This window comes from Paenibacillus yanchengensis (assembly GCF_042684845.1).
GTDB lineage: Bacteria > Bacillota > Bacilli > Paenibacillales > Paenibacillaceae > Pristimantibacillus > Pristimantibacillus yanchengensis.
The window spans coordinates 57,672-115,342 of the sequence record NZ_JBHUMH010000010.1; the positions used below are offsets into that span (position 1 = coordinate 57,672).

The following is a 57,671-nucleotide window of genomic DNA, read 5'->3' on the forward strand; positions in this document are numbered from 1 at the left end:
TGCTACTACAATAGGTTCTTTCGTGCCTAGTGGTTGCTTAGCTACTCCAGCAAATCCAATTTTTCCAGCTACCGTCGTATTGTGTGCACCAGTTTCTTTGAACATGTCAAATTCAAACTTCTCTAGTGTTAATAAGTTTTTATCATATTCTAATAGTCCGTTCAAGCCTGTTACTTGTTCTGCATCGCTTAGTGTAAGTGGTACAGTAACCATACTTCCTTTCGTTACCGTTTGATCAGCTAGTGCTAGTGTTGGCTCTGTCGGATTCGGCTCACCACCACCATCTGGATAAACGTTCAAATTCATATTAAATTGATTCGCTGCACGATAAAACTTGTTTTTTGTCACCGAATACCAATTTACGGCAACATCGTTGCTACCTTCTTTGAACGTCATTAGCATAACCATGCCAAGATCACGTTGCATAAACTGAGCATCGACAAGCATTTGTGTTACTGGATTACCATGCTCCCCAATGTCTACACGTTTTGCTAGATCGTGATAACCAATATGACCAGATGTAACTAATATAATATTTTTATGCTTACTTACAAATTCATTCCATTGATCATCCCCGTTATTACCATCTGCAAGGTATGCACTTGGTGGGTCCGAATGTCCTTTTTTATTCGTAATTTGCTCTCCCGTATGATACATGTAAGAGTGCGTCGTTATAATAACACGTTTATCTTTGTTTGCAGCAACTGCTTCATTCGCCCAAGCTAACACTTCATCATTCGGAGCAAACTCCATCGCTACAATCATATATTCTACATCTTTAATCGTAACAAAATGATACGTATTATCCATCATACCTTCTTTGAAGGCTCCACCAAATGTTGGTTCTTTAGAGTATTTCTCATACGGATAGTACTGATTATATTTTGTAGTGTCACGTTTCGGTGGATCTTTCGTTATAACCATATCGTGATTACCGGTTGAGAATACATATGGCATCACACCGTCTAGCAATTTCATGCCGTTGGAAGAACTTGTCCACTGAGCATCATTTCTAGGAGCATCAACCAAATCGCCTACTTGAATCGCTAATTCAATGTTGAGCTTCTCTGCATTATCTCTAATCCAAGTCATATAGTTCGTAAAGGCAGGTTGATGACTAATTAAATACTGTGTATCTGGAATAACCGCAATCGTATAGTCACCTTCTGGAAAGTTAGGCTCTAACCAATTCGTAGTTTCGTTGTTATAAATAAAAGCATTATTTTGTTCTGTAGAAACATCTTTATATTTGTTATCGACCATTTCATCTAATTTCCAGTTGCCCATCAATCCTGTTTCTTTGCCTTGCAAATACTTGTTGTAATTCGCTTTAATTTCATCGGCTGTTCGAGTCGTAGACCATACCCGTACATCAGCAATTTCACCATTAAAATGAAGTGATGGTACACCATTGCTATACCCACGATAATCAGAACCAATTTTTATCTCGCGCCATGTACGATCATTCGGAATAGGTACCGTTGCTGCCGCTTCGTGCATTTTTTCGCCATTAATATAAGTCGTTGTTTTTTTGTTCTCATCATCAATAGCGATTGCCACATGCACCCAATCACCTAGATTGATATTAACGTTTTCCGCAACATACCCGAAAATTTGATCTTGTGCACCAGTTTTTTGCCAATAAATACGTGGATTACCGTTTGTATTTATTTCAAAATTAAATCTAGAAATATCATTATATACAACATCCCCAGCATAATTACCAAGTACAGTTCCTACTCGTTTACTAGCCGGAGTATTAGCTGGTACTTTCAGCCATGCTTCTACTGTACGAGGCGCACCGCTGAAGCGCTTTTCAACTGCCAGCTCTAATTTCCCACTTGCAAAATCAATACCTTTACCCTCAAATTCACTTGTATAAGTACGAGAAAAGTTCATAGGTGTCGCGTCGTTTTTGCCAGCCTTATCTTTAATAACATTTACAATACCGCTCAATACAGAAGGATCTAGTTCCCAAGCATGCATTAATCCTGCTTCAGCACCTGTTACTTCAGCAAATTGAGTAATTTCATCAGCCTTTCGTAAATTGCTCCATAGTCTAACGTCAGCTACTTCTCCATTAAGAAACATACCATTTCTTGTATCTGTCCCAATACTATGTGTATTGGATTGTACAATTTTCGGATCAGCTAGTTCTAAATCTTTAAACACTTGCACTTGTTGTCCATTAATGTAGATAGCTACTTGTTTTTCTGCTACATCTCTAGTTACAGCTAAGTTGATCCATTCTCCCGTTACTATAGCTAGATCAGTAGTCGTTCTATCCTTTACTGTACCGTTAGAAATTTCATAATAACGCAATTGGTTGCTTGCACTTAATTCTACAGAATAGACCGCCGCTGCACCTGCTTTATAATTTCCAAATATCACCTGTCGCTGATTGTGGTCTTTCGCTAGTTTAATTTTCGCTTCAAATGTAGTCGGAATTTCTGACAATACTTTATCAAGCTTTACATGATTTTGTTTACCAGGTTGAAAGACTAATCCCGTTTCACTTGCAGCAGCAACAGTCGCATTGCTACTTAATCCTAAGTTAGAAATCATTAAAGTTACAACGAGCGTTAATACAATAAATAATCTATTTTTTTTCAACTTTCTCACCCTTTTAGTAGTTTAGAAGTCTTTAAAATACAGTCATAATAGAGTAGGTTAAGTTATAATCAGCAATTTTAATCGGTTATACAAATCACCCTTTCATTATTTCAGACGATCAATTGGCTATTTCCAACCATAGTATAGAAATAAATGCACATAGTAGCAATCCATTTTGCCACTTTTTACATTATCTTTAGATTTAAACACAGCAAAAACGCAGCTATATAGCTACGCTTAAATGTTCTTTAGTCCATTTGTTTTTTCCATACAAAAAAGCTTTGCCACCTATCACTTTAGTCGGTAAGCAAAGCTATTCATACTATATTCTGTTCATCTTCTGCCACGTAAGCATACGATGCATTATTATATATTTGGATAGTAACAAATGACATACTGATTAAAAAGCATATAAAGCTATCACACGATTAAAGTGTGAGCAGCGTACAACGTGCATTCTAGTTATCAAAAAATAACTAAAAAAATGCTCCCTTCTACTATATATATTTCACACTTACTGTGATGTAGCTGGTAGTTGAGCGTTAAACAATGCCTGCTGGGACTTCATAACATTAAATCAAATACGTCATCATAATCAATATCATCATGTCATTCGAATCGTGGCTTGTATAGACTACTGTTAGCCTACAGAAGACTTAATCTTTACCATCTCATCTTCTACAAGCGACGTCAGTTCATCTTCATAACCACCCGTAATTCGATACTTCCGTACATAATCTTTGACAAACTTCCTGGCGTCCTTGGGTTGGAAAATTCTTGTTAGTTCCATCAGGCTTTCCTTGACTTCGTTCTGGCTATGTTTCGCCATGAAATCTCCTCCCTTATACGTGGATGATCGTCCCAATCAGCAATTTCCGAAAGCAACTGCAACTTAACTGCTACTTGCCAATTCGGTGCAGGCAACTCCATGGCCATTTGTGCAATAATTTACGCTTCTATTTTATTATAGCAGTTCCAGCTTCTATTTAAAAGTAAACAATCTAAATGTTCAGATTTTTCCTTATATTCTTCCTATTTCAATCATTCTGACTGATTCTTTATGTCATATCCTCAAATGACTGTAATCGCTTTACAATTATATGAACCATCTATAAAGAACATGCTCATCAAAAAAACTGCTACCAGACGAGCTAATTCTAAATAGCTTAAGTGCGTCTTAAATAGCAGTTTTCCTATGTCATAACAAATCAGTAGATAATTTTTCAAAAGCAATAATTGCCTCACGAGCATGATCTGGAATAGGTGTACTTTTATTCGTCTGTTTATCCACTAACACAATTGTCCCTCTTCCAGCTGCTTTTAAGAGCTGATCCGCGACTACTGCGTACTCCATTTCCATCGAGGAACGACCGAGGTGAGCGACACGAACGTGCAGTTCCATTTTATCTTGTAAAAACATTTCCATAAAATATTGGCATTCCAAATCAGCGACTACAGAAACGGCCTGTTCGCCAAACAAAGTACTTGTTAAAAGTAGGTTTTCAAAATACTCAATTCTCCCTTGCTCAAAGTACATAAAATAACTAACATTATTAACATGTCCCAACATATCCGTCTCACAATAACGGATACGAATAGGAAACGAAAATTGAAACTTTTGCAGCCATGTTTCGGCATCCGGCTGTACAAATGATGGTTTTTTCATGCGATACGAACCTCCTGTCTACTTGCCCAATCCACCTTGCACCATTATGCACTACAACATTTTTTGTATTTCTTACCGCTACCACATGGACAAGGATCATTCCGCCCTATTTTCAGCTTTTTGTCTACCTGAACCGTTGTCGAACGTAACAAGCTATTAGGCGCTCCATGAGTTTGCTTATTTGACGATGGTTGTTCATACAGTTCATACAATTCACGTGGTGTGTAGCCGGCGTTAGACCAAATACGCGTATTGTTATAAACTTCATTCACTAATGCGACAACTAATTGGAGCTGCTCATGCATATCAAAATGAATATCATAGTTCAAAAAAACATGCATCACTTCTTGCATTGGTTGTTCCATAGCACAACGATATTGCATTTCATCCAACAAATTTTCTAATACTACTTCATCGTCAATCATATACATCTTCAAATAATCATACAAAGCTGTCAGCTGTGGCGTTATTTCGTAATAATAGACATCGCTATATCGGAGCAGTTCAGCTGCATCTGGCGTATACCAAGGTTTGCCGCTACGGCGCATCAAGATGTCCGCTAACTGCAATTCATTCGGATCTAATTTTTGTTCTTGACTTTGCTCTATAAAATAGGAATGAACGATATATTCGCCAATTGCACTATAGTGCTGATTTGTATCCATAGATTCCACTAATACTTTCGCAGCTTCCTTGATCGTAATTTGTTTCGCTTGCTGCTTATTAAACACTTCTACCACTTGCTCTATTTTAAAAGCTCCATACAAATTAGCGAACGCGCAAATATAACGATGGATGAGAATATATTGTTGTCGCTGCTGCTTTAATAATCGTTGATCAACCAACTTCCAACCTTCGAACACTTCTTCCGATACGACGGAATAAATCCGCTGTTCATGATGAAACAAATGAATAATACCCCACGTTTGTAACGTGATATAATCTTTCGGGCTAACCGTATTTTCCTGCACAACCAACTGATTATCTAGCAATCGTTCAAAAAACTTCCATTCATTATCACTCAATATAATAAACAATCGACACAGCAAATTTGGATCAGCCATATAAGGTACCAACGCTTGTGCCAGTTGCTCTTTGTTCATTTTTGATCGACCATTCACTTTGAACAAACTCGCCCATTCATTTAACCGTACTTTGGCATAATGTTGTAACGTTGTAGATAATGCCGTAGTTGGTTCTACTTTTAGCGCAGTTTCCACATTCAATTCGTACTTTAGTTGTTCCAATTCTTCCATCCTAAACCGCTCCTATTCTATTCAATACTTATCTATTATACACATTAATGAAATGAACAGCCATGCTCTGTTTTGTAAAAGAAATACAAATAAGCCGCAATTCTATAAGAGAATCGCGACTTATTTGTTATTATTTAGGCGTAATCAATCTCTCGAATACAATCCGGAGACTCATATTGCTCGTTATGTACGGCATTAGTAACAGGGTAAGCATGCATCACATAACTATCTAACGGAACGATATGTTTGCGCAATGGATTCCATTCTCGTAGCTCTGGATTTAACCATTGTTCCATTCCTTCTTCATCCAAAATAATCGGTACTTTCGACTGCCAAGTAGACATCGGACCTGACAAATCAGCTGTTAACATAGTAAACGCGATAGCTTCTTCACCACTAGGTGTTCTCCAGCAATCATACATACCAGCTATACCGAACAACGGTCGATTTTTCACCACGACGTGCATAAATCGCGGATCTTTTTCTACTCCAATTTGCTTTTTACCATAAAAACCTGTGCTTGGTATAATACAACGCTGCCTACGAATCATATCACCTAGAAACTTTTTATGCCCCACTTCATTGTGTGCCGTATTTACAGCATCTCTTGCCCAAAATGGGTACAAACCCCACCTTGCTCGTTGTAGTGATCTCACTTGATGGCGGTCATTCATCACAATGACTGTTTGCTGGGTGGGACTAATATTGTAACGTTGTTCTGCTGTCTTTAACGTCTTAATCACTTGAAATTGTTCCGCAATATGGACGGGTTCTGTAGACAATGAAAACCGATCAATCATAATACTCTCTCCTGTTCTATCCAAATTCAGATTCATGCTGTCCACCCAGTTTTTGCATTCAAGCCTATTTTTATGCATCCTAGTTCACTATCTTTTATTGATGTCGTTACAAATGACATTAGCAATTATAAAAAAATAATCGTATGATATAATGATAATAAAATTCGGTCTAATCAGATTTGGAAGGATGATCAAAATTGACGGACTCTACCGTACCATATACACGTATTTCCCTAGAAGAAATTGTACAAGCTCAAATGCATTTGAAGGATGTTGTCACTCGAACTCCTTTACAATATAATCGTGTACTATCCGAGCGTTACCAGTGTGAATTGTTATTAAAAAGAGAAGACCTGCAAGTCGTTCGCTCCTTCAAAATACGTGGAGCTTATCATTTGATGCGCTCACTGCCAAGTGAGGAGTTACAAAAAGGAGTAGTCTGTGCAAGTGCCGGGAATCATGCGCAAGGTGTTGCCTATTCCTGTCAAGCACTTGGTGTACCAGGAAAGATATTTATGCCTAGCACAACGCCGAGACAAAAAGTTTCACAGGTTGCTTTTTTTGGCGGCAAAGAAATCGAAATTATTTTGATCGGTGATACATTTGATGATGCCTATGAAGCTGCTGTCGCAGAATGCAACAAAAACGGAATGGTGTTCATTCATCCTTTTGACGATCGAAAAATTATTGCAGGCAACGGAACCGTTGGACAAGAAATTATGGAGAAAACAGAGCATGAGCCAGACTTCGTCTTCCTATCGGTTGGCGGCGGCGGATTAGCGGCTGGCGTTGCTTCTTATATGAAAAGCGTATCTCCAAAGACGCAAATTATTGGGGTCGAGCCTGAAGGTGCCCCATCCCTGCTTGCAGCTCTTGAAGCAGATAAAGTGGTGACGTTAGATCAAATTGATAAGTTTATTGATGGCGCAGCTGTAAAACGGAGCGGAGAATTAACATTTCAAATTTGCAAAGATTTATTAGATGATGTCATTCTAGTACCGGAAGGAAAAGTATGTACTACATTATTAGATCTATATAATGAAAATGCTATTGTTGTAGAACCCGCTGGGGCACTACCAATCGCAGCACTTGACGCTTACAAGGAGCAAATCAAAGGAAAAACTGTCATCTGCGTCATTAGCGGTGGTAACAATGATGTCGATCGTATGCAAGAAATGAAAGAACGGTCGTTAATATACGAAGGCTACAAACATTACTTTATGGTTAACTTTCCACAACGAGCAGGCGCATTACGGGAATTTCTTGATAATGTACTGGGACCTGGCGATGACATTACTCGCTTTGAATATACAAAGAAATCTAACAAAGATAATGGACCCGCGCTTGTCGGAGTAGAACTGAAGCATAAAGAAGACTATGACCTACTCATTTCCAAAATGACGGAAAAAGGGTTTCAGTTTTTGGAATTGAACAAAGACCCCCTACTATTTAGTCTACTAATCTAACTTTTTCCCAAAAATCTAGTGATATAAACCACTTTTTTTACTAGTTAATAATCTATTAATAAAGTTAAGCAGTGAGCTTTGTGATAAGCTTACTGCTTTTTTTATGCTTTCACTACAATACCCCCTTTTAAAGGGATTAATGTATAACAGTCCATTTATAGGAAGTAAAGCTTTTTCCCCATACCAAATCTCCTTAATTTCATAAGATAAAGTAAGCAATTTAGGAGGTGTCCAAACTGAGCAAATCTGTAAAGAAAAAAAATATCGGTTTTTCAGCAGCAAAAAAGTAGTAATAAAGAACAGCTAAATATTCCCGTTCTTGTTCATGTAAATCATTAAAACCAATCTAATGTGTTTGTAGGAGTAAACCTAGAAAAATAAAAGGTACTAGAGGGCCACGCGGATACAGAGGATATGTCAGACCAATGGGACTAGGCGGAGGATCTACGGGAGCACAAGGACCAACTGGTTCCACAGGTTCACAATGTAGCTTCTGCAACAGCGTTATCATATGGACAACCTTTGGCACTTAGAGATCGATCAAGGTACAAACATAGTTCCAACAACTACCAACTCTAATATAAGGGAGATCGCTGACTATCACACTTTTTATTGGTTTGTTGAAACGCTCTGTTCAAGCTATTCCTCATGTTATATTCATTGCTTATCGCCTTGCCTGGTTTAAACTGAGTTGTTTTAACTTTACTTTTATCTTTCTCGATGCTTTAAAATGTCGTTCTCCATCTTAAGTTGCTGAATTTCCTTTCGTAGTGCGATAAGTTCGTTTTCTTCTGCGGATCGATTATCCTTTTCTTTGAAAGAACCTGTCGTTTGCGTTTGTTTCCCTGTCGTTTGCGTTTGTTTCATCCTTCTATCTAATGCTGATGATGTAACAATTGACACTCCAGGTTTACCATTTACATGGAGATCAACCATTTGTTTCTTACATGCTGCTGTGAATGTTCTTCTTTGTTTGGATAGGCTAGTAGTTCCACTCCTTCATCTATTTCTATTATTCTACTACCCCTTAATTTTTCTGTCTAACTTAGTATAGCCGATCCACTTTGCCTGCGTTTCGAACACTGCCTATTTAATATTCTTTATTTGAACTTATAGTGACGAAGAGCCTGCTGAATTTCCTCTTGGTTTCCCTATTTTGATTCAAAGATAGCCAAATCGCTCATGCCATAATCGAATATGCAACATATGTTAATAGATAGCTCATGAATAAAAGTGAGTAAAAATTTAAGAGAAATGAGGGATTATATTGTCACTGCCCAATATTCCAAGCATCACACCGACGATCAGTTTAACACGTGATGAAGTTGTAAATCTGGTTCTGGCCTCCATCGCTATGGAGGAGTTGGGATTAAGTCACATTATTAATGCTGAGGGCGAGAAGCTACAGTATGCCCTGGGGACATTGCCGGGGGNCCACCCGCAAGGAGATGACGCTCCATGACAAGATGGAGTCGATTCTGGCTGCACCTACGCTCTTGGGACCAACGGGAGCAACCGGGCCAACTGGCCCCGCCGGCGGACCGGTAGGACCGACGGGAGCACCAGGTGCACCGGGAGCACCGGGAGCACCAGGAGCACCAGGAGCAACGGGAGCAACCGGGACAGCAGGAGCACCAGGTGCTACAGGGGCTACCGGGGAAACGGGTCCGGCTTTCCTGGAGAATGGCCAATATAGCTTGGTGTCGACTCTCGGACCGCTCACAACCAACCAGAACATTCCGCTGGCAACTCCGGGGACCTCGAACGGTGCGATCTCCAGCAACGGGGCGGAAATCATTCTGAACCCGGGCAAATACGAGATCTCGTATTCCGTAAGCGGGACCTTGTCCGTACCGGTAGAGCTTCGTGTGAACACTGTACCGATCCCGAACACGACGATCATATCTAATGCGGGAACAACGGCGAGCAATACGATCATATTCACTGTGACGGCGATTAATACGGCTATCGGCATGTATTTTATAGGCTCGGGAACCACGACTCTTGTCTTCAACGCAACAATCTCTGCTGCTCGGATCAGCTAAAGAGAAATCGTCATATTCAACACTAAGGATAAAGAGTAATACTTCATACAAGGAGGAACATTAACAATGGCAAATGGTGAACTAATTACGTACAACGGGGCTGTTTATATTATTGTAAACAGTCCACCGTCCGGCATACCTGGTATATCACCGGACTATCAGCTACTTATACCGGCAGCAGCATCCGGCCCAACAGGGGCTACTGGCGTTACAGGAGCTACTGGCGCTGCTGGAGTGACAGGAAATACAGGAAATACAGGTGTTACAGGAGCTACAGGTACTGACGGACTTATTGGACCAACGGGCGCTACTGGAACTGACGGATTACTTGGACCAACGGGGGCTACAGGAGCTACTGGAACTGACGGATTAGTTGGACCGACGGGAGCTACAGGAGCTACTGGAACTGAAGGATTAGTTGGACCGACGGGAGCTACAGGAGCTACGGGAACTGACGGATTAGTTGGACCGACGGGAGCTACGGGCGCTACGGGAACTGACGGATTAGCTGGACCAACGGGGGCTACGGGCGCTACGGGAACTGACGGATTAGCTGGACCGACGGGAGCTACAGGAGCTACAGGTGCTACGGGGGCTGATGGATTACTTGGACCAACGGGTGCTACAGGAGCTACTGGAACTGACGGATTAGTTGGACCGACGGGAGCTACAGGAGCTACTGGAACTGACGGATTAGTTGGACCGACGGGAGCTACTGGAGCTACGGGAACTGACGGATTAGTTGGACCGACGGGGGCTACGGGCGCTACGGGAACTGACGGATTAGTTGGATCGACGGGAGCTACTGGAGCTACGGGAACTGACGGATTAGTTGGACCGACGGGAGCTACTGGAGCTACGGGAACTGACGGATTAGTTGGACCGACGGGGGCTACGGGAGCAGATGGATTAATTGGACCAACGGGAGCTACGGGTGCCGACGGATTAATTGGACCAACGGGGGCTACAGGAGCCGATGGATTAATTGGACCTACTGGTGCTACTGGAGCTGACGGATTAATTGGACCAACGGGTGCTACAGGAGCTACTGGAACTGACGGATTAGTTGGACCGACGGGAGCTACAGGAGCTACTGGAACTGACGGATTAGCTGGACCAACGGGAGCTACAGGAGCTACGGGAACTGACGGATTAGTTGGACCGACGGGTGCTACAGGAGCTACGGGAACTGACGGATTAGTTGGACCGACGGGAGCTACTGGAGCTACGGGAACTGACGGATTAGTTGGACCGACGGGAGCTACTGGAGCTACGGGAACTGACGGATTAGTTGGACCGACGGGGGCTACGGGTGCCGACGGATTAATTGGACCAACGGGTGCTACAGGAGCCGATGGATTAATTGGACCGACGGGGGCTACTGGTGCGGATGGATTAATTGGACCGACTGGTGCTACGGGAGCAGATGGATTAATTGGACCAACAGGATCCACGGGAGCTGACGGATTAATTGGACCGACTGGTGCTACAGGAACTGACGGATTAGTTGGACCGACGGGAGCTACTGGAGCTACTGGAACTGACGGATTACTTGGACCAACGGGGGCTACAGGAGCTACTGGAACTGACGGATTAGTTGGACCAACGGGTGCTACAGGAGCTACGGGAACTGACGGATTAGTTGGACCGACGGGAGCTACAGGAGCTACGGGAGCTGACGGATTAATTGGACCAACGGGTGCTACAGGAGCTACTGGAACTGACGGATTAGTTGGACCGACGGGAGCTACAGGAGCTACAGGAACTGACGGATTAGTTGGACCGACGGGGGCTACGGGTGCCGACGGATTAATTGGACCAACGGGTGCTACAGGAGTCGATGGATTAATTGGACCGACTGGTGCTACTGGTGCTACGGGAGCAGATGGATTAATTGGACCAACAGGATCCACGGGAGCTGACGGATTAATTGGACCGACTGGTGCTACAGGAACTGACGGATTAGTTGGACCGACGGGAGCTACTGGAGCTACGGGAACTGACGGATTAGTTGGACCGACGGGAGCTACTGGAGCTACGGGAACTGACGGATTAGTTGGACCAACGGGAGCTACAGGAGCTACTGGAACTGACGGATTAGTTGGGCCGACGGGAGCTACTGGAGCTACGGGAACTGACGGATTAGTTGGACCGACGGGAGCTACTGGAGCTACTGGAACTGACGGATTAGTTGGACCAACGGGAGCTACAGGAGCTACTGGAACTGACGGATTAGTTGGACCAACGGGAGCTACAGGAGCTACGGGAACTGACGGATTAGTTGGACCGACGGGAGCTACGGGTGCCACGGGACCGACCGGGGCTACGGGAGCTGGGGCGATCATTCCATTTGCTTCTGGACTACCACTTGCATTAACAACACTAGTTGGAGGGTTAGCTGGATCAGTAGGTGTCGTTGGATTTGGTAGTAGTGGTACTACGGTTTTACTAGCTGGCAATATCATCGATCTGACTAGCGCAGGAGGAACATTTATTAATTCAGCGTTTGTTATGCCACGTAATGGTGTAATTACAGGTATTGCTGCTAACTTTAACGTTACTGTATCGCTAAGTTTAGCTTTGGGTTCATTTACTATTAGAGCAACATTATATCAAGCAACGGGAACAGGGACACAATTCACTCAACTTGCTGGTACTCAAGTAACATTATCACCTAATATACCAGGGATTGTAGCTATTGGTGCCGGAACTAGTGGTTCGCTAAGTAATCTAAACATTCCTGTAGCTAGTGGCACTCGTTTACTACTTGTGTTTTCAGCAGAATTAAACGGTCTTACTGTAGCCTCTGCTATTACTGGTTATGCTAATGCTGGAATTAATATTATTTAAGTAAATGTATACAAACATGTCATTGTCTTTTACAACATGCTCGCCACCACAAGCATACGTGTAAAAACTCATTCTCATCATTAATATAGTAAAGCAGTCTCCATGCCGTTGATTTCAACTAGCATGAGACTGCTTTTTATCCTTAATTTAGGTTTTATATATTTATTTCCCTTTTCTTCTAATCCGATAACCACTGAGGTAGACGCAAGCCAAATTGCAATGTTAATCTATCAGTAGTGATCATGAAATCTTTCAAAAAAATAATATCTAAAAAGGGCAGCTCGATGGGAAACACCATCGACTTTATTATCCATGGAGGGAGAGGTATTTGTTTGAGCTGCAACGATTGTGGCTGTATCTGCAAATATGGTTCCGTCCACTGTACCGATAATTTCGCTTCTACATGAGCATCTATTCGTTCAAAAAATTGTAAATGAAGTATCGCATGGATACCTTGATCAACCAGTTTAAAATCAGCGCCAAGAATACGTGTATACTCATTAATTTCTGCTTTAATATATTTTTTTAACAAATGATTGATCTCTGTTTCAGTAAATTCAATTTGCAGTTTCCCTTGCTCTACACTGTCCCAAATTTTTGTACTCAATGGTACAGATTCGTATTGAAGGTGCAATACCGTTGCTGGTTTTATATAATATAAAAATAATATAATAATAATCACTAGTACACTACAACTAGATACAACACGAATTATTCCTTTTCTAGATGTTTTTTTCGGTATTTTTGACATCTGATTACTCCTTCATGCAATAAATAGGATAAATCAAGGCTAAACTAATGATACTGATAATACATGCTTATAGCAAAGGGGAGTTATTATGAAGGCAACTGCTTCCATTCATTCTAATAATCGTTTACCTGCTGGTTGGTTCAATAAACAAATGCAGTTAATGTCCGTCATCTTGTTTATTGTTGAGTTTGTACGTGGAGCAGTACTAGTAAGTATGTTGCCTATTTATGGAACAAAAGTTCTTGGGTTATCGTCGGATGTGATAGGATTAGCTATTTCTGCCCATTACATCGTTGATACATTATTTAAGTTAGTTATCGGTTATTTACTAGATCGATTTTCTGGTCGACTTATTGTCTTTATAGGATTATTATTGTCTCTAGTTGGTGTATATACGTTACAATTTGCTGAAGCACCGTGGTTATTCATTAGTGCAGCAGGGTTATATGGTATTGGTATGTCCCCACTATGGATCGTTTGTTTAACCAAAGTTACCGAATCGCAACGTGCAACGCAAATGGGCGTATTATATACAATCTGGTTAGTCGGTCTTGGTAGTGGCCCAATTGTTTGTAATATATTACTCGATTATAGTGCTACTTTTACCTATTCTTTATTAATTACACTCTCTATACTTGCTTGTGTGTTAACACCTTGGATGAGCAAAGATAAAGTAACGCGTGTGAAACCGGTACCTACCCAACAACAGTTCCTTGTACTTAAGAAACAATTGTCCCAAATGCGGCTTGTATTACCCGGGATGATTCTTCAAACATTAGGAGCAAGTATGCTTCTTCCCATTTTGCCGCAATTTGCCGAAATACAATTAAGCCTCAGCGGAGTACAGTACTCGATTCTATTAACCGCTGGTGGTGCATGTGCTGTACTTGGTTTAATACCAATGGGAAAACTTGCTGACAAAGTAAATAGTAAACGATGGTTTTTAGGGCTGGGTTTTGGTGCGTTTGCGTGTCTATTATATTTATTAACTTTGGGACCAACGTTTTGGGTCGGTTTGTTTATAGCTATTGGTCTTGGTCTTGCCTATTCTACGATTTTACCAACATGGAATGCTCTACTAGCCTCCTATATCCCTCCGAAGCAAGAAGGGTTAGGTTGGGGGTTTCTCTCATCTTTTGAAGGTATAGGGGTCATGTTCGGTCCAACAGTAGGAGGGTTTATCGCACTATGGAATGGATCGATTTCTGTCGTTTGGACAAGCGCCATCTTATTCGCAGTAATCGGTATTTTCTATGCAACAATCTATAAGAATGGAGATTAATGATGAGCGCTGTACATGAATGGATTGACAAAATACGTCAGATGGATTTGGAACAAATGCAAGGTGCGTTAGAAGGTCTATCGGCATATGGTCCACTACCTGGAATATTAGCTACTTTTTTAGAAACGTTTATCCCTGTTTTGCCGTTGATTGCCATAATCGCCGCTAATGTAAACATATATGGATTTGGATTAGGTTTTTTGTGGTCATGGATTGGAGTATCTTCAGGTAAGTTAATATTATTTTTACTCTGTCGTTATTTCGGAAAAAATGTCAAAACACGTGTAACGAACAAATTTCCCAAATCGGAACGTTTTTTTAAATGGATTGATGAAAAAGGATTCACTCCTTTATTTTTATTATCTGGCTTCCCTTTTACGCCATCGATATTAATCACACTAATTGCCGGCTTCAGCCGAGTACCTTTGCATACATTTTTATTGGCAACTATGATGGGGAAAGCAGTTATGATTTTGATTATAGCTCTGCTAAGTATGGATATTACAAATTTAATGCAGCAGCCTTGGCGATTTGTTGTGATCATTGTGGTTATCGCTGTAATGTGGTTTGGCGGCAAAAAAATAGAAGGACGTTATCAGTTAAATAGTTAATGTAGCGTTATGTCGTGCGAAAATGACGCTCCACTAAAGAAAGGGATTATCCCCGCAGTTTCACTTGTGGAGACAATCCCTATTTTTTTCAATTATGCATGATCCGGTTTCCAAGCATGATTTGCCTCCATCACAGGTAATGTCAAAGTAAACGTTGTGCCAAAACCTTCCACGCTGTCTACTTTAATCCGCCCACGATGATTATCAATAATTTTGTAAGCAATCATAAGCTCGATACCTGTGCCTTCTTCTACCGTAATATAATATGGCTGTCCCATCCTAGCCAACTGTTCTTCCGATATTCCACCTCCTTCATCTTGAATGACAATTGTTGCGAAACCATGATTATCCATATAGATGCGAATCGTTATCGTACCACCTGCATACATTGTAATCACGCCATGTTCGATGATGTGGACAAAAACTTGCTGCAGTTGATTAGGTATACCGTAAACTTCTATTTGTTGCTTGGCAATGCGCAAGTCGATAGCAATTTGTTTTTCTCGTAGCATCTCTTCCAACGTATCGATAGCCGATTGCATCACATCACGAACATCTATACGTATAAACTCATGGTTTAGTGGTTGAGAAAGCATCAGCATACTATTAATAAGAACTTCGATATCTCGCAGCTCTTTGTCCATAATATTATAGTATTTCTTTTTATGTATTTGACCAGACATCATCAACTGCAAAAAGCCTTTAACCGAAGTAAGCGGATTACGAATTTCATGTGCAATACCAGCAGCAATCTGACTAGCAGCCGACAATTTGGCAGCCTGCAATTTTAATTCTTCTTCTCGCTTCTGCTCCATAATGTCTTTCATCCATACTTGACGGTACGTTTCTTTCGCAGATTTACATAAAATAATCGTAATTTCGGTATTAACTACTTTCCCCGTCGTCGTCCGCCAACTTAATTCAATAGACTCCGAATGAGATGTACAGTCACCTTGTAACCATTGTTGTAGTCTCTCTTTATCTTTCTCATCTATAAACGAATACAATGATTTACCTAATAGATCATCTTTTTTCACTATTTCAAACATTTTCAAACCTGATGGATTAATATACTCAAATCGATCTCCTCTAATAATCGCCATAGTATCCATAAATCGTTCGACAAATTGTCGATATACATGATACGTTCTTACTACCGATTTACGCCCTTGCCACCAATGCATCATTATTGTAAAAATAAGCAGCAACATAAACAACATTATAAAACAGTTAAACTGCACCACTCGATACACGTTTACCAATTGATCCTCAACATTTAATGGACCTGCTGACTTCATAATTATTAAATTATTAAAGCAAATAGATAAATTCGCCACAATAGCGGACTTCCACTTATATCCGGTCATATTTGGATGCTTATATATAAATGTAGAGAGACTACTACCGATAACTGCTATAACAATAAGTCCCATAGAAGTTAAGAGAAATTGTTGTAACGACATCGTTGTAAATTGATATAAAAAATAAATGGAAAAACCAGCGATCGTTGTACTAAACAAAAATGTACTGATACGATAGCGATATTTGAATGTTGATTTCCATAAAAAACCTCCCGCTATGATCATCATCATGATGTGCCATGCGATCAGCAGCATATTGAACTTTGCGGATAGACTATAAGGGTTAATTAAAAATACAGTAAACGTCCATAATAATGACTGACTCACGGCATATAAAAATAACATAATAATTGTCCCTAATATTGTTGAAGACTTGCGATTAACTTTATAAAAATCGCCAATAGAAAATAGTGTGTATAATACATATGTTAAAACGCCCGCCATCATTAATTGTAACAGCGGTGGTTCTATTAGCCATGACCAGTTCATCTATGACCTCCCTCTTGTATGTATCCAGCTATTAGGAAGTTCGACAAATGACTATAAAATCCTTTTTACGATTTACATTTATTCCGTAATACATCTATTCTTACTGTGTGACTTTGATCACTTTTCATCCTTTTCTATATACGACTACGCCATTTTTCTATACTAGACTAGCATCCTACTAGTAGACGGTATGTAAATATCATTTATGGCTAAAGACTCATTGCTTTTTATATCTATTCCTATTAAAATATTGCAGGTATCTATCACCAACTTATAAATGATTATGTGTGGATTTACGGGGGTATACTGTTTATGAATAGAGCTGGAGGGTTCGCTATGAAAATAATGAAAGAGTTTCGAGAGTTTGCCGTAAAAGGGAACGTTATCGATTTGGCAGTCGGTGTTATTATAGGTGGAGCTTTTGGAAAAATCGTTACTTCACTAGTCAATGATATGATTATGCCACTCGTTGGTAGATTACTAGGGCAAGTGAATTTTAAAGCGTGGAAAATCCCTTTAGTTTCCACTGAAAACATGACGGTAGAACAAATTGAAATTGCACCTACTTTGTACATCGGACAGTTTTTAAATACGTTAATCGACTTTTTAATTATTGCTTTCTGTATATTTCTTATGGTCAAAGGCATTAATACGTTACGTAATGGCATTAAAAAAGAGGAGCCTGCTGTCGAAGCTGAACCAGTCGAAAAAGACTGTCCATTTTGTTTCTCTCAAGTACCTATTAAAGCAACACGTTGCAAGTTTTGTACATCGGAATTGGAGCAAACAGCTCAAACGAGTTAAAAGAACAGCAGCGCTGCCGGCACTATTGTGCTACGAAGCAGCGCTGCTTTTTTTATTTTCTTATGCCAACTTACGATTAACTACGACGTCTGCGTAATTTACGCACACATATTACAACTGTTGTAACGTTCTCTGCATGTCTACCTGCTACACACTCTATTTTCACGCAGTCGAAATGATCTTTTTTAAAGAACGCACGAACTTTACAATGTCTGCCTAACAAACGCTCGATAGCACAGGCATCGCCTGCACGCACTGCCCGATTGAACTTGCGTGCTGTTTCTCGATGTTTCAGTTTACCAAAAAACTTACTTAGTTCCGCAGCATTCTCTTGCGTAGCTGCCACTGATCTGCTTACTCTTCGTGAACAATTGTGTCCACTATTGGAAACATGACGAACTGAACCACAGTGACAATGATGTCTTGAAGGTCTGCTCATCTCTCTCCCTCCTTCCTGTCTATCTGAAGTAGTATATGCCTTATGAGCTTATAGGGAATGGGTACTTGGTAAGCTACATTAGCGGAATTTTGAATTCGTTCAAATAACAGGTCATGACGCAAGATTTAATCGCATAAACTTATAAAGGAAAACTGCGAAGATTGTAAGGAGGTTATAGTGTGTTTCAACGTATTAATCGACTACAAATCGAGTTGCCGCCTTCTCCTTATCCTGATGCCAACGCTGCAGCGGCTGTGCAAGAATTGCTTGGAGGAAAATATGGAGAAATGTCAACGCTCAATAATTACTTATTCCAATCGTTTAACTTTCGTGAAAAAAAGAGATTAAAACCGTTTTACGACCTCGTTGCCAGTATTACCGCAGAAGAGTTAGGTCACGTCGAACTAGTTACAGCGGCAATCAACATGGTGCTGCAAGGAACGACCAGCCCAGGAACACCTGATAGCGCTCCACTTAAAGCAGCAACTGATCTGCGCAATAGTTTGTTTTTTATTAGCACAGCACAAACAGCCCTGCCTGGTGATTCAATGGGAAGACCATGGACGGGAGATAACGTATTTAATAGTGGCAACTTAGTACTCGATTTACTGCACAATTTCTTCTTGGAATGTGGCGCTCGGACTCACAAAATGCGTGTATATGAAATGACAGATCATCCAACAGCAAGAGAAATGATAGGCTACTTATTAGTAAGGGGTGGTGTTCATATACTCGCTTATGCCAAAGCATTAGAAATTGCTACAGGAGTTGATGTAAAAAAATTAATTCCAATTCCTGATCTTAGTAACGACCATTTCGAAACAGCACGCAAATTCGAAGCTATGGGCTTGGGTAATAAACTGTATACGTTTAGTCCGAATGATTTTAAAGATGTCGCCCTTATATGGAACGGACAAAACCCATTATCCGGTGCGAAGTTGGAAGTGATCAACGGCAACCCTGAAGGAGCTCCTATGTATGATTTACCGAACAATTCAGAGGAGTTTGCACCTGGTATTTCGGAAGAAGAGTTTATGCAAATCGCCAAACGTTTACAAAAAAATGCCGGTTTATAATTAACGCTTTACGCCACTTACCTATAAGTGCGACATTGCTTCTATGTCGACCTTATAGGTTGTTTTAATAGACCATGATATAATATTCGCAGACTTTCAGTTTCTAGAAATTAAGGTGATGTTATTATGCAACTCATCGCAATGTTAACTATGCTTATCGATCATATTGGTGTTGTCTTTTTTCCCGAAGACTCTAGTTGGCGGATAATAGGTAGACTAGCCTTTCCACTCTATGCTTATTTACTAGTACAAGGGTACCATCGGACAAGAAATATAAAAAAATATATGGTACGCCTTAGTTTGCTGGCGATCATTGCTCAGCTTCCCTTTTCCTTACTATTCAGCACATGGGAGCTCAATGCCATCGTAACACTGTGGGTCGGTTTGCTAACCATTTATGCATTAGATGTAGCACCTCGCCGAGTGGAATGGAAATTCGCTATCGTGGCAGGCGCTGTTTTTGTATCGCTTCTCATTCCTTTTGATTACGGTATATATGGTTTGCTTCTTATTCTGATCTATCGTTATGCGCCACAAAAACTATGGCTTGTCTGGCACTTAGCACTTAATATTATCATTGGCTTATTATTATTCGGTTGGGTCATCCAGCAATTTAGTATTTTTTCCACTATTCTACTTGTCTACATGCCACTCGTGGTGAACCAGCTCGAGAAATCATCAGTTCCTCGCTGGTTATGGCGCAGTTTTTATCCTGCTCATCTAGCTGTATTATGGGTATTGCAACAAGTGATGCTCCACTTACTCTAAGCAATTTGATCGAGCCAAACATACAGTTCCTTTCGAGAAATAGGGTGTTGAAAATAGTATCCTTGCATAATGTGACAGCCAGCTTGTTGCAAAAATTGCAATTGCCGCTCGTTTTCAACACCTCCCGCAATAATTTGCAAGTTCAGTTGCTGCGATAAAGTAACGAGTGAATTTACTATCGCTTGTTTAGAAGGCGATTGCAAATTCCCTATATATTTCCGATCAATTTTTAAGGTGTGAAACGGAACATGATCCAATGAGCCAAAAAATGTATACCCTGCCCCAAAATTATCCATCGTTATTTTCACTCCTAATTGTTGCAATTGCTTTAGTTGCTCGACTGTCCCCCTACCATCTTGCATCATTGCTAATTCGTTTACCTCTAACTCTAATAGGTGCGGCGCTAGTCCATACTTGTCCAATGCTTGATTCACCATAGCATATAGATTTCTACTTTCGATCACTTTATAGGAAATATTCACCGATACAGAATAGTTTGTATCAGCTTTCCTATTCCAATCTACACAATCCTCGCACGCCCGTTCTAATACCCACTTTGTTAGTGGCACGATTAAACCTGTTTTTTCTGCCATCGGTATAAATTCAAGCGGAGAAATAGCTCCTAACCCTTGGTGTGTCCAGCGCAACAAAGCTTCAAAACCAACCGGACGATTCGTTAATGCATTCCACTTCGGCTGGTAGTGCAACTCAATTTGTTGATACAAATAGGCTGCACATAGCCCTTTCTCAATTTCCATTTTACGCATTAGCTTTTTATTTAATTCATCATCATAGGAACAATACTGGTTTTTTCCAAGGTCTTTTGCATAGTACAACGCAGTATCTGCCGTTTTCAACAATTTTTGCATCGTATTGCCATGAGTTGGCGAATAACTAATACCGATACTTCCCGTAACATAAAGCTCGTTGTTGTTCAAATGAAAAGGAAGACGAATCGCATCTAACAATCGTTCTGCTAATTGTTCCGCTTGCTCTCGTTCGTAAGTATCTGTAACAATTAAAAACTCATCGCCACCAAAACGAAAAATCTCACTTTTTTGCGTAATCGTCAAACGAATACGATGACCTACCTCTTGAATTAACAAATCTCCAATATCATGCCCTAACGTGTCATTGATCCACTTAAATTGATCCAGATCAAGAAATAATAAAGCAAAACGATTGTTTTGCGCATACTTTTGCTCGATATAATGGTTTAAGGCATGTCGATTTGGCAATCCTGTTAAAGGATCGCTATGTGCCATTTCCTTTAATGATTGTTTCTCTAATAGTAGAATATACATGACATTAATTAAAATGATGACAACAACAATGGTCACCGTTAACTGCAACATAGAAATCAGCTTATATTGTTCCACTAAAGTAACAGCATACGGGCTATAATCGAATGACAGTGCATTTTCTCCTAATAGCGTATATGGTATTATTAGCTGTGCCAAAGAGATTAGCATCGTTTCTCGCCAATACAAGGTTCGTTTATGCTGTTGCATACTACATAGTACTAATTGTATTGCGCCTTTTATTACAATGGTTGTCAGTACAGACGCAACAAACAAGCTAATGATTTGCCACCAATTAAAATCTATATTCGTTATCAACGTTTGACTAAAGATATTAGCCATTAATATAATGCAGCTTAATACTGCACTTGCCATCCACGTTATCATACGTTTGAGTGAAATAGTTACTACAATACGTAAAGCAAGATAGGTAGCTCCTAAACTCATCATTATCGTAACGATCGTCATTCCATTTATTACTGCATTTAGCGGTAATATATAAATAGTACTCGTCAGGAAAGATACAGCCCAAAAACTAGTGCACAATAGAATACTTATCAGCCATAACAAGCCATGTTTCTTTTTAAGCGATGTCATTCTATCCAATGCAGTTATTCTGATCCATGAAAAAACGGTCATATATGATGTGCCAAATGCAACTAAAGCTGATAACAATATTAAAAAATAAACAATATTCCCATTGACTGTCAGCATTTCTTCCCCCACGATAAGTAATATTACGATAATAATTCCATTATTAGTATAGCAATAATTTACCGCCGTTTCGACCACTGCTGCAATTTTTTATATTATATTAAGGTTTTTATTTGAAAATTTTGATATAGTTATGGAAAAGTTAATTTCGAAGGGAGTTTATTAAATGAGTAACAATAACTCGCAGTCACATGATGATAGCCAAAACAAGGAGGCTGCGACAGACGAACACTTGATAGAAACAGAGAGCGAAGCAGTATCTACATCCGAAGAAGCAACATCACAATTATCGGAGGTAGCTCCAGTATCGGATGATATTAATGAGCCCAAAGAGACTATGGTAGCTTCTACTTTTGGCAATGGTGCTGGCAATGAACCTCCAGCCAAAAAAGGAAATCCGTTCTGGATGATTTCCACTCTTATCTTGTTAGTTGCATTGATCATCGTTCTTATTAAACCACCTTTTGGCATGAAAGACGAAACGGTCGCCAAAGTAAATGGGACAACCATTCAAAAAAGTGAATTATACGATACGATGGAAATGTTAGTCGGTCCTTCACTACTGGACAGTATGATTCGTGATGAGTTGTTAGTGCAACACATGAAAGCATCAAGCATTGCATTCTCCGATCAAGATATTAACGACGAATTAAATGCATTAAAAGTAGCTTATGGTGGCGAAGAAAATTATAAAAACCAACTAGCTATGATGGGTATGGACGAAGAAATGTTAAAATATAACATTCGTCAACAAGCGATGATAAGAAAAATACATGAACCAAATGCAAAAATAGAAGAAGAGCAAATCAAACAATTCTACGATAATTATATTGCTAATACATGGCAAGTGAAAGCTTCTCATATTCTTGTAGAAACTGAGCAAGAAGCGAAGGATATATTGAAGCAATTGCAAGCTGGTGCTGATTTTGCGGAATTAGCTAAAGAAAAAGGAACAGATGGAACGAAAGATACTGGTGGCGATCTTGGCTTCTTCGGTAAAGGAAATATGATTGCAGAGTTTGAAGAAGCAGCACTTGCACTTAAAGTTGGTGAACTAAGTGATGTGGTCAAAACAGAATTTGGCTACCATATCATCAAAAAAACGGATGAAAAATTAGCAGCAACGTTAGAAGAGTCCAAAGATGCTATTCGTATATTGCTTATAGGCGAGGATGCATCTGCTAATCCAGAAGTTGCAAACTTAACGACAGAATTGATGAATAAAGCAAAGATCACTAACTCACTTGCTCCAGAGCCTGTTGCTTCAGAAGAACCAACTTCAGAAGAAACAGTTTCAGAAAAGCCAACTTCAGAAACACCAGCTTCAGATGAGCCGGCAGCTGACAATGAAGCAAAACCTGCGGAGTAATACTAGCAGATAATAATTCGATAACAAACCACCTGATTTGTAGTAGGATTCCCAGATATTCATCTGTGGACAAGCCAGCTACAAGTTAGGTGGTTTTTATTTTTTATAAAGAAATATACTTTTTATCGTTTTTTATGCAACAACTTTTACTCTCATCTCGTTAAGAAAAGTAGCAACGATTTTAACTACTAAGGGAGGTTTTATAGACATGATTCAAGAATGGCACAAAAAAACTGCTGCTTCCATCGCAATTGCAATGACGCTTACGATGTTTCCAGCTTATCCATCCACTGCTTCTGCTGAAATAGCAGCCAATGATGTCGCTACTACAGTCGAACGTGCTGAACCCGGTACTACCAGTAAAGGAAGTAATGCGGTGAAAGAAGAAACCAATACTAAAATTGCAAAAAACAAAGCGGAAGAGTACGCTCGCAAATTAGTACATGTCCCCAAAGATTACAAACTACAGAGCACAAGTCTATCCAACGTACTTCTAGCAGAAGGTAAACGTCAGCTTTGGAATCTTGATTTTGTTAAAAAAGAAAACGGCAAATACAAAGGTAATATTAGTGTTTCTTTGGATGCTAATACAGGGCAACTACTAGAATTTCAAACGTATCTCAATAATCCATCCGCGAAACCAGCTTATCCTCTTAAGGTCAATCGGGATGCGGCTAAGCCACTTGCAGATAAGTTTCTGAAACAAGTAGCGGCAGAATATATCGATCAACTGAAATTTAATGAGCAATTTGGTCAAGATGTCTTGCCACCGTTAACAGGACAAGTCAACCATACGCTGCGCTATGATCGAATAGTGAATGGCGTATCTTTTAACAATAACTACGTCATGTTGCAAATTAATAGCGAAGGACACATCAATGGCTTTAGTATGGTTTGGGACGAAACGATTAAATTTCCTAAAATAACAAACTATATGAATGCGGAAGCAGCACGCAAAGCAATCATTGCAGCAGCTAAACCACAGCTAAAATATGTACTTCCACATAATACAAATCAAAGCTTAGCAAAACCTATCCTTATTCAAGAATTACCTGCTTATGCTATTGATGCTGTGACAGGCAAAGTAAGCAACCCAAAACAATATCGTTCTAATCAAGAACAAGTAGCGGAGAAACCTTTAACTGCTACACCGATATCGAAAAAACCTACCAAACAAATAACAGATGAGCAAGCAGCAGCCAAAATCGTCGAAGAAACAATGTTTCTTCCTAAAAATGCGGAATTACAGTATAGTAGCTTCCAAGAACATGTAGATGAGCGAGTGAATGAATCTGTAGAAGTATGGCATTTGGAATGGACGATAAAAGATGGTAAAAAAGATTTGGGCAGCGTCTCAGCTACCGTCGATGCTAAAACAGGTACGATAGGAAACTATCATTATTATATGTATGAGCAACCAGCAAATGAAACAACAAAACCAGCAATCCTTTCGCTTGATGAAGCAATAAGCAAAGCAGAAGCAACGATCAAAAAACAGCTTCCTTGGCTTACTCATGAACTATATGTAGTTAAACCTGATCCAGAACGGTACAAAAATGTAAATGAAAACGATCAGTTCTCTTACTATATTGAATTTGCTCATAAAGTACATGGAGCAACAACACAATACGACTACATTAATGTTGCTATCGACGCTAGAACAGGTCAGGTTGCAAGCTTTAGCTCTAACATTATACCGCTTGACTATCCAAGCAAAGCACCAACGATTGTCGCTAACGATCAATTGATGGAACAATGGCTAGAATATTACCGCGCGGAGCTTACTTATCGCCTTGTACAGCAATACTGGTACGATAACAAACCGCTGCCAATCGAAAAATATAATTTGATGCAGGCAAGTGGAGAGTCACTAGACAAAGTAGATACAAAGTATGAAGTGGAATTAGTTTATCAATTATCACCTCGAGCATTGCACGAAGAGGTTTGGTTGGATGCAACGACTGGTAAGTGGCTTAATCGCGAAAAAGGTCTACCAACGAAACTAGAATTGCCACAAGCCAGCGATATTAAAGGGCATTGGGCAGAATCTCAGTTAGAATTGATGATTGCTTACAAAGCACTTGAGCTAAATGATGGAAAAGTGGAACCGAATAAAACGATCAAACGTGGAGAATTAATTAAAATGCTAGTATTGGCACAAAACCAAAACCGACATATTATGATGTCGGAAACAGAACAGATGACAGCCAATGATGCTGGTTCACCACAAGAACAACCAACTTTCAAAGATGTAGAAACTGATTCTGATTACTTTGCTTATGTCGAGTTTGCATTGCAACAAAACTTGATTGACATTGGCGATGGTTCCTTCCATCCGGAAGAACCTGTAAAACGAGAAGAAATGGCTGAATTAATCGTACGTGCACTTGGTTATAACACATTAGCCGATCATGAGTCTATTTTTAACACAAACTTTAAAGATGCAAAAAATATTAACAAAAAAGGACAAGTGGCTATCGTCGTTGGATTGGATATTATGTCGCTAACCGATCAGAAGTTTATGCCTGGCAAAACGGTTACTCGTGCGGAAGCTTCGACCGCCTTTTTCCGTTATTTGCAACAACGAGCAGACTTGTATGAAGCACCTATTCGCAATTAACAAACAACGAGTTAACAATAAAGTAACAGGTAGGTCCTTTTCTGTGGCTTACCTGTTTTCTTTTTGTTATGTTAAATATTACATTAGCTGCTTAATCGTTGACTTGTTTAGCTATTATTCTGTTACGATAGCAACACTTGCGCTAGCTCCTATTCGATTAGCACCAGCAGCTACCATCTGTAGCGCTGTAGCACGGTCACGAATGCCTCCTGATGCTTTCACACCAATATTCGGACCAACTACGCTGCGCATTAACGTTAGGTGATGTTCTGTCGCTCCTGCTTGACCGAAGCCGGTCGATGTTTTCACAAAATCAGCGCCCGCTTGCACAACCAAACGACAAGCTGTTTCGATTTCTTCATCTGTCAGCAAACAAGTTTCTAATATTACTTTCAATATTGCTCGTTCACGACATACAGCCGCTACCGCTACAATATCCGCCTCTACTGCTGCTACTTGACCAGACTTCAACAAACCAATATTAAGTACCATATCAATTTCAGTAGCACCTTCACGAATCGCTTGTTCTGCTTCGTAAGCTTTCGCTGCACTAGTTGATGCTCCAAGCGGAAAACCAACTACCGTTGTAATGCCTACTTCACTGTTTAGTAATTCAGCAGCTCTCGCAACATGGCACGGATGCACACATACCGTTGCAAAACGATACTGTAGCGCTTCAGCACACAATTGCTCTATTTCACTGATTGTAGCATCCGCTTTTAGAATCGTATGATCAATCATGGCAGCTAACGATGGCTCTACCTGCGTCTGCTGTATCATTTTATCTATTATTTCACCTGTTTTTTCATCCATGTAGAATACTCCTCCTCCGCATTATCAACTGACAGTAACTTCATTGTTCAGCTTTATAGTCATTATAAAGCTTGCCTCGGTGAACAACAAGCTACCCCTGTATGCAATACGGAAGATGATATTCTGTACTTGTGCCATATGATTTGTTGCCGTTTAGCTGCTCAGCACCTCTTCTTTGTCATCAATTGTTGGTTTATTCCAATACTGTTCATTTCCAGGCAAATCATCGAACCACGCAGCATCAGGTGGACAATCCAATATCATAAATTGCCCGTAGTTTCCTTCCCGAGCTTGATGGTATTTTAAATAAGCTTTGCCACTTTCAATAGCCAATATTTCTATTTTTCCAGAAGAATGACTCATCGACAATCGGACTCGTTTGCCTAGACCAGAAGTTTTAGCTTTTGCTTGCTCTACTAATCGATAGGCATCTGCCAACGGAACGACAAAATCATTGTTACCAGCTACAGGGCGATTGATAAAGAAATAATAAGGTGTCACACCAGCCCACGATAGAATATCAAGTAGCTCTGCTAACGTATCGGCATTATCATTAATGCCTCGAATAATAGGAGTTTGATTGACGACGATAGCACCTGCATCATGCAGCGCGTCAAAGCCACGCTTTGCTTGTTCGGTTACTTCTCGAGGATGATTAATATGAGCCATTACATAAATGCGTTTTTCAGGAGTGGAATATTGTCTAATTAAATCTAATAATCCTTCATCTTCATAAATACGCATTGGATTAAAGACCGGCATTTTGGAACCAAGTCGAATAATTTTCACATGTTCAATTTGACGTAATTGCTCAATAATAGTTCGTAATTTCGGCGTCCCGAGTATTAAACTATCACCACCAGTTAATAAAACATTGTTTATTTCCGGATGAGCAGCAATATACGCAATGCCGGGATCAACATTGGAAACTGCTTCTTTCACATCGTTGCGAAACAATCGTTTACGGAAACAATAACGACAATACGCTCCACATACTTCCGATACAATCAGCAGTGCCGTCGTCCCATACTTATGCTGACAACCAGGTACAACGTAATTCGCTTCTTCATCCGATGCATCCCAACGACCATACTCCAGTAGCTCTCCTTCATTGGGGATAACTAACCGCCGAATCGGATCATCAGGATCTTGCCAATCAATGAGAGATAAATAATAATCGTTGACACGAAATGCAAACTTCTCCGTAATCGGCTTTAGTTTCTCTCGTTCACTTTCTGGAATGTCTGTTAATCGATCCAAATTAATAATGTACTTTGGCTGTGCCATACAAATCCCTCCCAATCTGATTTGTACGCTTCACCAGTGGATTTAAGCTGGGTCTTACTAGAAAAACAAAAATAACCCCGGCTGAGCAATAAGCTCCGCAAGACAATAGACTGCTACTGCGCACATAGCTTTCTATTGACTAATCAGGGTCACACTTGATTGAAGTTATCTTATGATGCTGATGACCCATCCACTGCTGACGAGGTTAGCTGACGGACTCGGGTAAGATGGTCCCCTAAAATTAGCAGCTGTACTAATTTATTCGCCCCACAAAATTGGTTCCCCCGCTTCCCGATTCGAATGATCGGAAATTAAGCGTGATTATAGTGTACTTGATAAACAAGCTGCACGTCAAGGCGACAAAACGACGGCTACTTGCTTACCACTTTGTTGGATACCTGATTGCTTTTTACCGTAAATAGCTAGGTCAGTAACTAGTCGCTCCACTAATTGTTTTGCTTGTGCCGACTGCTTACCTGTCACTTTGACCGTTAACAACACTTGCTCTCCTTGCTGCAACCATTTTTGTGCTTGCCTACATTTCGTATCATAGTCATGTTCTTCGATTTGGACAGTCAGACGTAACTCTTTTGGTTTACTTGCGTTCGTTGCTTTGCTTTCTGCTTTTTTACGTTGATCACGCTGTCTATTTGCTTCACCTTTAGCAATCAATTGACAAGGTGGAGGGCTTTCGAGCAATGAAGTACATACTAAATCAACATCAGCGTCCTTAGCGAGCCGCATTGCATCTTCACGAGTTACTATTCCTAATGACTCCCCATCCAAACCAGTTAACACAACTTCAGCAGCTTTAATTTGTTCATTTTTAATAACACGGCTCAAACTGGATTTCCTCCTTACTGCACTATACAAATAACAGGTTTTGGATAACGGCATGTGGTTTATCCAAAACCTGCTACTTTGCTTTAGTAGTTCAATCTATAAACTATATGATAATGACTTATAATAATCGTTTGCGTAAACTTGCTGGAGATTCCGATGACAAATAGGCTGGTGGAATATCAAAAATTGTTTTTGCTCCACGTTGTCCTGCAGCCGCCATTTTGTAAGCTGCACGAGCCGAAGCAGCAACTACACTTGCTGTAAACTCTGGATTACTGCCTAATTGCAAACCAAATTCCATAATTTGTTTGTTGCCTGAACCTGTAGTTCCACTACGTAGAACCGTTCCACCATGTGGCATAGCCGCATGCTCTGCTTGCAATTGCTCTTCCGTAATAAAATAAACGGTAGTGTCATAATCCGCAAAGTAGTTGGGCATCGTTTTGATTTCACTTTCTATTTTATCCGCATCCGCATGTACATCTTTTACAACATAACATACACGAATATGCTTTTCTCTTGTTGTTAGGTCTGGATTTTCTCCATCACGAACACGCTGCACCGCATCTTCACTGGGAATCGTATATTGTACACCATTTTTCACACCGGGAACGCGGCGAATCGCATCGGAATGACCTTGGCTAACGCCTTTCCCCCAAAATGTATACTCATTACCTTCCGGTAAAATAGCTTCACCGAGCATACGGTGCAAAGAAAATAATCCTGGGTCCCAGCCTGTCGATATAACACTAATCTTTCCAGCAGCAGTCGCCACTTCATCCATAGCCGCAAAATACTCGGGAATTTTAGCATGACGATCAAAACTATCTACTGTATGGAACGATCGAGCAAACAAAGGTCCTTGCTCTGGCAAATCGGTAGCTGACCCACCGCATAATACCATCACGTCTATTTTATCTACAAATTTTGCAGCATCTTCTATCGTATAAGCAGGTACAGAAGCTTGAATGGACGATGGTTCACGGCGTGTAAACACTGCAACAAGTTCCATATCGGAACTGCGATTAACAGCTAGTTCCACCCCACGACCCAAATTGCCATAGCCAACAATACCGATTTTTACTGTATTATTCACTGATTCATCATCCTTCAACTTTTTTAACGCAATGTGATTTAAATCCAACCACGAGCTTCCATTGCAGAAGCGATCCGTTTGATCGAAATCATATAAGCAGCTGTTCTAAAATCTGTATTAAACTCTGTCGCCATATCACGAACTGCTTCGTAAGAAATGATCATATTCGTTTTTAGACGATCTAACACTTCTTGCTCACTCCAGTAGTAATGTTGCAAGTTTTGTACCCACTCAAAATAAGATACCGTAACACCACCAGCATTAGCTAGTACGTCAGGAATAACTGTAATTCCTTTGTTAAACAATACACGGTCTGCTTCCGGAGTTGTAGGTCCATTTGCGGCTTCAGCAACAATCTTTGCTTTGATGTTGTTTGCATTGGAGGCTGTAATTACGTTTTCTAGAGCAGCTGGTACGAGGATATCTACTTCTAATTCAAGTAGCTCAGCGTTAGTAATTACACAATTTTGTCCGTAATCAGCGAGGCTAGCATTATCTTTCAAGTCTTCAAGTATCGATACATCCAAACCATTCGGATCATACAATCCGCATTTGGAATCACTTACCGCCACTACTTTGCATCCTGCTTCCGCAAGAAGGCGAGCGGCAATTCTACCTGCATTACCAAAACCTTGAACAGCTACGGTTGCATTTTCTGCTTGCAATCCTTTATCTTCAAGTGCGCCTAATATCGTATACACACAACCTTGAGCAGTCGCTTCTGTCCGTCCTTTGGAACCACCAATGATCAACGGTTTGCCCGTAATAACACCCGGTGAATATCTTCCTTTCAGTCGACTGTATTCATCCATCATCCAACCCATAATTTGGGAAGTAGTGTACACATCAGGCGCTGGTATATCTCTGTCCGGTCCAACGAAATCAACGATAGCTTCCATAAACGCTCTGCTGATTCGTTCAATTTCTGCTTTGCTGTGTTCTTGCGGGTTACAGATAACACCGCCTTTTCCACCGCCATATGGTAAGCCTACTACTCCACATTTGAAACTCATCCACATCGATAAAGCTTTTACTTCGTCCATTGTTACGTCTGGATGGAATCGAATGCCACCTTTCGTAGGTCCGATCGCGTCATTATGCTGTGCACGAAAACCTTCAAATACTCGCACCGTTCCGTCGTCCATTTTCACAGGGAAGCTAACCGATAAAACTTTCTTTGGATGCTTCAATAAAGTGATGACATGCTCCGGCAGTTTTAACAGCTTTGCGGCTGCATCCACCTGCTGCTGAGCAATCTCATAGGGGTTTAAACTCTCTTTAACCGTAGTTGCTGTCATACCTTCTCAGTCCTTTATAATGAAATTCGACTCGAGGCATAGCCGATTTAATAATTTTAACCTGTCAAACCGGTTTTTGAAAGCAGTTTTTCATAAATTTTTATATATAATTTTAGGAAATTGTCCAATTTGGGTCGAAAAGCGCTTTATTCTTCCCAATTTTTACAATTGTAACGATTACGTCACAACTGTATTCGCTTCATTTGGTAACCTTATTTTTTTATTTTCGATGCATTTTAAACTGCAAAAATAGTTCGTTATAATAGGACAGCATACGAATACCCAAATTATTGTACACTTCGAGACGAGTTGTTAACTGTTCATCCGGATAGAAACGTTCATCTGTAGAAATTTCTTCTGGTAACAATTCAAGCGCTGTTTTATTAGGAGTAGAGTACCCAACATATTCAGCATTTTGCGCCGCTACTTCTGGATCGAGCATAAAATTAATAAACTGATGCGCACCTTCGATATTACGAGCAGACGTAGGAATTACCATATTATCAAACCATAAATTAGATCCCTCTTGCGGAACAGTATAATCTAGCGCTTCATTTTCATCCATAATTTCCGAAGCATCACCCGACCAGACGAGCCCGACAGCCGCTTCTTCATTCGCAAGCAACATTTTGATTTCATCCCCAACAATTGCACGCACATTCGGCGTTAATTGGTTTAATTTTTTCATCGCTTCTTGCAAATGTAGCTGGTCTGTATCATTCAAAGAATACCCTAAACTATTCAGCCCCATACCGATTACTTCACGAGCGCCATCCGCAAGTAAAATTTGATTTTTTAACTTTGGGTTCCACAAATCGTTCCAACTATCGAAAGTCAAATCTCCAACTAAGTCGGGATGAAAAATAACGCCAAGTGTTCCCCAAAAATATGGAACAGAATAAGCATTGTCTGGATCAAATGGCAAATACATAAAGCGCTCATCCAAATGATGTAAGTTGGTCAACTTACTGTGATCTATTTGACGTAATAATCCGTCTGCCTGCATTTTACTTATCGCATACTCAGAAGGAACAGCAATATCAAATACAGTGCCTCCTTGTGCTATTTTTGTCATCATTGCTTCGTTAGAATCAAATGTTTGATAAATGATTTTTATTCCCGTTTCTTGCTCAAATTGTTTCATCAATTCCGGATCAATATAATCACCCCAGTTATAAATCGTCAGCGTATTACTACCAGAATAACCAGCGCTGGAATTAAGCCATTTCGTCAAATACAGCATAGCAATTACTACTACCGACAGCAGTAGAAAAGTACGAACGAGTTGTTTCATTTGTGCGTTGCTCCTTTCACTGGTCGCTGACTAACATTTCTTTGGCTAATAAAATAATAACCAACGACAAGTAGCGTCGTGAATACGAATAGTAACGCCGATAAAGCATTAATGGATAAAGAAACACCCTGTCTTGCTCTCGAATAAATTTCCACAGCCAATGTAGAATAACCATTACCTGTCACGAAAAAAGTAACCGCAAAGTCGTCAAGCGAAGTTGTAAGTGCCAAAAAGAATGCCGCAAAAATACCCGGTTTGATATACGGCAAAATAACTTTTGTTAACACATCCAGATGACTGGCACCCAAATCTCGCGCCGCATCAATTAAACTATGGCTCATTTCTTCCAGCTTAGGCAACACCATAATAACGACAATTGGAACAGAAAACGCAATATGCGACAGCAATACAGATACAAAACCGAGCTGCACACCAACAAAAGTAAACAGCATTAAAAAGGATGCACCAATAATAACATCCGGGCTAACCATCAGCACATTGTTCAATGTTAGCAGCATCTGTTTCGCTCGATTACGGCGGACATAATGGATAGCAATTGCTCCAAACACACCAAGAATAGTAGCTACTAACGCAGATAATAAAGCAATGACGAATGTATTCAACACAATGATAAACAAACGAGTATCTTGAAACACTTCCTTATAAAAGTCCCATGTAAAGCCTTCAAATCCACTCATCGTACCGCCGCTATTAAAGGAATATACGATTAAATACACGATCGGAGCGTATAGCACTAAAAAAACGAGCAGCAAATACAATTGTGATGGTTTCCACTTACTTTTTGCCAAATTCAACCGCTCCTTTCTTACGGCCGCCTGTGAGCAGCATGAACAGCGCCATAATAATAATTAGGAAGACAGCAATTGTCGCTCCCATTCCCCAATCTTGCGTCACTAAAAAATGTTGTTCTATTGCTGTACCCAACGTAATGACTCGGTTACCTGCAATCAATCTAGTTAGCATAAATAATGATAACGCTGGAATAAATACGGACATCGCACCTGCCTTCACACCATGAACGGTCAGCGGAAATATCACTCTACGAAATGTCATCCAGCTAGAAGCCCCCAAATCGCGGGCTGCAAAAACAAGACTTGGATTTAGTTTTTCCAATGCATTAAATATCGGTAAAATCATAAACGGAATAAAAATATACACCGCCACAAAAACAAAACTAAAATCGGTGAACAATATTTGTTTTGCGCCAATGCCGCTTACTTCAAACAAACTATTTACTAGCCCATGCGTTCCGAACAACCCGATAAAAGCATACGCTTTGAGCAGTAAATTAACCCAACTCGGTAAAATAATAAGTAATAACCATAGCTGTTTATGCTTCGTTTTCGTCAACAAGTAAGCAGTTGGATACGCTATGAGCAATGAAAACATAGTAATCAAAAAAGCGTACCAAAACGAATAAAGTGTCATTTTCAAATAAACAGGTGTAAAAAATCGTACGTAATTATAGAAAGTGAAATTTCCATCCACATCAAAAAAAGAATAATACAAAATAAGCAGTATCGGAGCTACTACAAATAAGACAAGCCAAACAAGATAAGGAACTAAGTATAATCGATTTGCTTTAATCGCCACCTTCGCTCAACTCCTCACCATAAGATTCGAGTCGCTTATCGAACTCCTCCTCGGTTTCATTCAAGCGCATAACGTGAATCGCTTCCTTGTCAAAATGTAGTCCAATTTGTTCGCCTACTTCTGCTTTACGTGTCGAATGAACGAGCCATTCATTACCCGCCTCATCATAGCAGCTAATTTCATAATGAACGCCTCGGAACAATTGCGAGTCTACTTTCACTTGCAGCTTTCCTTGCCCCGGCACCGTAATTTCCAAATCTTCTGGACGAATGACAACATCTATAGCTTCATTAGGCATCAACCCTTGATCGACACATTCAAACAATTTCCCAGCAAATTCTACTAAAAAGTCTTCACGCATCCGTCCGCTAACAATATTTGATTCGCCAATAAAATCAGCAACAAAGCGATTAATCGGTTCATCATAAATATCATTAGGAGTACCAGACTGTTCTATCAGCCCATTATTTAAGACGAATATTTCATCTGACATCGCCAGCGCTTCTTCTTGATCATGTGTCACAAATATAAACGTAATCCCTAATCTTCGTTGCAGTTCTCGCAATTCATATTGCATTTCTGTACGTAATTTCAAATCAAGCGCTGATAGTGGCTCGTCCAACAAAATAATTTCCGGTTCATTCACAATAGCACGCGCAATCGCAACACGTTGCCGCTGTCCACCAGACATTTCTGTAATTTCTCGCTGTTCGTATCCTGGCAAATTAACAAAACGCAAAGCTTCTTGTACTTTATTTTCGATGGCTGCTTTTTTCATTTTTTTAATCCGCAACCCAAAAGCAATATTTTCAAACACGTTCAAATGTGGGAATAACGCATAATCTTGAAAAACAGTATTCACTTGCCTTTCATTGGCAGGTATTTTGTTAATTACTTTTCCATTAAAATAAATATTTCCAGCTGTCGGTTCGATAAATCCAGCAATTAACCGTAAAATTGTCGTTTTTCCGCACCCAGATGGACCAAGTAATGTATAAAAACGTCCCCGCTCAATTGTAAAACTTACATCCTTTAACACCGCTTCTTCATGTGCCGCATACTGTTTCGTTACATTTTCAAAGCGGATAATCGTTTGCTCCCGCATCGAACATTCTCCTCTTAACTTTTTGTAATGCCATGATTATACTGCAATTTTAGACAAATTGGCGAGATAAAGAATTACTTGTTACAATCTTCCAAGCAATTCATGTTGAGCCTGATTTTGAAAAATGGAGTATTAAAATTTATGGAAAAATAAGTTTGTACGTTTTTTCATACAAAGATGCATTCCGATCATGGCAATTACGGTTGTTTGTTTGTTTTATCGTATAAATTCCTTACGTTCAACCTATTTTCGAGCCACTTTATACGATTTTTCGTACAAACTTTTTTTTCGACTCGGTTATTCGAATGTTTGTACGTTTTTTCGCATAATATCCCACTATACTCTCCTACTACAAATTTTCCTATAAATTTTAAGGTCTCTTGCGATTAAAGCCAAGTCCGAAATGGCTACAACACTTGTAAATCCAAAAAACCGACCTTAAGATCGGCTTTTCACCTTTGGATATGTGATTACTATTTCTATATTGACAAAATAATGGGTTTTCAGACACATGCCGATATATCCATTAATTCCCTTACTATTTTTGTTGTTTTTCTTGTTTTTGCTGTTGTTCCCATTTATTTAAATCATCACGCAATTCATCTTTTATACTTGTATCGGAAAGCTTCGTCCCAGAACGATAAGCAGATCGAACAATTAAATGACCGGCAACTGGCGCTGTCAAAAAGACGAATATAATCCCAAGCAATAATCGAACACTAATGATGGAATGAATTAGCCAAAAGTATAGAAATGCCGCAATTAAAATAAACATCGTTCCGAGCGTCGTACTTTTCGTAGCTGCGTGTGATCGGTTATAAACATCAGGAAAACGAATGAAACCGAGCGAGCTTAGCAAGCTTAAAATAGTTCCCAAAATGACTAGTATAATAACAAATAGTTCAATGATCTCGCTTCCGCTCAATGACGACACCTCTTTCCAAAAAGCGACATAACGCAATCGTACTGACAAAGGCTAATATACCGATCAATAAAATCGTCTCCATATACGCTCGTGAATCAAGCATAATAGACAACAATGCTACAATCGCAATGATACTATAGCTAATAGAATCCAGTGCTAATATCCGATCCGGCAACGTTGGCCCGCGCATCACTCGAATTAAAGCAATCGCAATAGAAACAGCTAATAGCATCATGCATACGATTAATATTTTATCGAACATTAGCCCATCACCTCTCGAATAACCTTTTCAAACAATCGCTTCGTTTGTTCAATATCTTCTTGATGTATCGCAACGTCCATCGCATGGACATATAAGATGCCTTCTTCTGGAATGACTTCCATAATAACCGAACCTGGCGTTAACGTAATCAGATTAGACAGCATCGTTATTTCAAAATCTGTTTTCAACGTTGTTTCCATCCGAAAAACTCCTGGCTGAATTGTAATTTTCGGACGAACAATTTGTGCGATTACCGTAATACATGACTTGAACATCTCTAACATAAATAAATATAACAGCTTAATAATCGCCCATACCCGATAACCGTAAAAGCGAGCGTTAAAAAAGCGACGTAATAAAAAGATGATCAACAAACCTAACGCATAGCCAAGCATAAAGGTTAAAGCATTCCATTCATCGTGCAGCAACATCCAGACCATTGCCACACATAGGTTCAATAATATTTGTAATGTCACCAATGATCACGTCCTCTCTAGCCTATCAAAACTTTCAATGTCCTGTTGGTACTATGAGCGATCAATATTTTTAACGATTATATAACACCCGTTCTATATACAACTGAGGATTCGTCATCACTTGTGCAGCTTGATCAATAAAAGGTAATACCGCTTCTGCAAAAACACCCATACCAACAACCAATGCTGTAAGCATAACTGCTGGAAGCAACGCGCCTTTGCCGCTTGCTTTTTCTTCTCCTTGACTAAACAGTGTTTCTCCCCAAAAGCTATTAATAAATATTTTCATCATCGAGTACATCACAAGGAAGCTTGTCGCAATAGATATAAAAATCATCATATACTGCTCATTAGCAATACCACTTTGTAGTATGGTAACTTTACCCACGAATCCACTTAATGGAGGAACACCAGCAATCGCTAATCCTGCCACTAGAAATAACCAACCAAGCCACGGCTTAAAACGAATAAGACCGTTTATTTCCTTCAGCTTATCTGTACCAGTAATACTAATAATCGTACCTCCCAGTATAAAAACAAGCGCTTTAGCGAACATATCGTGCAGCAAATAAAAGAGTGATCCTGTTAACGATTCCGGCGTAGCAATTGCTATCCCGAACAATATGAACCCGATAGATACGATTATATTATATACAAGAATCGACCTTATCGAAGAATATGCAATCGCGCCAAGCGCACCAAGCACCATCGTAATAGCAGCCATAATAAGCATCGTCATATGTGTGACTTGTGGTTGATGTGGAAAAATCAATGTAAAAGTACGCAATAGCGTATATACTCCTACTTTCGTTAACAATGCTCCAAACATCACTAGTACTGGTAGGGGCGCTGCTTTGTAAGAGCCAGGTAACCAGAAAAATAATAATAACGCCGATTTCAATCCAAACACGACCAAAAATAACAAACTAACTGTAGTAAGTAGTCCATCTTGTCCAGCTAGTGCTACTCGCTCTGCCAGATGCGCCATATTAAGTGTACCGGTAATCGAGTACAGATAAGAGATGGCAATAACAAACAAACTGGATGCTATCGTATTAATGATAATATATTTGATCGTTTCCCGTAGTTGTACCCGACCTCCACCTAAACTTAGTAGCACGTAGGATGCCAGTAACATTACTTCAAAAAACACAAATAAGTTGAATATATCTCCCGTTAAAAATGTTCCATTCACTCCGCCAAGCAATAATAGCATCAGCGGATAAATATAGTGCCGTTTCATTTCGTCTGTTGTTGTATGCTTCGTATAAAGTACTGCCGCTAACGTAACGATAGAAGCTGCAGTAGCTAGTAATACAGCTAGCATATCTGCTACTAAAGAAATGCCGTATGGCGCTTGCCAGCCCCCAAGATGAAGTACTTGAATACCATCACGATTCACTTGAGCAATTAACACCGCCGATACGATAACCGAACCTACTGCTCCTATCATAGACAGTAAATGCTGCAATCGTAACTGTTTCGGAAATATAAATAATATAATGGCGCAAAAAATCGGTATAAACAATGGAAACACAACTAAATTATTCATCATCCCGTCCCCTTAGCTTCTCCATATCGTCCGTTCCTAGCTCTTGATAGGAGCGGTAACCAAGTACTAATGCAAAGGCTGTAAGGGCGAAACTAATAACAATAGAAGTTAATATCAAACCTTGTGGAATAGGGTCCGTATAGCTAGTTGCCCCTTGACCAAGTAATGGTGCGGCTCCTTTTTTTAACCCATTAATTGCCATAAGCATTAAATGTACACCGTGCGAAAATAACGATAATCCGATAATAATTCGTAATAATGTTTTACTTAAAATTAAGTATGTTGCAGTCGTGAACAACACGCCGGCAATAAGCGTAATAAATATCTCCATGTTATATGTCCTCGCTTATGCTTTGTATGATAGTCATCGTCGTACCAACAACTGTAAAATATACACCCAAATCGAATATTAAGGCAGAAGAGATAGCTGTCTTACCTAGTAACGGCACATGATGGTATTCATAATATTGTGTCAAGAACGGTACATCAAACAATAAAGCACCAACACCAGTTAAAAAGGCTAACAGCAAACCGATCGCTGCAACTACACGAAAGTTCATCGGCAATATTTCGAATACAGTCTGAGCATCAAATGCTAAATAAAGAAGCAGTAGCGCAGAAGAGGTTATTAAACCACCGATAAAACCGCCACCTGGATTATTATGACCAGCAAACAATATATAAATAGAAAAAGTAATAATAATGAACACAAGAACTTTGGCTGCCGTCTGCAAGATCGTATCTTTGAATTTCATTATTATCGCCTCCTTGACTTACGATGTTTAACTAATGTGTATACACCAATACCTGCAATGAATAATACGACAATTTCGAGCATCGTATCGAACGCACGGAAGTCTACAAGCAATGCGTTCACCATATTTAAAGCACCGGCTAACGTATCCGCATCCTCAAAATAGGAAGAGATGGATGGAAATAATTTGTGCCCCATCGCCGAAAGTCCCACTAACGTAAGTGTAGCACCGACACCAATCGATATAAGTAAATGAGCAATATTCAACTTGAGCGGTTTAAGCTCCTTCTTCAGCTTTGGTAAAAAGTAAAAACATAGTAGAAACAACGAAGTCGTTATCGTTTCTACAACTAATTGAGTAAGAGCTAAATCCGGCGCACGGAAAATAACGAAAAACAAAGAAACTAGATAACCGATACCACCTACCGTAACAATCGACTGAATACGTGAATTAACGAATATAACATAGATCGATAACGCTACAATAAGTAGTCCCAATATATATTCATGCGGCATGATTGGTGAAGTATAAGACCAATCAATAACGAATGCCCCTTGCAGTAACAACGAACCACCAACAACAATAATTAGAAACGAAAAGATATACATTAAATAGTGAGTCAAACTGCCCGTCATATAGCTACCCGTTAATTTAGCTGCCATCTTTTCAAGGGAATGTAAACTACGATCATACATATTGTTCAACGTATATTTACGCGGTAAATTGTCATAAATATCTGCCCATCGTTTAAATTGTATAAATAACCAGCTACCGATAATAACAACTAATATAGTCATTAGTAGCTCCAAGTTAAAACCATGCCAGGCCGAAATTTGCGTTGGTACTGTTTGCATCGTCAAATCCGGCAATATAGCAAGCAACGCAGGTTGAAGTACTTTTTGTGATAGCACATTGGGAAAGAAAAACAATAAAATAACTAAACATGCTAAAATAGCCGGTGGAATTAACATGCCGAGCGGTGCTTCATGCGGCTTACGATCAAGCAGTTCCGGGCGATGCTCTCCAGTAAAAGTACGAAACACTAGCTTACAGCAGTAAACAAACGTAAATATACTAGCCAACCACGCTACAATTGGTAAAATGACGGTCCAAGCAGGCATATGGCGTGCTACAGATAAAACACCTGTAAAAAACATCTCTTTACTTAAAAACCCACTAAACGGCGGCAAGCCAGCCATCGATAGACCACCGATCATCGCCAAAGTAAAAGAGATTGGCATAATGCTCATTAATCCACCCAATCTACGAACGTCACGTGTTCCCGTCTCATGATCGAGTATACCGACAACCATAAACAAACTACCTTTAAATATCGAGTGATTGACCAGATGGAAGATTGCTGCGAGCATTGCGCCAGCGAATATTCCTTGAATCGTTGTATTCGTACTAATTTGATCATTTAACGCTAGAGAGCCGATACCAAGCAATGTAACAATAAGCCCTAATTGACTCACTGTAGAATAAGCAAGTAATGCTTTTAGATCGACCTGTCGCACTGCCATAAACGAACCCCAAAACAGCGTAACTACACCGACTGTAACGATAATCCAAAACCATTCCATCTGCCCACCAAAAATAGGAGTAAACCGAGCAATCAAATAAATACCTGCTTTAACCATCGTGGCGGAGTGCAAATAAGAACTAATCGGAGTTGGTGCTTCCATCGCATCTGGTAACCAAATATGGAATGGAAACTGTGCTGATTTCGTAAAAGCACCTAATAATATAAGTAACATCGCTGGAAAAAATAAAGCGTGATCTGTCATACTATCTAGTGAAGTAATCATTTCTCGAATACTAAGTGTGTCTGCCATTTGACCAAGCATTAAAAAACCGATCAACATCGCAAATCCACCAAACATCGTAATTAACATCGCTTTTTGCGCACCATGACGCGAATTTTTCCGCTGATACCAATATGCAATTAATAAGAAGGAAGAAACACTCGTCAATTCCCAAAATAAATATAAAACAAGTACGTTATCCGACAAAACAACACCAAGCATAGCCCCCATAAACATGAGTAAATAAATATAAAAGTTATGAAGTGCTTCGCGTTCTTTAGACATGTAATAAATGGAATACAACACAACTAATAAACCGATGCCGGTAATAATGAGTAAGAACAGCAAGGATAAACCATCAACATAGACGGTAAAATGCATACCCAAAGAAGGTATCCACGGTATAGAAAAAAGCATCGGAGTCATCGCTGAATTTTGGGGGAAATAATTTGCAATAAAGTATGTAAAAAAATAACTAAATAACAATAATGGCACAAGCAGTACAAACCAGCCAGTATGGATACTGCGCACTTTTTTGAACAATACCGGCACAAAGCAGGCAAAGAAAAAGGGAGTCAGTACAGTTGCGTGAAGTAGGGACAATACGGGACCTCCTAATATCTTTTCTATATTTTATTTTTCATGACATGTTAACATTGCATGTGCAACAGTACTATTATACACTATGGAGTTTCTAGGTCGCAAAGAATATACCCCTTTGTTCTATAAATTTAAAAAAACGCATACGTTATCGTTAAGTGATATTTAATTTTCCAGGAAAGAAGGAGGTTGAAAATGAATCGAAATAATAACAATTCAAATCAATCATCGTCAAAAGAAATTCTTGCTGCTAGACTTGCCTTCATTGGAGCATCTATAGCTACTTTAGGAGATGGCCTATCGGCAATCGCAGCCGGCATAGCTTTAGATATACTTGAAAATCCTTCTGACGCAATGAGATCACAACACCAAACAAATCAATTTGAGACAAGTCAACAGTTAGATTTATACATAAATGAATTGATAAATCTCAGAAACAATATTACATAACTCTAGATTTTTACTCTTACCTTCGATAGCTCTACCTTTAATTCTCCGCAATGATCGGTGCAACTACTTCGCAAAACCACAACATAGCATGTCTATCCCCAATCTTTTTAACATCTTGAGTTGGTAAAAAGTATTTTCTGAAGCCTTAAAAAGCAAGTGGAGCTGATTTTGGGGCTAATATGCACCAAACGCTATGAAATCCTTACAATATCAACGGTTGCAACGGACAAGTCATTATTATAAACTATAGGAATTGACAGAACCAAACAAAAAATGTACGCTGTAGACAATGTTGTGAATGATATAACTGACAGTAGCAACACACTTAATGTTAAGAAGATGAGGTGACCTTTTCCTTGTGGAACGGTAGAATGGATGAAAGCATACTCGTTTGTGTTTATTATGGTCCAAACGGAGAAAGACTAATTCGTCGCGGCGGCAAAATAGCCAATATGTTGAATTGTCCGCTTTATGTTCTAACAGTTGACCCTCTGCCCGAAGACGAACTTGATATTGAAAAAACGCATTATATTGAGCAGTGGAAAGAACTTGCCAAAGAGCATAACGTCCAGCACTTTTATATTAAATACAACGAGCCAAGACCTGTAGCCAAAGTGATTCGTGAAGTCGCCCGCAAGCATAACATTACCCAGATCGTACTCGGACAGACCGCTCAAAGCAGATGGCGTGAAATTACAAAAGGATCATTTATTAATACCTTATTGAATGAAATTCCATTTGTTGATTTGCATGTTATCTCTGTTTCGCGTGACCTGGACAATTCTAATGACGGTTACTTCGAAAAAGGTATTCGAGCTTACTTGTTAAAAGAAAGTGACCATTATCGATTGAATTTCAGTCATACGTTGCAAGATGTGTGCGAAGGCATTTTCTATAAAGAAATCGGTACAGATTTCAACAATGGCATTTTTAAGTTTATGCGTAACAACTGTATGGTTGAAGTACAAATTATCGACGATTACGTAAAAGACATGCCTGAACATATAGAATTACGCGACGATGAATCTAAGTAAATATAACTGTATTCTATGTTAATACGATTAGCAAAGGAGTGTTTTTCTCGTGTCACTAACAGAATTAACTACACTCGAGCAGTGGGAAGCAGTATTGCATCAAACAAACGAACGACCTGCTGTTATTTTGAAACATAGTACAACTTGTCCTGTCAGTAGTAACGCTTATAACGAATTCATGAGTTACTTGCAAGATACACCTCGCACAGATGTAGATTACTATTTAGTCAAAGTAATTGAATCACGCCCTGTATCAAATGAGATAGCAGAAGCTATTCAAATAAAACATGAATCTCCACAAGTGTTGATGATTGACAAACAAGCTAACTATTGGAACACTTCACACTGGTCTGTGACGAAAGCGCACATGGCTGCTGTTTTAGACTAAACTAAATGCAATTCAATATTAGAACATATTTCTATTTAAACCACCCCAACGGCTGGAAGCGAACCAATCATAAGATTGACTTCGTCCAAGTCTAGCTCTAAGCTACTTGAGGTGGTTTTTTTGTTGTGTTTTGTAATTAGAATATATATTTACTAATCACCTATACTATTCAAGAATGGGTAACTGTAACATTTAGCAATTAAGTTTGTATGTTTTACCGTAGTTCGCACCATAGGCAACAATCTTTCTAATCATCGACTGATCGGATAGTACAGCAAATAAACAATGATCGGGATGTAAATTAACTTCCAATATCCACGGCTTCAATTGTTGATCAAGAGCAATATCTAAACCGATTTCGTTTAGTTTAGGGTTGGCTCCGTGCATTCGTTTCATCGTTTTAATACTTATTCTTTGAATATGGCGTAGCACACGTCGATATTGCACCACCCCTACCGCTCCTAGCAATAACGTATTGGCAGCAATTACCGATCCACCTTGCGAGCCATTACTTACTACTTTACCTGGTTGTGCCATCCTTCCTACAATACCAGTCATCTCCCAACCGCCAGAAGGCGTACGCTGAACTACGACACGAAAATCATAAGGCGTACCATAGTGATTCAAGGAATGGATTCCACGTTGAATAATATAAGCCTTTCCTTTCATTTCATGCTGCAAAGCAGTATATAATTGAGAATACGAAGAAAAGGAACGTTTTCTCGCTCCCAATTGATAATAATAAGTAACACCGTCTCCGTGTGGGGCGACAACTCTTTCTACCTTCATTACACCTTTTCCCGCAGAACCAACCGCAGGTTTAATAAATACCATCTGCATATGTTGTAGCATTCGCCATAAGGATTTTCTGGTTAGCTTACTTGTATCTGGAATATAACGATGTAACTCGTCTTCTTTTCGTAAAATTTTTGTCTTTTTCCACTTACTTGACATCGATGACTTGGAACTAATAATTACGCCAGACAAATGCAGTTCTTTCATATTCCACCTCTCCTTCTAGCATTATTAATACTTCTGTTATTATCATACGCCGCCAAAGACATAACGTTATAGGCGATAGCTAGAGCTACTAGCATCTGCTAAAAAGATTTGGTATGATACGAAAGTAAACTAACGTGTAAAAGGGGCTTAAAAGATCATGAACAGCACAAAATCAACAACTTTAAAATGGATGTTACTTCTTACGCTAAGTGTCAGTATTTTATTGGTTATAACAGGCTGTGGCAAAAAAGCCGAAACAAACGAATTGCAACTGGAAAGCTCGGACAAGCATCCGGTCGTAACGATCGAAATGAGCAATGATAAAGTAATCAAAGTAGAACTATTTCCTGAAGTAGCTCCAAATACGGTTAATAATATGATTTCACTAGTACAAGCAGGTTTTTATGATGGAAAAATATTTCACAGAGTAATTCCTAAATTTATGGTACAAGCTGGTGAGCTCGTTGCTGCCGATGCAGGGCAACCAGACTATACAATTAAAGGTGAATTCGCAAATAATGGTTTTAAAAATTTTCTTCTCCATGAGCGGGGAGTCATTTCAACAGCTAGAGTTGGTGGAATGAACGATTCTGCTAGTACGCAATTTTTTATTATGGTGAACAAAAATGCAGGGCTTGATGGAGATTATGCTGCTTTTGGTAAAGTAGTGGAAGGAATCGAAGTAGCAGACGAAATTGCGGCACAACCTCGAGACGGCTTGGATCGACCGAATAAAGATCCTCTATATATGAAAAAAGTAACGGTAGATCTGAAAGGGATGACCTTCCCAGAACCGGAAGTCATTCGCTAAAAAACAAACATCCCTTGCCTCTTGCTGTAGAAGAGTAAGGGATGTTTTTGCTTGTATATTTACTATTTTGTCCAAAGACAGCTATTTACTTAACCATATTGACCTACGTTAGCCGTCAGCATCCGAATTGCTTCAAAGTCAGGACGAACGACCAAATTGTCCAAATAAGCAGATCGACGACTGCCCGGACGACGTGCTCGATTAAGTGCAGCGATAATATCCTCGCTCGTACCAATCCCAACACCATGACCATAATAAAGATTTCTGTCTAACAATATGACATTTTCACCTTGCCATTCTGGCGTTGCTGGATTCACATCTGGGTTCCGAAAGTATAGTACATCGCCCGGATAGACATCTCGGTTATTGTAGGAGTAGGTCAACTTTAAATCACTATCGTGCTGCCAATCACGTAAATATAAATTTTGAAAATAGTAATTAAACGCCCGGTCACCAATCGTTTCCAATACTGCTTTATATAAATTAATAATAATTGCCCCGGCACATTCAAATGCGTATTTATATCCTTGTGTATAAATATCTCGGATGCCGGCAGATGGCGTTACACCGGGCCTCAATAGAAAGCCACCATTTTGCGTCCGTATCCAGTATTGTGGATTACTACGAGAATTATGAAAATCTGCAAAACCAACGCCACTACGGTACATTGCCTTAGCAGCTTCTACAATTTGTGTCCGCATTTTTAATTCAAATAATAATGCATCCAACGATGGATAGTGATATACGTTGCTACTCGCTTGTTTGCTACGCACTATATTCCATTCCAAATCAGATAACATTCGCGGATCTATTTGGGACACGTCACCACCTGAAATTACAATCACAGCGCACCCTCCAACTTCACTCGATGTTGTTCATTAGGTTATTGTACGTATTAACAGGCTAGTTGGTGAACAGTAAATAACAACACTATGCAGGTAACAATGCTGCTTTAATTAAACCGTTGCGAATCCCTTGCTCATCCACATGTGTCGTTACAAAATCAGCATGGGGCAACAAATCAGCGTGGGAATTGCCCATCGCTATTCCGAGCCCAACTGCACGAAGCATTTCTTTATCATTCAGTCCATCACCAAACGCTACCGCATCTGCATTCGTTAAACCCAGTTTATTTAACATCGCTTCAATTCCCACTGCTTTGGACAGCCCGAGTGGCAATACATCCATCGCTTGTTCGTGCCAACGAATAAAGGTCAAATCATCATGTAAAGCTGCATACAAATGCTCGTCGCTACTAGTACAGTGTAGAAATATTTGCATAATATTGTGCTGTTGCCAAAACTGTGGATTATAAGCAGGCAAAGTAACCTTTAACGAAGACACCGCTGCTACCATCGCCGGATGATTTTCTTGATTCGTTGCAAACTGCTTAGTCCCTTCAAATACAAGTGGATGCTCATGACGCTCTGCAATTTCTACTAATTTTTCTATCGAAGTTCTATCCATTGCTTGTTGAAAAACAACTTCCCCTTTGTATACAGCATAAGCACCATTCAATGATACATAAGATGCGATTCCTAATTGTTTCATCAATGGCTGAATAAAGTACGGCGCTCGTCCCGTGGCAATAACAGGTTCTACTCCCGTTGCTTTTAACTGTTGAATCGCTTGTACCGTGTCCGCTGGAATTACTTTTTCATCATTAACCAATGTTCCATCAATATCAAAAAACACAATTTTATAACTCATGTTGTTTTCTTCCTCTCTCATCTTCTCTCTTGAACCATAGTATAGGACAAATCTAACATTCATGCGACCATTTTTCGTTAACATTTTGCTCTTGACGAATTGCTCCGTTAACGGTAAGATGGAAACTAATCAATACAAAAAGGGAAGCACCCGTTCGCCTCATCAACCGATGAGCGACGGGTGCTTTTTTGTCGTTTACTACTCATTACTGATTAGTTTACTACTCATTACTGATTAGTTTTCTGCCCCTTGCTGTATGGATACCACTACTATTTGGGAGGTTATATTATGAAATTATTCACTTGGTTTACTGCTACATTATTATCTGTCCTACTGCTATTACCAGCTTCAACGACCTATGCAGCTAGCTACACACTAACTACTACCGCACAAAAAAACTTTGACAAACTAACGAAAGAAAGCGAACCAACGATTACTGATAAACTCACTATTGGTTATAATCAATTGCAAACGAATCGAAAACAAGAGTTAGAGCTAGAGCAACAAACGAAAAAACTAAAAAGTAATAATCAAGCGAAAGAAAAACTAGTTCGATCCGCCATCAGTCAGCTCGACAATGACCACATTCAACGCCTAAACTCCGAAGTAGCTCAAGTCACCAAAAAATATGATCCTATAATTAAAACTTATGAACAACAACGACAGCAGCTAACAATTATTAAACAAATGAAACCAGCGAACAAAGAAGCTGTCAAGGTCGCTAATGTCGCACTAGCACTATCGAAAGCAGCAGCAGATCAAGCGAAGCAAATCATCCGCAATAAGAAAGCAGAGCTAACTAAAGCCAAAGCAGCAGCAACAGCCCGCAAAAAAGAATTGCGGGCGATGCTCACAAGTGGAAGCAATCTGTTAAGCAATATTAAAAACGCCAATAGTACCATTAGTAAACAAAATAAATTATTTACAGATGAAGGTAAATTATTAACAAACGCTTTACGACTACAATCTGCTAAACAGGCTCTCAACAATTTGCAGACGATGAATACGTTAAGCACTTCTATTAATGGAGCAAGAAAGAAAATTGTCCAATATGAACAAGAGTATGAACAACTACTAGATAAAATAAACAATTTAATCGTAAAGACGTAATTTATAACTACTGTTGTTATTGTTTTTTCTGTTTTATATACACATAGATGATTCGAATCAATTCGACTACAATACCTACGACGAAGCCGGCACCGAATAGAAACAGAAAAGCAATAAAGCCAGCCAAGTCTTCCCAACCAGTAGCGTTGCCTTGTGATAGAATACTCATCATGACCAAACCGAGCAACAACCCTAATTTAGATAGGAGCAGTATATAACGCAAACCAAAGTACCCTAATAAACTATAAATAGAAGCTACTATAAAACTAAAAAGCAACATACGAAGTGCAATAACAACATCAAATGTCGCTCCAGCCATAACAAACCGAACTAGATAAATCATAATCGTAATAACTGCAGTCGTAATAGGTAGATATAGTAACCAGTTACGACTGCGGGGTTGTAATAGTATACGCATAGTTGTTCACTCCCTGCTGCTTAGATACCTATATTATATGCGATAACTATCCTTAATTAATATAACGATTTTCGTTTACTATAGGATGATGAGGCATAATAATCTTGTAACGTTCGTAATGCAGTAGCTGCGCATTCAATCAATGTACCTTGCTTATCTACCGTAATATTGCCGCGGGTAATTTTATTTTTATAACTATATTGACCATTACACTCATGTAAAAAAATTAATTGCCGTAACAGCCATTTACGGTCTTGTTCATTATAATGATTCATCAAGTAATGATCGATTGGTTGGTACAAAGTGCCATCATCCTTCATTAGTCATCCTCCCTAATTAGTATTAATATGTTTCTAAAAAAACAAACATACAAAACAAAAAAACCGAACAATAGATAGCTATCGCTCGGTTCTTCCGAAATGTATGCGTTTCCAATTAATATAGCATAGCACTTTAATGCTGGCAAGTACTGGAAACATTTATTTGCGTCTAGAAGCACAGTATGGTATACTGGAATGAATTTCAGAATGGAGGGTTCAGGGTGATCAATTCAATCCGTTTAAGATTTGTGCGCAAGTAATTTAATAGCACTTCTACACTGCTCTGTGCAGTGATAACGGAATAGGTCTGCCCTTTTATACTCTTACGACTGAACAATACCATTCATTGCAATATAGTTGGCTTTTTTATTGTCTACTATTTTTATTGCAGTATTATTGCTATTGTTTACCATTTGACCCATTTCACGCACTGCACAGGCTTAGTTTGCCTGTGCTTTTTATATTTTACTGCGTATCAATAGTGGCTCAAAACCGAAATCAGTGATTGACCTGTGCTGATGTTGATTGGGTAGCGCGGCATGGAAGACCGTTTTGTACGATTTTTCGTACAGAGAATGGTCATTTCCAGGCAATGATGACTAATTTATACGATAAATCATACAAAATTTCGCTTTTTGACCGCCGCGCCTTGCTTTATGTACGATTTTTCGTACAATCGAATCAATTGGAATCAATTTGAAGGCAACTTGTGTGAAAAATCGTATAAATCGCTTCTTCCTTCCTGTAAATGCCCGAGCCGTGGGAGATTATCTGCACGTTCACACGTCAAGTACTAATGTTGAGGTAGAGCCTAAATAGTAATATATCAACGTTTAGCAAATACTAATGACAACGACAATTACATTAAAAGGGGATAATACGAACAATGCATGAAAAAAAATATAAAGCTATATTAGTTGGAGTTGAAAAACAACACCAGCATGATTTTGAATATGCGATGGAAGAATTACGTAACTTAGCAGAAGCTTGTCATATCGAAGTAGCGGGGGAACTGCACCAAAAAGCAGAACAAGCCCATCGAGCACATTACGTTGGTAGTGGGAAAGTAGAGGAAATAACAGCCTTACTGAATGCTACTGAAGCTGAAGTCGTTATCTGTAACGATGAACTATCTCCATCGCAAATTCGTAACCTTGAAGCTGCTTTAGCATGTACTGTTATTGATCGAACAGTATTAATTCTTGATATTTTTGCTGAACGTGCCCAAACGAGAGAAGCGCAGCTGCAAGTAGAAGTAGCTCGGTTACAATACATGTTACCGAGACTTGTCGGTTTACGTGCTTCGTTAAGTAGACAAGGTGGCGGCGCAGGACTACGCAATAGAGGTGCCGGAGAAACGAAACTGGAACTAGACCGCCGCCGGATTGAAGATCGAATTGCTATGCTACAACAAGATTTAGAAAAATTAGTAGCTGTTCGCCAAGTGCAACGGAAACAACGTCGTAAAAACGAAATGCCAGTTGTCTGTCTAGTTGGTTACACTAATACGGGAAAATCTAGCTTAATGAATGCGTTTATTGAGAAATTTGATGATGCAGCTACCAAACAGGTATTTGTGAAAGATATGTTGTTTGCGACACTGGAAACTTCTGTACGAAGAATTGAATTGCCAGATAAGAAAAACTTTTTATTAACAGATACGGTCGGTTTTGTTAGTCGCCTGCCTCATCATCTAATTAAAGCATTTCGTTCTACATTGGAAGAAGTAACAGAAGCTGACTTACTCGTCCATGTCGTCGATTATTCGCACCAAAATTATGAACAGCTTATTTCTGTTACAGAACAAACATTAAACGAACTAGACGCAGGACAAATACCGGTTATATATGCATTTAATAAATGTGATTTAACGGATAAACCTTACCCTAGAATACAAGACTCAACAGTATATATGTCGGTACATGAACAAGCTGGGTTGGATGAACTACTGCAGCTGATAAGTGAGCAGATTTTTAAAGACTATAAAACGTACGATTTGCTTATTCCTTACGAACAAGGCAAACTAATTGCTTACTTTAATGAGAATGCGAATATTCTCCAAACTAACTATGAAGAAAACGGTACTCGTCTACTAGTGGAATGTCAAACAGCTTACCTAGAACGAGTAAGAGAAAATGTAACTATTTTATAAGCTGACTATCGAAGGGGCTATCTGTATAGCCCCTTTAGTATCATTAGTTTTTCACAAAAACTAATTCACCAAACTTACTAGGCACATGAAAATTGACAACACCAGTCGGCGCCCAAGCGCTATAATGACGTACCCCTTTCATATCATCATCGATTCGATATAGATTCCATCGCCAACGCTGACCAGCAACTACTTCTGCATTCAAATCCGTAAAGGGTAATCGTAATTCATAGCAATACAACTCCGGCTCTACTTCAAACGCTTGTGTTTGTAAGTTCGTTGCATCCCAATTTTTATCAACTGTCATATACGGTAACTCATTAGCACCCCGCTTCGCCGCTTTCGCTCTATCCTTATCTATAATCGTAATCGCAGCGTCAAAGATAACGTTATGAGGGCTTAATTCAAACTCATAATAGTGCTCTCCAGTCGCAGTCGGATCTATAAATACCTCCACAACATCTTGCTCGTATAACGGATCGTCTCTATGCTCATATTTGGACAATATATAATTATCTTGACACCAAAAACGTATGTATAGATGAGTCTCACTCCAGCAGGCTTTTGCTTTTGTAGACAATACCGGCGGCTGTTCCGTCACTACGTCTCGAAGTACCATCTCAGGTAGTTGTTTCCAAACATCCTCCGCAATCGCTTTCAACTCTGCTTCCTTAATATAAGTGCATAAATATTGCATCACATTTCCTCCAAATCAATTGTGTTATCAAAATTTTAATACATTACGCGTTAATTGAGAAGCTCATTTTCCACAAATGAGAAGCATATCCTATATTATGTCGAAGTTACATCCTTAGGTTGCTTAATAATGCAATTGCATGTAGGATATAAAAGCAATAACAAATGACGGAGGTTACTATGCTAACGTTTGCGAAAAAAAATTGGCATCTTCTTGCTGTGCTTACTATTGCGCTGCAGGGACTAATCTATTTGGCAATTGGCCAATCCATTCAAGGAGAACCTTTTTACAATTATTTTTGGATTGATACAAAAATCCCCTTCATTACCTGGTTCGTTATTCCGTATGTTATATGGATGCCCATTTTATACCTTGGATTTATTTATATTGGATTAAAAAACAAGCCTTTATTTTGGAAGACAATTATAACTTACAATGCAGCAGTTATGGTATGTAATGTCATCTTCATTTTGTTTCCGACATATGTGCCACGCCCAGAAATTATTAACAACGACTTACTGTCCTATGCTGTTACTCTTGTTTATAGTAATGATGAACCATTAAATTGCTTACCAAGTGTACATGTATTGACTAGCTATATATTACTCATTACGATGAATCGACATAAACTACTTACATTTAAATGGCGTATCGTCTTTTCAGTTATTCTATGGTCGATCATCTTCTCAACCATTTTCATTAAGCAACATGCATTAATTGATTTAATTGCTGGCATTGCGCTTGGTGAAGTTGTTTATCGTGCCGTTCACTACTATGCTAATCGAGTACAGCAACGAAAACATTTGGACAATGCAAAAGTACTCTCATCATAAAACCTGTCCTAATAAATAATGACAAAAGGAGCTTTTTCTATCCCCATTGGGTTAAGAGAAAGCTCCTTCTTTATAGAAATGAACGATGATTGCTGTTACGCTAACCCTAATCCTTCGGCTATTCGTTGACCTAGTGTTTCATCTGCTTGGCGCCAATGTTCTATTTGTCTTTGTTTAATATCTTCCCGATCCACTGGCTTCATAGCAGCTACAATATTATCGATCAAGCGACTTTTCTCTCCGTCATCCATCAGTCGATATAAGTCGCCTGCTTGCGTGTAATGGTCGTCGTGATCATAAGCTACACTGTTTGCTTCACCGGATACTTCAAACGGCTTCACCTGATGTTGTGGTGCTTCTTTTGGTCCACCGTAACTATTCGGTTCATAATAAACGCTTGCTCCGCCGTTATCATCCGAGCGCATCGCTCCATCACGCTGATAGTTGTTCACTTCTGCCTTCGGACGATTGATAGGAATTGTACTGTGATTAGCACCTACTCTATAACGATGAGCATCAGAATACGCGAATAATCTTCCTTGTAACATTTTGTCTGGTGATGCTTCCACGCCAGGTACGAATGATCCCGGTGAAAATGTCGCTTGCTCTACTTCAGCAAAATAATTAGTTGGATTACTATTAAGTACCATTCTACCTACTTCAATTAGCGGATAATCTTTTTGCGACCACACTTTCGTAACATCAAATGGATCAAAACGATACGTATTTGCATCTTCTTCAGGCATTATTTGCACGCAAAGTTTCCATGCAGGATAATCACCTTTTTCAATGGCATGGAACAAATCTTCCGTATGATAATCCGGATTTTCACCTGCCAGCTTAGCAGCTAGTGCTACATCTAAGTTTTTAACACCTTGTTCTGTTTTAAAATGATATTTCACCCATACCGCTTTTCCTTCTCCATTCACCCATTTGAACGTGTGACTACCAAAACCATGCATATGTCTAAATGTTGCCGGTATTCCTCGATCAGACATAAGTATCGTTACTTGGTGCAAAGATTCTGGAGATAATGACCAGAAATCCCACACAGCGTTCGGGTTTTTCAAATGTGTTTGTGGATGGCGTTTTTGCGTATGAATAAAATCTGGAAACTTAATAGCATCTCTAATAAAAAACACAGGAGTATTGTTGCCAACCAAATCGTAATTTCCTTCATCTGTATAAAACTTAACGGCAAAACCACGTGGGTCCCTTACTGTATCTGCTGAACCTAATTCGCCAGCTACTGTAGAAAACCGAACGAATACAGGTGTTTGTTTTCCAACTGCTGATAAAAAATCAGCTTTCGTGTAGGCTGTTAAATCATTCGTAACTTCAAAATATCCATGTGCTCCTGCACCTTTGGCGTGTACCACTCGCTCAGGCACTCGTTCACGATTAAAGTGCGCTAATTTCTCTAACAAATGTACATCTTGAATGAGTGTTGGTCCTCTTGAGCCTGCTGTCATAGAGTTTTGGTTATCCGCAACGGGTGCTCCAAAACTTGTCGTCAAATGCTTATTATTCGTACTCAAACGAATCACCTCAACATATTGTATTATATTATTTATCATCTCTTCTTAATGATAACAATTATTAATTATATGTCAATTACTATATGATAATGATTATAATTAAATAGTACCTTTTTTTATTTTTCCTACACCACACATTGTCGTTACTCCAAGACGATAATTTCACGCACCAAATTCCCTTTTCTAACAGTACAACGATCAATTATGGAAAACCCAACATCTTCTAGCAGAGTATCTAATGGTTCTACAGTGATAATTACTAATCGGCTAGCAATATAGCGTGCATGCTCTAACATCGATTGCTTGTCAGACTCACTCAGTGTGGAACAAATATTATAAGGCATATCCAATATGGCAATATCATATTTTTGCTGAATAAGCTGCATATCTCCAACCGTCACAGTCGTTTCATAGCCAAAATAAGCAATGTTTTCTCTTGCTCCTTGCACGATATGATGGTTATGATCATTACCAGCAATTGCAATATTCATCGATGCTGCCTCCAGTAGTACCGTGCCTATGCCACAACATAAATCAATTATTGTAAAATTGTTAATCTTAGGTATAGCGATATTAACAATCGAACGAGCCATCCGATGAGTTAATGCCGTTGAATACTGGCGTGGCTTGTAACGATGACGAAGCCACCTGCCGCTGTTGGTCACTTGTTCCCCAAAGTGCCAACGACCAGCAGCAAATACAACACCAAATATAACCTCTGGTTGTTGCAAATCCACCTCACCAACTATTACCTCACCGATCTGCCGTGCCAACTGCTGTCTGTGCGCAGGTGTACTGACAGCAACACGCGCTAACTGCTCTTTGGCATCACTTTGCTCATCCCTCCACTCCCACTCATCTACCTGCTGTTCCATAACATGTTCTTTCCACACTTCTACTTTAAATCGTTCATTACAATGGTTGTGCTGTTCATTTAGCGGTAGCGCTGATAGCTGCTCGATCAATTGTTCTGTACTTAGCGCAGCACGCCATGCGGCAATTCGTTGTTTCAAAAAAGGGCTTCGGGTGACATCCACATCTCGGCTACTAATGACTACATTCAATCCAGCGACGATTGTTGTCGATACTGCTAATAGCTGCCGCACTTCTAACTCGCATAGCGCTCGTTCATCTTCATGGCACATCACACTGTACACATAATATATGACGCTACTATCGATTCTATTTTTATTAATTTTTATCAAAACCTTCCCTATATTAAAAAAACCTTTAAGACTATCTCTATATTACGGTATAGAGATCAAATCTTAAAGGCGTTATATCCTATCGACAAACATTTATTAAACAACTTATGAAACAATAAGAGCTATAACTACACGTTAAGCTACTAACTATTTACAAACTCATCTTGAATATTTAACTTTTCTATAACGATTTGTCTATACTTTTTTGCGGGACGCAATCCGGTAATTAAGTTTGAAAGTCTACTTTCAGGTATTCCTTCTTGTTCACAAAATTGTTTACGAGTAAGTTGTTGCTCAGCTAGTCTGACCATGATTTTCCATCCAAGTGGTGTAATCTGTTTTTGTGACAATAAGCTGCCCTCCTTAAACAAATAGTGATTTCATTAATAAAGATTAGTGGTATACTGAAAATGGCTAGCCAATAACCAACTATATATTAACCATACTAGTAATAATTAGTATTGTCAATACATTCACTAGTTAATATTAGCAAAATAAAACACGAGATAAGAACTTTACTAAGACAATTAGAGGTGTATACATGGAGCAACCTAATAAAAAACATGGCATTGATCCACAGATCATTACTAGTATTGGTCAACGAGTACGAGATATCCGATTAAAGCATGGACATAGTATGGAGTCATTTGCAAAGATGATTCAATCTACTTCGGCAACCATTAATAACATTGAACATGGCTATAGCATTCCAAGTGGTGCCATCTTGATGAAAATAGCGAATGCATATAAAGTGTCCATCGATTGGATTCTATTAGGAGAGTTAATAAGCGAGCAAGATCAACTACATGAAAGTTATGGAGCTAATCTTTTTTTTCGAGGTAAATGGCAATTTTATAGCCAATTGAATCAAGCCTATATGACAGATGAAGAAATACATATTCACGATTCGGTGTTTTCACTGTTAGAAAGTATACAAAACTTAAGCGGTGATGATATTTTGTTACTACAATCTGTAGCCGACCGTTTAAGTAAGCAATAAATCTTACATGCTGTGCAACAAATGGCGGGACCATTACAAAAGGCAAAAAGCTACCTACGATGTAGCGGTCGGAGCAACTTTCCGGCTTCTACAAAGCAAGTAGCTTATTCTGTACTAATTATTAATTCACATATCGCTCTTCACCAGCTACACTTACTACGCCATATACTAATGGCATCGCCACTGGCTGTTCTTCGCATATCGTGTACGCCTGTTGCACCATCAGCGCAGCTTCGGCAAATTTATCTGTTCTATTACTATATAACGTTGCAAGCACATCACCTGCTTCAACGTAGCTTCCTACTTTACACTGTAGCACAACACCAGCACCATAATCGATCTGATCATCTTTCGTTGCTCGTCCCGCTCCCATAATCATCGCTGCCAAACCAATTTGTTCTGCTTCAATCGCATTAACATATCCTTCTGTTTCTGCTAATACGGTCATTTGTTCATTGGCTTGCGGTAGCTTTTGCGGATCATCAACAACAGAAGCATCGCCTTGCTGTGAACTAATTAATTCGCGCATTTTGGCAAGAGCTGTTCCATCCTGTAAAGACTGTAGTAACAATCGTTCTCCTTCTTGCGGACTGTCTACTATTTCTGCCAAATAAAGCATTTGCCCACCCAAAGTTAAACATAGCATTTGCAAATCGGATGGTCCTTTACCTGCTAATGTAGCAATCGCTTCCTGTACTTCAACTGTATTTCCAATAGCGTTGCCGAGTGGCTGATCCATACTAGTAATAATAGCGACAGTCTTCCGACCAACCTGCTCACCGATATTAACCAGCTTATGTGCGAGCAAAAAAGCATCGTCTACTGTCTTCATAAATGCGCCACTGCCAACTTTGACATCTAACACTATGGCATCTGCACCAGCTGCAATTTTTTTACTCATAATGCTGGCTGCAATAAGCGGAATACTTTCTACCGTCGCTGTCACATCACGTAAAGCATAGAGCTGTTTGTCAGCAGGTACAAGATTGCCTGTCTG

The 57,671-nt window shown here is 39.5% G+C and carries 53 protein-coding genes, 1 pseudogene and 1 riboswitch (2 of these 55 cut by a window edge); of the genes and pseudogenes, 18 read left to right on the top strand and 36 right to left on the bottom strand.

Annotation, left to right across the window (positions count from 1 at the left end; genetic code table 11):
• From ACFSTH_RS02625 to ACFSTH_RS02645, 5 genes are all read right to left on the bottom strand, one after another.
• A protein-coding gene (locus ACFSTH_RS02625; RefSeq protein WP_377769759.1) for a LamG-like jellyroll fold domain-containing protein crosses the window boundary here: on the bottom strand, positions 1-2,613 show its 5' portion. It extends 351 nt beyond the left edge of the window; the window shows 2,613 of its 2,964 coding nt (coding positions 1-2,613); its start codon is at positions 2,611-2,613; the stop codon falls past the left edge of the window.
• A 640-nt stretch (positions 2,614-3,253) separates the two neighbouring features.
• A complete protein-coding gene (locus ACFSTH_RS02630; protein ID WP_377769758.1) occupies positions 3,254-3,442 on the bottom strand; it encodes a hypothetical protein in 189 nt (62 codons plus the stop codon).
• Positions 3,443-3,811: 369 nt separating this feature from the next.
• Positions 3,812-4,279, bottom strand: coding sequence for an acyl-CoA thioesterase (locus ACFSTH_RS02635; protein ID WP_377769757.1), 468 nt, complete (start codon positions 4,277-4,279; stop codon positions 3,812-3,814).
• A 44-nt stretch (positions 4,280-4,323) separates the two neighbouring features.
• A complete protein-coding gene (locus tag ACFSTH_RS02640; RefSeq protein WP_377769755.1) occupies positions 4,324-5,535 on the bottom strand; it encodes a YecA family protein in 1,212 nt (403 codons plus the stop codon).
• Between the two features lie 134 nt (positions 5,536-5,669).
• A complete protein-coding gene (locus ACFSTH_RS02645) occupies positions 5,670-6,335 on the bottom strand; it encodes an SOS response-associated peptidase (protein ID WP_377769754.1) in 666 nt (221 codons plus the stop codon).
• Positions 6,336-6,532: 197 nt separating this feature from the next.
• On the opposite strand from ACFSTH_RS02645, the gene ilvA reads away from it, so the two are divergent.
• A complete protein-coding gene (gene ilvA / locus ACFSTH_RS02650) occupies positions 6,533-7,801 on the top strand; it encodes a threonine ammonia-lyase IlvA (RefSeq protein WP_377769753.1) in 1,269 nt (422 codons plus the stop codon).
• Positions 7,802-8,509: 708 nt separating this feature from the next.
• Here the strand turns inward: ilvA and ACFSTH_RS02655 are convergent.
• Positions 8,510-8,668 (bottom strand): hypothetical protein, encoded by a 159-nt coding sequence (locus ACFSTH_RS02655; RefSeq protein WP_377769825.1) that lies wholly within the window; start codon positions 8,666-8,668, stop codon positions 8,510-8,512.
• 400 nt (positions 8,669-9,068) lie between these two features.
• Here ACFSTH_RS02655 and ACFSTH_RS21070 point away from each other — a divergent pair.
• A pseudogene (locus tag ACFSTH_RS21070) lies at positions 9,069-9,540 on the top strand (hypothetical protein); the annotation flags it as partial.
• A gap of 372 nt (positions 9,541-9,912) precedes the next feature.
• Positions 9,913-12,696, top strand: a complete 2,784-nt coding sequence (locus tag ACFSTH_RS02660; RefSeq protein ID WP_377769751.1) for a beta strand repeat-containing protein — start codon at positions 9,913-9,915, stop codon at positions 12,694-12,696.
• A 178-nt stretch (positions 12,697-12,874) separates the two neighbouring features.
• Here the strand turns inward: ACFSTH_RS02660 and ACFSTH_RS02665 are convergent, their stop codons facing one another.
• A complete protein-coding gene (locus tag ACFSTH_RS02665) occupies positions 12,875-13,447 on the bottom strand; it encodes a hypothetical protein (RefSeq protein ID WP_377769750.1) in 573 nt (190 codons plus the stop codon).
• An 88-nt stretch (positions 13,448-13,535) separates the two neighbouring features.
• On the opposite strand from ACFSTH_RS02665, the gene ACFSTH_RS02670 reads away from it, so the two are divergent.
• Both ACFSTH_RS02670 and ACFSTH_RS02675 read left to right on the top strand, forming a co-directional pair.
• Positions 13,536-14,729, top strand: a complete 1,194-nt coding sequence (locus ACFSTH_RS02670) for an MFS transporter (RefSeq protein WP_377769749.1) — start codon at positions 13,536-13,538, stop codon at positions 14,727-14,729.
• A complete protein-coding gene (locus tag ACFSTH_RS02675) occupies positions 14,729-15,340 on the top strand; it encodes a TVP38/TMEM64 family protein (protein WP_377769748.1) in 612 nt (203 codons plus the stop codon). Before ACFSTH_RS02670 ends, ACFSTH_RS02675 begins: the two co-directional genes overlap by 1 nt.
• A gap of 92 nt (positions 15,341-15,432) precedes the next feature.
• On the opposite strand, the gene ACFSTH_RS02680 is transcribed toward ACFSTH_RS02675, so the two are convergent.
• Positions 15,433-17,190, bottom strand: coding sequence for an ATP-binding protein (locus ACFSTH_RS02680; protein WP_377769746.1), 1,758 nt, complete (start codon positions 17,188-17,190; stop codon positions 15,433-15,435).
• A gap of 336 nt (positions 17,191-17,526) precedes the next feature.
• On the opposite strand from ACFSTH_RS02680, the gene mscL reads away from it, so the two are divergent.
• On the top strand, positions 17,527-17,994 hold the full coding sequence (mscL, locus tag ACFSTH_RS02685) for a large conductance mechanosensitive channel protein MscL (protein WP_377769745.1): 468 nt from the start codon (positions 17,527-17,529) through the stop codon (positions 17,992-17,994).
• Positions 17,995-18,070: 76 nt separating this feature from the next.
• Here the strand turns inward: mscL and ACFSTH_RS02690 are convergent, their stop codons facing one another.
• On the bottom strand, positions 18,071-18,433 hold the full coding sequence (locus tag ACFSTH_RS02690; RefSeq protein WP_377769744.1) for a hypothetical protein: 363 nt from the start codon (positions 18,431-18,433) through the stop codon (positions 18,071-18,073).
• A gap of 179 nt (positions 18,434-18,612) precedes the next feature.
• Between ACFSTH_RS02690 and ACFSTH_RS02695 the strand changes: the two genes are divergently transcribed.
• Positions 18,613-19,509: a manganese catalase family protein gene (locus ACFSTH_RS02695; protein WP_377769743.1), complete on the top strand. Its 897-nt coding sequence runs from the start codon at positions 18,613-18,615 to the stop codon at positions 19,507-19,509.
• A gap of 126 nt (positions 19,510-19,635) precedes the next feature.
• Positions 19,636-20,277 (top strand): TraX family protein, encoded by a 642-nt coding sequence (locus ACFSTH_RS02700; protein WP_377769742.1) that lies wholly within the window; start codon positions 19,636-19,638, stop codon positions 20,275-20,277.
• Here ACFSTH_RS02700 and ACFSTH_RS02705 read toward each other — a convergent pair.
• On the bottom strand, positions 20,274-22,292 hold the full coding sequence (locus tag ACFSTH_RS02705; RefSeq protein ID WP_377769741.1) for a putative bifunctional diguanylate cyclase/phosphodiesterase: 2,019 nt from the start codon (positions 22,290-22,292) through the stop codon (positions 20,274-20,276). The genes ACFSTH_RS02700 and ACFSTH_RS02705 overlap by 4 nt on opposite strands.
• Positions 22,293-22,458: 166 nt before the next feature.
• Between ACFSTH_RS02705 and ACFSTH_RS21075 the strand changes: the two genes are divergently transcribed.
• On the top strand, positions 22,459-23,661 hold the full coding sequence (locus ACFSTH_RS21075; protein WP_449295464.1) for a peptidylprolyl isomerase: 1,203 nt from the start codon (positions 22,459-22,461) through the stop codon (positions 23,659-23,661).
• 208 nt (positions 23,662-23,869) lie between these two features.
• A complete protein-coding gene (locus ACFSTH_RS02720) occupies positions 23,870-26,281 on the top strand; it encodes an S-layer homology domain-containing protein (protein WP_377769740.1) in 2,412 nt (803 codons plus the stop codon).
• A gap of 114 nt (positions 26,282-26,395) precedes the next feature.
• Here the strand turns inward: ACFSTH_RS02720 and deoC are convergent, their stop codons facing one another.
• The 16 genes from deoC to ACFSTH_RS02800 form a co-directional block, all read right to left on the bottom strand.
• The gene (gene deoC / locus ACFSTH_RS02725; RefSeq protein WP_377769821.1) at positions 26,396-27,061 is read right to left on the bottom strand and encodes a deoxyribose-phosphate aldolase; all 666 of its coding nucleotides are present in this window, start codon (positions 27,059-27,061) and stop codon (positions 26,396-26,398) included.
• A 186-nt stretch (positions 27,062-27,247) separates the two neighbouring features.
• Positions 27,248-28,381, bottom strand: a complete 1,134-nt coding sequence (locus tag ACFSTH_RS02730; RefSeq protein ID WP_377769739.1) for a KamA family radical SAM protein — start codon at positions 28,379-28,381, stop codon at positions 27,248-27,250.
• Between the two features lie 179 nt (positions 28,382-28,560).
• Positions 28,561-28,709, bottom strand: a riboswitch (cyclic di-AMP (ydaO/yuaA leader).
• A 23-nt stretch (positions 28,710-28,732) separates the two neighbouring features.
• Positions 28,733-29,224 carry a translation initiation factor IF-3 gene (infC, locus tag ACFSTH_RS02735; RefSeq protein WP_377769738.1) on the bottom strand — a complete coding sequence of 164 codons (492 nt, stop codon included), beginning with the start codon at positions 29,222-29,224 and terminating at the stop codon, positions 28,733-28,735.
• Between the two features lie 118 nt (positions 29,225-29,342).
• Entirely contained in the window at positions 29,343-30,320 is a 978-nt protein-coding gene (locus ACFSTH_RS02740; RefSeq protein ID WP_377769820.1) for a diaminopimelate dehydrogenase, read from the bottom strand.
• A 38-nt stretch (positions 30,321-30,358) separates the two neighbouring features.
• Entirely contained in the window at positions 30,359-31,618 is a 1,260-nt protein-coding gene (locus ACFSTH_RS02745; RefSeq protein ID WP_377769737.1) for a Glu/Leu/Phe/Val family dehydrogenase, read from the bottom strand.
• A 220-nt stretch (positions 31,619-31,838) separates the two neighbouring features.
• Positions 31,839-32,912, bottom strand: coding sequence for an ABC transporter substrate-binding protein (locus tag ACFSTH_RS02750; protein ID WP_377769736.1), 1,074 nt, complete (start codon positions 32,910-32,912; stop codon positions 31,839-31,841).
• Complete coding sequence (locus ACFSTH_RS02755; protein WP_377769735.1) at positions 32,909-33,721, bottom strand: ABC transporter permease; 813 nt, start codon at positions 33,719-33,721, stop codon at positions 32,909-32,911. The genes ACFSTH_RS02750 and ACFSTH_RS02755 overlap by 4 nt, the downstream gene beginning before the upstream one ends.
• Positions 33,708-34,520, bottom strand: a complete 813-nt coding sequence (locus ACFSTH_RS02760; protein WP_377769819.1) for an ABC transporter permease — start codon at positions 34,518-34,520, stop codon at positions 33,708-33,710. Before ACFSTH_RS02760 ends, ACFSTH_RS02755 begins: the two co-directional genes overlap by 14 nt.
• On the bottom strand, positions 34,516-35,631 hold the full coding sequence (locus tag ACFSTH_RS02765; protein WP_377769734.1) for an ABC transporter ATP-binding protein: 1,116 nt from the start codon (positions 35,629-35,631) through the stop codon (positions 34,516-34,518). Before ACFSTH_RS02765 ends, ACFSTH_RS02760 begins: the two co-directional genes overlap by 5 nt.
• A 538-nt stretch (positions 35,632-36,169) precedes the next feature.
• Positions 36,170-36,556: a monovalent cation/H(+) antiporter subunit G gene (mnhG, locus tag ACFSTH_RS02770; protein ID WP_377769732.1), complete on the bottom strand. Its 387-nt coding sequence runs from the start codon at positions 36,554-36,556 to the stop codon at positions 36,170-36,172.
• Positions 36,534-36,818: a Na(+)/H(+) antiporter subunit F1 gene (locus ACFSTH_RS02775; RefSeq protein WP_377769731.1), complete on the bottom strand. Its 285-nt coding sequence runs from the start codon at positions 36,816-36,818 to the stop codon at positions 36,534-36,536. Before ACFSTH_RS02775 ends, mnhG begins: the two co-directional genes overlap by 23 nt.
• Entirely contained in the window at positions 36,818-37,294 is a 477-nt protein-coding gene (locus tag ACFSTH_RS02780; protein ID WP_377769818.1) for a Na+/H+ antiporter subunit E, read from the bottom strand. The genes ACFSTH_RS02775 and ACFSTH_RS02780 overlap by 1 nt, the downstream gene beginning before the upstream one ends.
• A gap of 70 nt (positions 37,295-37,364) precedes the next feature.
• Positions 37,365-38,849 carry a Na+/H+ antiporter subunit D gene (locus ACFSTH_RS02785; RefSeq protein ID WP_377769730.1) on the bottom strand — a complete coding sequence of 495 codons (1,485 nt, stop codon included), beginning with the start codon at positions 38,847-38,849 and terminating at the stop codon, positions 37,365-37,367.
• Positions 38,839-39,177, bottom strand: coding sequence for a Na(+)/H(+) antiporter subunit C (locus tag ACFSTH_RS02790; protein ID WP_377769729.1), 339 nt, complete (start codon positions 39,175-39,177; stop codon positions 38,839-38,841). The genes ACFSTH_RS02785 and ACFSTH_RS02790 overlap by 11 nt, the downstream gene beginning before the upstream one ends.
• A 1-nt stretch (position 39,178) precedes the next feature.
• Entirely contained in the window at positions 39,179-39,601 is a 423-nt protein-coding gene (locus ACFSTH_RS02795) for a Na(+)/H(+) antiporter subunit B (protein WP_377769728.1), read from the bottom strand.
• Between the two features lie 2 nt (positions 39,602-39,603).
• Positions 39,604-42,009, bottom strand: a complete 2,406-nt coding sequence (locus tag ACFSTH_RS02800) for a Na+/H+ antiporter subunit A (protein ID WP_377769727.1) — start codon at positions 42,007-42,009, stop codon at positions 39,604-39,606.
• A gap of 192 nt (positions 42,010-42,201) precedes the next feature.
• Between ACFSTH_RS02800 and ACFSTH_RS02805 the strand changes: the two genes are divergently transcribed.
• The 3 genes from ACFSTH_RS02805 (at position 42,202) to ytxJ (ending at position 43,878) form a co-directional block, all read left to right on the top strand.
• Positions 42,202-42,456 (top strand): translation initiation factor 2, encoded by a 255-nt coding sequence (locus ACFSTH_RS02805; RefSeq protein ID WP_377769726.1) that lies wholly within the window; start codon positions 42,202-42,204, stop codon positions 42,454-42,456.
• A gap of 371 nt (positions 42,457-42,827) precedes the next feature.
• Positions 42,828-43,490: a universal stress protein gene (locus ACFSTH_RS02810; protein ID WP_377769817.1), complete on the top strand. Its 663-nt coding sequence runs from the start codon at positions 42,828-42,830 to the stop codon at positions 43,488-43,490.
• Positions 43,491-43,539: 49 nt separating this feature from the next.
• Complete coding sequence (gene ytxJ, locus ACFSTH_RS02815) at positions 43,540-43,878, top strand: bacillithiol system redox-active protein YtxJ (protein WP_377769725.1); 339 nt, start codon at positions 43,540-43,542, stop codon at positions 43,876-43,878.
• A gap of 192 nt (positions 43,879-44,070) precedes the next feature.
• On the opposite strand, the gene ACFSTH_RS02820 is transcribed toward ytxJ, so the two are convergent.
• Complete coding sequence (locus tag ACFSTH_RS02820) at positions 44,071-44,880, bottom strand: YheC/YheD family protein (protein WP_377769724.1); 810 nt, start codon at positions 44,878-44,880, stop codon at positions 44,071-44,073.
• A 157-nt stretch (positions 44,881-45,037) separates the two neighbouring features.
• On the opposite strand from ACFSTH_RS02820, the gene ACFSTH_RS02825 reads away from it, so the two are divergent.
• Positions 45,038-45,691: a peptidylprolyl isomerase gene (locus ACFSTH_RS02825; protein ID WP_377769723.1), complete on the top strand. Its 654-nt coding sequence runs from the start codon at positions 45,038-45,040 to the stop codon at positions 45,689-45,691.
• Between the two features lie 89 nt (positions 45,692-45,780).
• Here ACFSTH_RS02825 and ACFSTH_RS02830 read toward each other — a convergent pair whose 3' ends face one another.
• Positions 45,781-46,536 (bottom strand): protein-glutamine gamma-glutamyltransferase, encoded by a 756-nt coding sequence (locus ACFSTH_RS02830; protein WP_377769722.1) that lies wholly within the window; start codon positions 46,534-46,536, stop codon positions 45,781-45,783.
• An 85-nt stretch (positions 46,537-46,621) separates the two neighbouring features.
• Positions 46,622-47,401 (bottom strand): Cof-type HAD-IIB family hydrolase, encoded by a 780-nt coding sequence (locus ACFSTH_RS02835; protein ID WP_377769721.1) that lies wholly within the window; start codon positions 47,399-47,401, stop codon positions 46,622-46,624.
• A 288-nt stretch (positions 47,402-47,689) separates the two neighbouring features.
• Here ACFSTH_RS02835 and ACFSTH_RS02840 point away from each other — a divergent pair, with 288 nt between their 5' ends.
• A complete protein-coding gene (locus tag ACFSTH_RS02840) occupies positions 47,690-48,511 on the top strand; it encodes a hypothetical protein (RefSeq protein WP_377769720.1) in 822 nt (273 codons plus the stop codon).
• Between the two features lie 16 nt (positions 48,512-48,527).
• Here the strand turns inward: ACFSTH_RS02840 and ACFSTH_RS02845 are convergent, their stop codons facing one another.
• Complete coding sequence (locus ACFSTH_RS02845) at positions 48,528-48,929, bottom strand: hypothetical protein (RefSeq protein ID WP_377769719.1); 402 nt, start codon at positions 48,927-48,929, stop codon at positions 48,528-48,530.
• Between the two features lie 56 nt (positions 48,930-48,985).
• Positions 48,986-49,249, bottom strand: a complete 264-nt coding sequence (locus ACFSTH_RS02850; protein WP_377769717.1) for a hypothetical protein — start codon at positions 49,247-49,249, stop codon at positions 48,986-48,988.
• An 886-nt stretch (positions 49,250-50,135) separates the two neighbouring features.
• Here ACFSTH_RS02850 and hflX point away from each other — a divergent pair.
• Entirely contained in the window at positions 50,136-51,401 is a 1,266-nt protein-coding gene (gene hflX, locus ACFSTH_RS02855) for a GTPase HflX (protein ID WP_377769716.1), read from the top strand.
• 43 nt (positions 51,402-51,444) lie between these two features.
• Here hflX and ACFSTH_RS02860 read toward each other — a convergent pair whose 3' ends face one another.
• Positions 51,445-52,098, bottom strand: coding sequence for a carbohydrate-binding family 9-like protein (locus ACFSTH_RS02860; RefSeq protein ID WP_377769715.1), 654 nt, complete (start codon positions 52,096-52,098; stop codon positions 51,445-51,447).
• Positions 52,099-52,277: 179 nt separating this feature from the next.
• Between ACFSTH_RS02860 and ACFSTH_RS02865 the strand changes: the two genes are divergently transcribed.
• Positions 52,278-52,931 (top strand): phosphatase PAP2 family protein, encoded by a 654-nt coding sequence (locus ACFSTH_RS02865; RefSeq protein ID WP_377769714.1) that lies wholly within the window; start codon positions 52,278-52,280, stop codon positions 52,929-52,931.
• A gap of 95 nt (positions 52,932-53,026) precedes the next feature.
• On the opposite strand, the gene katA is transcribed toward ACFSTH_RS02865, so the two are convergent.
• From katA to ACFSTH_RS02880, 3 genes are all read right to left on the bottom strand, one after another.
• Positions 53,027-54,508: a catalase KatA gene (gene katA / locus ACFSTH_RS02870; protein WP_377793587.1), complete on the bottom strand. Its 1,482-nt coding sequence runs from the start codon at positions 54,506-54,508 to the stop codon at positions 53,027-53,029.
• A 104-nt stretch (positions 54,509-54,612) separates the two neighbouring features.
• Positions 54,613-55,674: a TRM11 family SAM-dependent methyltransferase gene (locus ACFSTH_RS02875; protein WP_377769712.1), complete on the bottom strand. Its 1,062-nt coding sequence runs from the start codon at positions 55,672-55,674 to the stop codon at positions 54,613-54,615.
• Between the two features lie 143 nt (positions 55,675-55,817).
• The gene (locus ACFSTH_RS02880; protein WP_377769711.1) at positions 55,818-56,024 is read right to left on the bottom strand and encodes a hypothetical protein; all 207 of its coding nucleotides are present in this window, start codon (positions 56,022-56,024) and stop codon (positions 55,818-55,820) included.
• Between the two features lie 191 nt (positions 56,025-56,215).
• Between ACFSTH_RS02880 and ACFSTH_RS02885 the strand changes: the two genes are divergently transcribed.
• Positions 56,216-56,674, top strand: a complete 459-nt coding sequence (locus ACFSTH_RS02885; protein WP_377769710.1) for a helix-turn-helix domain-containing protein — start codon at positions 56,216-56,218, stop codon at positions 56,672-56,674.
• Positions 56,675-56,795: 121 nt separating this feature from the next.
• Here ACFSTH_RS02885 and ACFSTH_RS02890 read toward each other — a convergent pair whose 3' ends face one another.
• A protein-coding gene (locus ACFSTH_RS02890; RefSeq protein ID WP_377769709.1) for a pyrimidine-nucleoside phosphorylase crosses the window boundary here: on the bottom strand, positions 56,796-57,671 show its 3' portion. Its footprint extends 456 nt past the window's final position; the window shows 876 of its 1,332 coding nt (coding positions 457-1,332); the start codon falls outside the window, past its right edge; it ends in the stop codon at positions 56,796-56,798.

Bases quoted from the DNA above. Each gene is read 5' to 3' on its own strand.
- ACFSTH_RS02630 (WP_377769758.1), bottom strand. From the start codon at position 3,442: ATGGCGAAACATAGCCAGAACGAAGTCAAGGAAAGCCTGATGGAACTA.
- ACFSTH_RS02635 (WP_377769757.1), bottom strand. From the start codon at position 4,279: ATGAAAAAACCATCATTTGTACAGCCGGATGCCGAAACATGGCTGCAA.
- ACFSTH_RS02640 (WP_377769755.1), bottom strand. From the start codon at position 5,535: ATGGAAGAATTGGAACAACTAAAGTACGAATTGAATGTGGAAACTGCG.
- ACFSTH_RS02645 (WP_377769754.1), bottom strand. From the start codon at position 6,335: ATGATTGATCGGTTTTCATTGTCTACAGAACCCGTCCATATTGCGGAA.
- ACFSTH_RS02655 (WP_377769825.1), bottom strand. From the start codon at position 8,668: ATGAAACAAACGCAAACGACAGGGAAACAAACGCAAACGACAGGTTCT.
- ACFSTH_RS02660 (WP_377769751.1), top strand. From the start codon at position 9,913: ATGGCAAATGGTGAACTAATTACGTACAACGGGGCTGTTTATATTATT.
- ACFSTH_RS02665 (WP_377769750.1), bottom strand. From the start codon at position 13,447: ATGTCAAAAATACCGAAAAAAACATCTAGAAAAGGAATAATTCGTGTT.
- ACFSTH_RS02670 (WP_377769749.1), top strand. From the start codon at position 13,536: ATGAAGGCAACTGCTTCCATTCATTCTAATAATCGTTTACCTGCTGGT.
- ACFSTH_RS02675 (WP_377769748.1), top strand. From the start codon at position 14,729: ATGATGAGCGCTGTACATGAATGGATTGACAAAATACGTCAGATGGAT.
- ACFSTH_RS02680 (WP_377769746.1), bottom strand. From the start codon at position 17,190: ATGAACTGGTCATGGCTAATAGAACCACCGCTGTTACAATTAATGATG.
- mscL (WP_377769745.1), top strand. From the start codon at position 17,527: ATGAAAATAATGAAAGAGTTTCGAGAGTTTGCCGTAAAAGGGAACGTT.
- ACFSTH_RS02690 (WP_377769744.1), bottom strand. From the start codon at position 18,433: ATGAGCAGACCTTCAAGACATCATTGTCACTGTGGTTCAGTTCGTCAT.
- ACFSTH_RS02700 (WP_377769742.1), top strand. From the start codon at position 19,636: ATGCAACTCATCGCAATGTTAACTATGCTTATCGATCATATTGGTGTT.
- ACFSTH_RS02705 (WP_377769741.1), bottom strand. From the start codon at position 22,292: ATGCTGACAGTCAATGGGAATATTGTTTATTTTTTAATATTGTTATCA.
- ACFSTH_RS21075 (WP_449295464.1), top strand. From the start codon at position 22,459: ATGAGTAACAATAACTCGCAGTCACATGATGATAGCCAAAACAAGGAG.
- ACFSTH_RS02720 (WP_377769740.1), top strand. From the start codon at position 23,870: ATGATTCAAGAATGGCACAAAAAAACTGCTGCTTCCATCGCAATTGCA.
- deoC (WP_377769821.1), bottom strand. From the start codon at position 27,061: ATGATACAGCAGACGCAGGTAGAGCCATCGTTAGCTGCCATGATTGAT.
- ACFSTH_RS02730 (WP_377769739.1), bottom strand. From the start codon at position 28,381: ATGGCACAGCCAAAGTACATTATTAATTTGGATCGATTAACAGACATT.
- ACFSTH_RS02745 (WP_377769737.1), bottom strand. From the start codon at position 31,618: ATGACAGCAACTACGGTTAAAGAGAGTTTAAACCCCTATGAGATTGCT.
- ACFSTH_RS02750 (WP_377769736.1), bottom strand. From the start codon at position 32,912: ATGAAACAACTCGTTCGTACTTTTCTACTGCTGTCGGTAGTAGTAATT.
- ACFSTH_RS02765 (WP_377769734.1), bottom strand. From the start codon at position 35,631: ATGCGGGAGCAAACGATTATCCGCTTTGAAAATGTAACGAAACAGTAT.
- ACFSTH_RS02775 (WP_377769731.1), bottom strand. From the start codon at position 36,818: ATGTTCGATAAAATATTAATCGTATGCATGATGCTATTAGCTGTTTCT.
- ACFSTH_RS02785 (WP_377769730.1), bottom strand. From the start codon at position 38,849: ATGATGAATAATTTAGTTGTGTTTCCATTGTTTATACCGATTTTTTGC.
- ACFSTH_RS02790 (WP_377769729.1), bottom strand. From the start codon at position 39,177: ATGGAGATATTTATTACGCTTATTGCCGGCGTGTTGTTCACGACTGCA.
- ACFSTH_RS02795 (WP_377769728.1), bottom strand. From the start codon at position 39,601: ATGAAATTCAAAGATACGATCTTGCAGACGGCAGCCAAAGTTCTTGTG.
- ACFSTH_RS02805 (WP_377769726.1), top strand. From the start codon at position 42,202: ATGAATCGAAATAATAACAATTCAAATCAATCATCGTCAAAAGAAATT.
- ACFSTH_RS02810 (WP_377769817.1), top strand. From the start codon at position 42,828: ATGGATGAAAGCATACTCGTTTGTGTTTATTATGGTCCAAACGGAGAA.
- ACFSTH_RS02820 (WP_377769724.1), bottom strand. From the start codon at position 44,880: ATGAAAGAACTGCATTTGTCTGGCGTAATTATTAGTTCCAAGTCATCG.
- ACFSTH_RS02825 (WP_377769723.1), top strand. From the start codon at position 45,038: ATGAACAGCACAAAATCAACAACTTTAAAATGGATGTTACTTCTTACG.
- ACFSTH_RS02835 (WP_377769721.1), bottom strand. From the start codon at position 47,401: ATGAGTTATAAAATTGTGTTTTTTGATATTGATGGAACATTGGTTAAT.
- ACFSTH_RS02840 (WP_377769720.1), top strand. From the start codon at position 47,690: ATGAAATTATTCACTTGGTTTACTGCTACATTATTATCTGTCCTACTG.
- ACFSTH_RS02845 (WP_377769719.1), bottom strand. From the start codon at position 48,929: ATGCGTATACTATTACAACCCCGCAGTCGTAACTGGTTACTATATCTA.
- ACFSTH_RS02850 (WP_377769717.1), bottom strand. From the start codon at position 49,249: ATGAAGGATGATGGCACTTTGTACCAACCAATCGATCATTACTTGATG.
- hflX (WP_377769716.1), top strand. From the start codon at position 50,136: ATGCATGAAAAAAAATATAAAGCTATATTAGTTGGAGTTGAAAAACAA.
- ACFSTH_RS02860 (WP_377769715.1), bottom strand. From the start codon at position 52,098: ATGCAATATTTATGCACTTATATTAAGGAAGCAGAGTTGAAAGCGATT.
- ACFSTH_RS02865 (WP_377769714.1), top strand. From the start codon at position 52,278: ATGCTAACGTTTGCGAAAAAAAATTGGCATCTTCTTGCTGTGCTTACT.
- katA (WP_377793587.1), bottom strand. From the start codon at position 54,508: ATGATAAATAATATAATACAATATGTTGAGGTGATTCGTTTGAGTACG.
- ACFSTH_RS02885 (WP_377769710.1), top strand. From the start codon at position 56,216: ATGGAGCAACCTAATAAAAAACATGGCATTGATCCACAGATCATTACT.